The organism is Nakamurella leprariae, from assembly GCF_016918035.1.
Taxonomy (GTDB): Bacteria; Actinomycetota; Actinomycetes; order Mycobacteriales; family Nakamurellaceae; genus Nakamurella; species Nakamurella leprariae.
On the sequence record NZ_JAERWK010000026.1, the window covers coordinates 57,672 to 112,781 of the forward strand.

The window sequence follows — 55,110 nt, forward strand, 5'->3', positions numbered from 1 at the left end:
CAGGGCAGCGGCGGCCTGGTGCTGCCGGACGGCACCGCGCTGGAGTTGACCGCCGGGCAGACCTGGGTGGTGCCGCACGCCGCCGGGACGCTCGAGGTCACCGGCGATGTGTCCGTCATCCGCTGCACGGCGGGCTGAGTCGCGGCGTCACCGGTCCGGGTGCGGCACGTCGCGCAGGTCGAGTCCGTCCAGCGAGCGGAAGTCGTCGGGATTGCACGTGTACAGCGGGAGATCGTTCGCAATCGCAGTGGCTGCGATCAGTGCGTCGAACGCTCGCGCGGTGGGCTTCCGTCCGGACGCGCGGAGCGACGCAGAGATCCGGCCGAAGGCTCGCGCGGCGGCCGCGTCGAACGGGATCGCGTCGAAGTCCGCCTCGGCCTGCTGCAGATGCGCCTGCCGGGCCACACGGTCGGCATCGTTCGCCGCGACGAGGGGTCCGACGGAGAGTTCGGCCAGGGTCACGGTGCTGATGAGCGACTGCGACGGGAGCGTGCTGAGGTCGTTGAGCCGTCGCAGCAGGATGACCGTCGAGGTGTCCAACAGCCCGGCGTCATCACTCACCAGCGTTGATCGATCACGGAGTCGATGTCGGACCGAAGCGCCTCGGGATCAACATCGGGCAGGTGGCGACGCCGCCGCACCAATTCTGCCGTCGACACGGGCGCCGGACGCAGAGGACGAAGCTCGGCGACTGCGGTCCCGTCACGGGTGACGGTCAGGCTCTCGCCGTGCAGTACTCGCTCGATGACATCGCCGCCACGATTCCGGAGATCCCGTACCGATACTGAAGTCACGGCTCCAATGTATCACCGGTGAGACATTGTGAACCGGGTATGAGGCGTGGAAGCCGATGGGCGGGACGTCGACGCACGTCGTCGCCGTCCCGCCTCGCCGAACCAGTCCAGCGGTCAGGCAGTGACGTACTTGACCAGCGTCGGCGCCCCGGCGAGGTACTTGCCCAGGTCGCTGGCGCCCTCGGGGGTGGCCCGCCAGGCGCGGTAGGCCAGGTCGTCGTCCATCGACTCCCACCGCTCGATGATCAACACGTGTGCCGGGTCGGTGTCGTCGATCAGCACCTCGAGGTCGGTGCACCCCTGGAAGGCGCGGGTGTCCTTGAGCACCGTGCGCAGGTGCTCCAGACCCTCGTCCCGGGTCTCCGGGGCCAGGCGGAACTCCAGCAGCGAGGTCACGGTCATGGTCATCTCCGATCGGCAGTGATCACAGTGGTGCGCTGAGCCTGCCCGGTCGCCGATCGCCCCTCGGCACCGGGGTCCGTGCGTCGGTCACACCGCGGGCTCGGGGTGCCGCTCCTCCGCGGTGCGGGAGTCGTCCATGGTGGCCGCGCCCAGCACCGCCACCAGCCCGACCACGCCGGCGAACACCAGGAACCCGATGCGTTCGCCGTGGAAGTACGAGCTGACCAACTCAGGGCTCCACGCGCCGAGCGGCAGTACCGAGACGACCAGCGCGGCGATCAGCGTGCCGATCAGGGCGGTGCCGATGCTGGTGCCCACCTCCTGGGCGGTGTCGTTGAGGGCGGCGCCCAGCGAGGTGCGGTTCTCGGGCACCGCGTCGATCAGCCCGACGGCGCAGATGGTCATGACGGTGCGCAGGCCGACGGTCATGAGCACCATGCCGATGGCGATGGCCAGGTAGCCGTGCTCGACGGCCCAGGCCAACCAGGCCAGGCCCACGGTGAGTGCGGCCGCGCCGATCAGGCAGGCGACCCGGCGACCGAATCGCGCGACCAGGCGTTCGGTCAGCGGGCTGGCGGCCAGCATCGTCACGATGAACGGCAGGTTGGCCAGACCGGCGCGCAGCGGGCTCCACCCGTAGGCGAACTGGAAGTGCAGGACCAGGCTGAACATCACGCCGGCCATGGCGATGGACGTGCCGATCTGGGCCAGCGTCGCACCGCGCACGGTGCGGTGCCGCAGCAGGCGCAGGTCCAGCATCGGGAACGCCGCCCGTCGCTCCCGTGCCACGAAGCCGACCGCCGCAGCCAGGGCACCGACGGCGGCCAGCACGGTGGGCAGCGCGAGCCAGCCGTGCTCGACCCCGCTGGTCAGCGTCCAGCAACCCAGCCCGATGGCCAGCACGGTCAGCGCGGCGGCGGGCAGGTCGAGCACGTCGGCGGTCAGGTCCTCCCGCCGGTCCGGGGCGACCCCGAAGCGGACGCCGAGGAAGGCGATCAGGGCGATCGGGGCGTTGGCCAGCAGCAGCCACTGCCAGCTCACGTGGGTCAGGGCGGTCCCACCGATGAGCGGTCCGAGGATGAACCCGCTCATCCCGACGACGATCATCAGGCTCATCGCCCGCATGCGCAGCGCCTGGTCATCGAACAGCCGGAAGACCAGCGAATTCGTGATGGGGGCCATGGCGGCGGCGGCGATGCCCAGCCCGGCCCGCAGTGCGATCAGCTCGCCGGTGGTGGTGACGGCCAGCACCGCCAGGCTCATCAGCCCGAACGCGGCCAGGCCGATCTGCAGCACCCGCCGGCGGCCGAACCGGTCGGCGATCGATCCCGCGGTGAGCAACAGGCCACCGAAGGTCAGTGAGTAGGCGCCGGTGATCCACTGCAGGGACGTGGTGCTGCCGTGCAGGTCCCGCCCGATGGTGGGCAGCGCGATGGACAGCAGCGTGTTGTCGACCATCTCGACGAAGAAGGCCAGGCACAGGGCGGCGAGCGGGATCCACGCCGCGCGCAGCGAACGGTAGGTCCGGGGGCGGGTCGACGCAGCGGCCGTCGGTACCGCCGGTTCGGCAGCGGCATCGGACGGCGTGGGTGTGGTCATGGGGAAGACCTCTCGTATCGAACGACGTTCGATGACCGAACGCGGTTCGAACGATAGAACGCCGTTCGATATGGTGCAAGGGTGATCCGGCAGACACCACCCGCCCGCAGTCGTGCGTCGCACTCCCTGGAGGCGGTGCTGACCGAGACGATCGGCCTGCTGGACGAGGCCGGGGAGTCCGCGTTGACCTTCCGCGCCCTGGCCGCCCGGCTCGGTGGTGGCGTCGGCAGCATCTACTGGTACGTGCAGAGCAAGGACGAACTGCTGGACCGGGCGGCCGATCACGTCCTGGCGTCGGTGCTGGACGACACCGAACGGTTCGTGGGCCGGTCCGACCCGATCGATGCGCTGCGCGATCTCGGCGTCGCGCTCTACGCGGCCGCGGTCGACCGGCCGTGGCTGGCCAACTACTTCATGCGCGACACCGGGATGCAGCCCAACTCGCTGCGTCTGTACGAGCGGATCGGCCAGCAGGTGCTGCGGCTGCACCTGACGCCGCGGCAGTCGTTCCACGCGGCCTCCGCGGTGGTCGGCTTCGTGGTCGGGGTCGCGGCCGACATGGGCCAGGAACCGCCCGCGGAGGTGATCAGCGGGGCGGTGAGTCGCGACGAGTACATGCACGGCGTGGTGAACCAGTGGCGCGCCCTCGACCCGGCCGAGCACCCGTTCCTGCACACGATCGTCGACGAGTTCGAGCACCACCGCGACATCGACCAGTTCCGCGCCGGTCTCGACCTGTTGCTCGACGGGCTGCGACTCCAGGCCGAGCGCGGCGACGGATCCGGACGGTCAGCCGACCGCTGACCGCGGCTCCGGCTCGATCGGCAGCCACAGCTCGGCGTCGCCGGTGCCGTCCTCGTGCAACTCGGTGCGCAACAACTCGGGACCGGGGCGGGTCCGCCACGGACTCGCCGGGAACCACTGCCCGCAGGCGTCCCGCCAGAGGTGCTGCATGGCCTCCGCGTACGGCCCGGTGGTGATGAGCACCAGCCAGGACCCGGCCGGGACGTCGAGCTGTTCCAGCCCGTCGGTCACCGACACGATCCCGGCCGGCTCCCGGTCGGACAGGCCCGCGACGACCGTCCGTACCGGTCCAGCACGCGGTCTCCCTCCCTGATCCGACCATGCTCGCCGAGCCGGGCGTCCCCGCACCCGACCGGAACGGGTCGGGTCCGGTCGGCCCAGTTGGGTCGAAGCGCCCCACCGGGGGCACCCATGCTGGGCATGGCGACCCTGCTCCCGATCATCGGCCTGATCCTCGAGGTCCGGGCTGATCACCTCGGTCGCGACCCGCTTCGCCCTGCCCGCGCCGATCGTCCTGGTGGTGGCGGGACTGGCCGTCTCGTTCGTCCCGGGGATCCCCGGCTCCGAGGTCGATCCCGAGGTCGTGCTGGACCTGCTGCTGCCGCCGCTGTTGGACGGGGCGGCGTTCGAGTCGTCGGCGGTGGCGATCCGGCAACTGCAGCGGGCGATCATCCAGCTGGCCGTGGTCTGGTCCTGCTCACCGCGTTCAGCGTCGCGTTCGTGCTGACCGCGATCGTCCCGGGCATCCCGTTCGCGGCCGCCGTGACCCTCGGGGCGATCGTGGCCCCGCCCGATGCGGTGGCCGCGGTGGCGGTGGCCCGGCGGGTCGGTCTGCCCCGCCGGTTGCTGACCGTGCTGGAGGGCGAGTCGCTGTTCAACGACGCCACGTCGTTGGTCACCCCTGAAGGTGGACATCGCGGCGATCGGCGCGACCTCGGTCGCGTGGGGCCGGCGATCGGCGAGTTCGCCTGGGCGGCCGGCGGTGGCGTGCTGCTGGGGCTGGTCCTGGGGCTGCTGCTGTCCTTCGTCCTGGAGGGCGGCGTCTTCGCGCTCACCGGCCTGGAGCTGCGCGGCATCGTCGAGTCCCTGGACACCGGGATCGACAACGTGGGATCGACCACGAGCCGATGCGCAAGTGGTCCTCGCTGCGGGACTGGCCCAACTGGGACGCCGCCGCCCGCGACTTCGCCCGTCGGCTCTCGGAGCACGTGCTCGCCGACATGCAACACGACCTGGACCAGGAGGAGGTGCTGCTGGAGCCCCGGACCCGGGCCGTCGACGGGCACCTCGGTGAACTGCCGCCCGCCGACGACCCGGAGGGGTCCGACCGCGACCGTCCGGCCGATGCGACCGATCCCGCCGTGGACGACGGGGCCACGGTGGACGACCGGGCCGTCCCCACTCCCGGCGCCCCGGCGAGCGGTCAGACCCGGGTGTGGCCGCGGGTGCGGCCACGGCGGCTGACCGCGATCCAGATGAGCAGCACGATGACGGCGCCGATGATCGAGCCGATGATCCCGGACGGCTGGAAGAACCCGTCCTGCGCGTCCTTGCCGAAGATCAGGTAGCCCAGCAGGCCGCCGACGAACGATCCGACGACGCCGAGCAGGATGGTCATCGGGACGGAGAGATCCTGGCGGCCGGGCACGATCAGGCGGGCCAGGAAGCCCGCGATGATCCCGATGACCAACAGGCTGATGAGCAGTCCGAGCCAGTGCATGGCGCGCTCCTTCGATGGAGGGCCAGGGCCGGTGGGTCCTGGGTGCCGGAGAACCGAGCCGGTGACCGACCACGACCCGGATGGCACGGATCCGACGGAACCACCCCTGTGGGTGGGTGCACCACACCCCTAGGGGGGGTTACCGTCCGGCCGTGCCGAGCCACGCCGCCAGCCCAGCCGCGCCCACCCGCCCGATCACGGTGGCGCTGGTCGACGACTACGACGTCGTCCTGATGGGCGTGGCGAACATCCTCGACCAGTACCGCGACCGGGTGGTCATCGCCGAGATCGACGCCAACTCGTCGTTGGTCGACACGGTCGACATCGTCCTCTACGACTCCTTCGCCCAGCCGGAGTCCGACCACTCCGAGATCGGGGTGCTGGTGCGCAATCCACGGGCGCGCCGGGTGGTGGTCTACACCTGGAACTTCCATCCCGACCTGATCAGCAGCGCCCGGGAGCAGGGCGCGCACGGGTACCTGTCCAAGGCGTTGCCGGCGCGCGAGTTCGTCGGGGCGCTGGAGGCGGTGCACGCCGGCGAGATCGTGGTCAGCGACCCACCCGGCCGTACCCGATCGGTGAACGGTCTGGACTGGCCGGGCCGCACCGAGGGCCTCTCCGACCGTGAGGCGGAGATCCTGGCCCTGATCACCCAGGGCCGGAGCAACGCCGAGATCGCCGCGCTGACGTTCCTGAGTCCGAACACCGTGAAGTCCTACATCCGGAACATCTACCGCAAGATCGGCGTGGCCAGCCGCACCCAGGCGGTGCTGTGGGGTGTCGAGGCCGGCTTCCTGCCCGACCACCATCGGATCGACCACTGGCGGGGCGGTCCGTGACCGGCGTCGGTCAGTCGCGCGCCCGCGCCGAGCTGACCAGTTCCTCGCTGACGTCCCACAGTCGTTGCGCAGCAACGGGATCCAGCGCGTGCGGCAGCACCTCGCTGAGCCCCCGCAGCTCCGGGACGACCTCGGCCTCCTGGCAGTCCGCGAAGTACCGTCCGCCCACCCCGGCGACCAGGGGCGAGGTGGCCAGGAAGACGGACGTCGCCGCACCCTGCTCCGGACTCTTCATGGAGAACGCGCCGGACCGTTCGGCCTGACGCGCCTGCTCCTCGGCGGCGGCCCGCTGCTCGGGCTCCAGTGGCGCTGCAGCGGAGTCCAGATGCCGCCCGGCGTCAGCGAGTTGGCGGTGATCCCGTCCGCGGCCCAGCGCCGGGTCAGCTCGACCGCGAACAGCGCGTTGGCCGTCTTGGACTGCCCGTGGGCCAGGCCGGGGTCGTACGGGCGCCGGTCGAAGAACAGGTCGTCGAAGACCACGGGCGAGGCGGCGTGACCGCTGGAGGACACCACCACGACCCGGGCGTCGCCGCCGACGGCCAGGGCGTCGTGCAGCCCGGTGGTCAGCGCGAAGTGGCCGAGATGGTTGGTGACGAACTGGGTCTCCCACCCCTGCGCGGTCGTGCCCTGCAGCGTGTCCATCACCCCGGCGTTGTTCACCAGGATGTGCAACGGCCCGGACGACCACGACCGGCGCCGTACGGCGCTGCGGCTGGCGGTCCGGCGCGCCTGACTGAATACGAAGTGTGACCTGATCACCACTGTCGGTATCGGTCGGCCGTCCGTACGGTGAGCCGATGCTGAAGCCATCGGTCGGAGCCGTGTTGTCCGTCATCGCCGCGGCCTGTCTGCTGTTCGCCGGCTTCACGGTGGACGGCACGGGCAGCCGCGTGATCATGTTCATCGCGGCGGCTGCCGCGGCCCTGTCCGCGGTCGAGCAGATCGTGCGGTCCCGTCGGAAGCAGGCCCCGCGCTGACCGACCGCCTCCGGCTCAGCGGATGAGCGAGTCCAGGTAGTCCAGGCCCACGCCGTTGCTGGCGTAGTGCGCCCGCGCGCTGTCCAGCTTGGTGAAGACGTCCTCGACCCCGTTCGGCGTCCCGTCCGGCTCGACGTAGATGTACGCGCCGGTCACGTGGAACAGCGTGACCATCTCGTCGACGTCGTCCGGGACCTCGAGGGTGTGGATGTCGCCCGGCGGCTCGAAGCTGTACGACCCCTGCTCGGCCCACCAGTCGTGCTCCAGGTAGTGCCAGCGGCCCCGCAGGGTCAGCGCGTGCACCGGACCGGCGTGGCGGTGCCGGGACAGGATGCCGGTCTTGCGCACCCGGAGGATGTTCACGAAGTAGCCCTGGCTGACCGACAGCAGCAGCGGCCGGAACACCACCGAATCCGACTGCGGCACCCACAGCCGCTCGTCGCAGTCCAGGTCCAGCGCGCCGTGCAGCACCAGGTCGTCGAGCTTGCCGAGCGGTTGTTCACCCTCGTAGGCGATCGCCTCCGCGGCGGGCCGCGTCATCTCTGCCATCGTGATCCTCCTCGAGCGCCGCGGACGTCGGCGTCCGCGGCTCCGTGAGGAAGTATGCGGGAGCCGGTGTCCGGGAGATCCCGCGGGTGTCTCAGAGCGAGGTCATGCCTCCGTCGACCCGGAAGATCGCGCCGGTGGCGTAGCTGGACTCGTCCGAGGCCAGGAAGACCATGATCCCCTCGACATCCTCGGGGCGGCCGGGACGGCCCATGGGGATGCGGGACACGATGGCGGCCCGGTCCGCCGGGTCGCCACTGATCGCGGTGACCAGCGGGGTCTCGGTGTAGCCGGGGACGGCGGTGTTCACCCGGATCCCACGGTCGGCGTAGGCCATGGCGACCGCGCGGCCCATCGAGTGCATGCCGCCCTTGGAGCTGCTGTACGCGGTGAACGTGGAACCCTCGCCGTTCAACCCGGTCGGGCTGCCGGTCAGGATGATCGACCCGCCCGGGGTCGCGCGGGAGTCGTCGAGCATGGCTCGGACCGCGTACTTCAGGGTCAGGAAGGTGCCGGTCAGGTTGACGGCGATCGTCCGCTGCCAGACGTCCAGTTCCAGGTCGGCGATGGGTGCGTCCTGGCCGAACAGCTGCACGCCCGCGTTGGCCACCACGACGTCCACGGCGAATCCGGCTGCGGCGGCCGCGGCGTACCCGGCGGCGACGCTGGCCTCGTCGGCGATGTCCATCTCGACGGCCAGCATCCGGTCGGAATCGTCCGCAGTGTCAGCCGTGGCCTGCTGGGCCGCGGGCAGGTTGCGGTCGGCGAAGACCACGCGGGCACCCTCGGCGACGAAGCGCTGGGCCACCCGCTGGCCGATGCCGGAGCCGGCTCCGGTGACGAGTGCGGTCTTGCCGGTCAGTCGGTCACTCACGTCGTGGTCCTTCTCATCGGGTGGTCGGTCGGATCTGGCGGGACGGGACGTCTGGGTCAGGACCGACCGAGCACGATCCGGACGGCGGTGTCGGACGGCAGCGCGACCTCGACCGGTTCGGCGCCGTTCGCACCGGCCCGCACGGCGACCGCCTCGCCGGGACCGAGCGGATCGCTGGTCAGCACCGCGCGGCAGGCGGGCAGGTCCAGGGTGATCGTCACCGTCGTTCGGTCGAGATTGGCGATCAGCAGCACGGTCTCGTCGCCGACGTCGGCGGCCAGGGCCGAGACCCGGTCGGGCAGCGCGCCCAGCACCGGCCGCCCGGCACGCCCGGCCAACTCGGTGAGCCACGCGGCCGCCGTCCAGGCCGGGTAGACCGGACCGTCCGCCATCGGCCGCAGCCCGCGCGGACCGGTGGTCTCCATCAGGGTCAGCGAGCGCACACCCGGCACGGCCAGCGCATCCACCGACGCGATCAGCCAGGCGGCGGCGAACGGCGTCCCCTGCCGCGGGTCCGATGTCTGCACCCGCGGATCGGAGTCGTCCGGCACGACGGGAAGGCCGGCGGTGGTGGCCACTGCGTTGAACCGGGGCTTGAGGGTGACGGGCCCGATGTCGACCGGGCGTCCGGCCGCCAGCCGGACCGCGTTCGTCGCGACCACCCGCTGTGCGCCGACACTGTCGACGATGTGCTCCCGTTCGATCGTGTGCATCTGCGGGGTGATGCTGAACGTCAGGGCGGGTAGGTCGGTGGGCAGCCGGTGCAGCTGCCTGTTCAGCTCGGTGAAGTGTGACCGCGCACCGCCGACCAGCGCACCGGCCGGTACCGCCCCGCCGTCGGACGACGAGACCGCCTGCCACAGTTCGGGTTCGGTGACGTGTGTGCTGGGTGAGAAGACGCCCAGCCGGCGGACCGGGAGCTCGACCAGGGCGGGCAGCGCATCGGTCACCGCGGCCGGGTCGTCGGCGATGAGCCGCACGTCCAGGTCGGCCGACCACCGTCCCGCCTCGGCCGAGGCCCGGTCCAGGTGGGGGCGCCCCGCCGGCGCCCGCCCGGGCCCGTGCAACCCCCCCCCCGCCCCCCCGGGCGGGGCGACGTGCTCGGCGGGCTGGTCGATGTGGGGGCCACGCCCGGTCGCGTGCACCAGTGCGGCCCTGGCGTGGACGTCCACCGGGTCGAGCACCGCGGTGCTGGCCGCCAGCGCGATCTCGGGGAGGACGCCGGCCGGGTCGCCGAGGGTCAGGCGGGCGGGGGTGACCGGTCCCGGCTCGGTGCGGGCCGGCTCGCCGAGCGTGGTGACGGTCAGGGTGGCCGTCTGCACGATCTCGTCGCCGGGCTGCACCGCGACCGGGAACGGCTCGGTCAGCGGCGTGGAGTACGTCTTGAACGACGCGTCCGTCCAGTTCCGCTGGTCCTCGGTCTCGAAGACGTCCCCGGTGAGCGCGAGCCGCGCTTGCAGGTGCCCGGTCGACCAGCGGAGTGCGGCGACGTCGCGCAGGGGCTGGTGCGGTCCGATCTCGACCGGGAAGGCGCCGTCGTGCTCGGCCCCGGCCGGGTCGGTGACGGTGAACCGGCGGCCGGCGTCCGACATCGGGTGCAGCACCACCAGGCCGATCCGATTGCGGCGGAACGGCGCTCGCGCCCGGCAGGTCGCCCGGACGGCCAGACCACTGGGCGAGAACTCGATCTCGCCGTCCCAGGACAGCAGCGGAGCCGAGGCGTCCGCCTCGCCGTGGTCGACGCGCAGCCGGATCAGCAGCGAGTCACCGGCGGGCTCGATGTCCAGCGAGCGCCGGTGCGGCGGCACGGTGCCCCAGTCCTGGTCGCGCACCACCACCCGGACGGCCCGGAGCAGTACGACGCCGTCGTGGGCGATGTCGGCGAGCTCGTCGTTGCGGAGCTCAGCTGTCCAGCGGCCGTGGGCCAGCGGCACGGGGGAGTCGACGCCCCCCGGCGGGGAGGAGTCAAGGGTGCCCGGCACCGGGTCGTGCCGCAGGTCGGGACCGGTCACCATCGACTCCTCCGCAGATCAGGTGCGCCCGGCCGGTCGGCCGGGCACGGCCGCTCAGGCCTGGGTGGCCTCGGGCAGCCCCAGCATGCGGGCGATGTTGGCGTCCAGCTCGCTGTCGTCGAAGATCTTCTTCCAGTCGTCCTTGATCAGCGTCTTGCGGCCGTAGTCCATGGCGATCAGGCAGGCCTCGGAGAACGGGTTGTCGCCGCGCAGGCCGTTGGCCAGCGCCACCTGGGTGTGGCCGTAGAGCATGGCCTTGGCCGCCTTCTCCGGCACGCCCACGGTGTTGATGGTCTCCTGCAGCGCCTCCTGCAGCAGCTCGCCGATCATGCAGGCGACCGTCTCGACCAGGGTGGGCTCGAGCACCGCGAGCTGCTTGACCGTCACCCAGTGCACGTCGACGACCGGGGCGTACATGGCCCGGATGACCGTCTCGGTGGCCTCCTGCTGCTCCGGGGTGCCCTGCTCGAAGGCGGCGACGACCTCCTGGGGAGCGGCGATGCCGCCGAAGGTGTCGGCCCACTGCTCCTTGGTCGTCCGCTCGAAGAACACCGACGGGTGGCACGGGTGGGCGACGGCGAAGGCCACGTCCTCCCGATCGGCCAGCAGTCGGGCGTAGGCGGCGGCCGGATCCAGGGTCAGCACCACCGCGCCGGTGCGCAGCTGCGGCACCACCGCGTGGGAGACCGCGCCCAGCGCCCGGTCCGGGACGGCCAGGATGACGACATCGGCGTTCGCCACGGCGGTGTCGAGCTCGGTCAGGGTGCGGCCGCTCTCCGTGACGCGCTCGGCGCCGGCCGGGCTGTTCTCGACGTAGGCGACGGTGTGCTCGGTGCGTTGCAGGTTGTTGGACACCCGCATGCCCATCTTGCCGCCGGCGCCGACCACGGCGATCGTGAGGGTGGAGGTGGGTGCGCTCATGACTGGTTGCTCCTCAGGTACGCGACGTTGTGGGCGGTCCACTGCTGTTCGACGGCGACGGTCTCCTCCGCGGAGTCCTGCCAGGGCAGCCAGTGCTCGACGATCTGACTCACCTCGGGGCCCGGGGCCAGGCGGTCCACCATGCCCCGGTAGTCCAGCAACCCCTCGCCGAGGGGGGCGCCGACCAGGTTGAACCCGACCCACCCAGCCTGCCGGGTGAAGCGGAAGTCCTTGATGTGCATGTTCTTCACGTACGGCCGGGCCAGCTCGACGACGTCGGCCGGGAGCTCCAGCGCGGCGACGCAGTTGGCCGGGTCGGTGCAGATGCCGAGATGGCCGCTGTCCACGGTGCGGACGACCTCGACCAGGGTCGGGGTGGGTAGCTGCTCGTAGGTCTCCAGGGCCAGGGTGACGCCGGCCTGCTCCCACGCGGGCAGCGCGGTGCCGAGCATGTCGATGGCCTCGCCCACCGTCGGTCGGGAGTCCGCGGCGTGGAGCATCGAGCGGACGAGCGTGACGTCCAGGTCCTGGGCCAGCCGCAGCCAGGCGGCCAGGACGGACGGTTCGACGCCGCGGGTGCCCAGCTCCAGGCGCAGACCGAGCCGCTCGGCCTGCGCCCGCAGCTCCGCGCGTTGGCGGGTGTCCAGGGCCAGGACGGCCGGGAAGTCGCAGATCTGGAAGACGTCCACGCCGTGCTCGGCGGTGCGCTCGAGCATGTCGGCGAGGGTCAGCGGACGGTCCACCCGGTCGGACCACTGCCAGAAGAACGCGTAGGTGCTCAGGCCGATAGGCCCGTGGGCCTCGGTCGAGTCAGACAACGGCGTCGGTGTGCTCATCGTCCGGAACGGTACCGGCAATTGGTCGACCAATCAACCGGTCGACCGATGGCTGGTCTCGGCCGGGGAGCGTCGATACAGTGGTCGACTGCGGGTGCGCCGTCGGCCGCCCGCGAGCGCGCGACGAGTGGGAGGGGATGCCGCATGGCCGAACTCGCACCGATGACCCCGGTGGGCGGCGCGCTAACGCCGGTGGAGCGGTCCTCGGTGGTGTCCGTGGTGGCCCAGCGACTGCTCGACCACCTCACCGGCGGCAACTTCGCGCCCGGCACGCGGCTGCCTCCGGAGCGTCAGCTGGCCGAGGCGCTCGGCGTCGGCCGGTCCACCCTGCGGGAGGCGATGGCGGCGCTGGGTGTGCTGGGTCTGGTCGATGTCCGTCCCGGATCCGGCAGCTACCTGACCGCCGACAGCTCCGAGCTGCTCTCCCGCGCGATCGAGTGGAGCCTGACGCTCCGCCAACCCCGGACCCGGGACCTGATCGAGCTGCGCGAGTTCCTCGAGGTGATGACCGCGCAGCTCGCCGCGGCTCGCGCCGACGATGACGACATCGGGGCGTTGGAGCGTCATGTCGAGGCGATGCGGCAGGCCGGGGACGACGTGGACGCGTTCGTGGCCGCCGACTTGGCCTTCCACTTCGAGGCCGCCCGGATCGCCGGCAACACCGTGCTGCAGGACATCCTGTCCAGCATCCGGTCGTTGCTGCAGGTCTGGTTCGACCGCACCCTGCGGGTGCCGGGCACGATCGGGGCCACGCTGGCCGAGCACGAGGCCGTCTTCGACGCCATCCGGGCCCGGTCGCCGGAAGCGGCGCAGCGGCGTATGCAGGAGTTGATGGACGCCGCGGACGTCCGGCTGACCGCCACGGTCGGCAGCGTGGACGAGTCGTCGGGACCGGACCCGGACGACTCGGACTGATGGAGGAGGTCCCGATGCCGGTCGTCGACAACGCGATCTACTCCTCGGGTGTCAGGGTGGCGCACCCGGTCACGCTCGAGGACACGTACCGGGCGCTGGAGGGTAGCGGCGGCTTCGCCTGGATCGGGCTGTACCGCCCCAAGGAGGCCGAGATGCGATCCGTGGCCAGCGAGTTCGGCATCCATCCGCTGGCCGTCGAGGACACGATCACCGCGCACCAGCGGCCGAAGCTGGAGCGGTACGGCGACGTGCTCTTCACCGTGCTGCGCCCGGCCCGGTACCTCGACGCCGAGGAGGAGGTCGAGTTCGGTGAGGTGCACATCTTCAGCGGGCCCGACTTCGTGGTGACGGTCCGGCACGCCGAGTCTCCTGACCTGGCGGCGGTGCGGCACCGCATGGAGTGCGATCCGGAGTTGCTCGCGCTGGGTCCGGAGGCGGTGCTCTACGCGGTGCTGGACCAGGTGGTCGACGAGTACTTCCCGGTGCTGGCCGGCCTGCAGCACGACATCGACGAGATCGAGGATCAGGTCTTCGGCGGCGATCCCGAGGTGTCCCGCCGCATCTACGAGCTGCTGCGTGAGGTCATCGGGCTGCAACGCGCCACCACACCGCTGCTGGGTGCACTGGCGCAGCTGCAGGCCGGCTTCGAGAAGTACCACACCGATCAGGAACTCCAGCGGTACCTGCGCGACGTCCGCGACCACACCGTGCGCGTGGTGGAGCGGACCGAGGGCTTCCGGGTGCTGCTGCAGAACATGCTCACCGTCAACGCGACCTTGGTCGGGCAGCGACAGAACGACGAGATGCAGCGGATGACCGAGGCGAGCCTGTCCCAGGGCGAAGAGGTCAAGCGCATCTCCGCGTGGGCGGCGATCCTGTTCGCGCCCAGTCTGGTCGGCGGCATCTACGGCATGAACTTCGTCGACATGCCGGGCCTGGACTCGCGGTTCGGCTTCCCGCTGTCGATCGTCGGCATGCTCGCGGTGTCGGTGGTGCTGTGGCTGGTGTTCAGACGCCGCGGCTGGCTGTGACGACTGGCGAGCCGGCGGCGCCGACGGCGGGCGACCGCACGGCCGGTCAGGACCCGCCGGTCGGGTCCCAGCGTCCGCGGAGCCGGTCGATGAGCGCGTGCACGTCCTGCCGAGTGCAGGGTTTGGGCAACCGGGCGTCGACCGTCGGGTAGTCGGCCGGGTCCAGGATGGAGCAGACCGCGATGGCCGCGCCCGCGTGCTGCTCGCGCAGCCGGTCGGTCAGTTCCCAGCCGTTCATGCCGTCGGTGAGCAGCAGGTCGACCACGGCGAGGTCCAGCCGCTCGCCCCGGCTCATCAGCAGGGCTTCGTCGGCGGACCGGGCGGCCAGCACGGTGCTGCCTTCGCCCTCGAACCAGATGGTGAGCAGCTCCAGCATGTCCGGGTCGTCGTCCACGATCAGCACGGTCGGCCGGGCGTCTGCGCCGGCGGACCGACGGCCGTCCCATGGCGTTCGGTCACCGTCTCCCTGCGTCGGGAGCGCCGCGGCGCGCCGGCCCGCCACCCGCTCGATCCAGCCGTTCGCGGAATCGTCGTCGGATGTCGGCGTCGCCACGACGACCGGGCCGGCGAACAGGACACGATCGGGTCGCTGATCAAGGAGCAACGGACGGATCATGAACCGACTGTAGTCGTGCGGATGCGGCCCGCGCACCGCCCGGCCGGTGTGACCAGCGCGGACGATGGGCGACCGCCGCATGATCATCCTAGGCCGGGCGGGTGACGGTGATCCCGTCCGGCTGTGTGGCCGTCACCGGATCGGCGTCCAGGACCGGGACGGCGCCGGCCCGGAGGTCAGATCAGGCTGCGCCAGTAGTCCCAGAACGCGCCCAGGATCAGCGCGATGATCACGACGTACCAGAGGGCCAGGACGGCGCCGCCGATGCGGCGCAGCCCGGTCAGCCCGGACCAGGTGTCCAGCGTGGTGAACCAGAAGATCGGGATGATCACCACCCAGACCGCCAGGCAGTACAGGCACAGGGCGCGGATGTCGTACAGGCTGGCCGCGATCAGCCAGTGCACGAACACCACCGCGGCCATGGTGCCGAGGTTCATGGCCACCCGGAACCAGCGCGCCGGCCGGAACCCGGCCAGCACGACGACGCCGGTGGTGACCACGACGGCGAACCCGGCGATGCCGAGCAGGGGATTGGGGAACCCGAAGGCGGCGGCCTGGGTGCTGTCCATCACCGAGCCGCAGGACAGCACCGGGTTGAACGAGCAGCTGGGGACGTAGCTCGGGTCGCGCAGCCGCTCGATCTTCTCGATCGTCAGCGCGAACGCGGCGATCAGCCCGATGCCGCCGCCGACGACGTACAGCCAGGCCAGGGCCCGGCTCATCCGGCGAGCGCCTCGTCGATCTCCGCCCGGAACGAGTCCAGCACCTCGGCCGCGGTGCTGCCCGATGCCTGGAACTCCTCGCCGTTCAGGAAGAACGTGGGGGTCGCGGACACGTCGAGGGTGGTGCCGTCGGCCTGATCGCGGTCGACGATGGCCTGCACCTGATCGGAGGCCATGTCGGTGCGGAACTGCGCGACGTCCAGGCCGAGGTCCTGGGCCAGCCCCTCGAAGAAGGTGGTCGCCACGGCCTGGTCGGTGTTGATCGACTGCCCGGTGGAGGCCCACTGCTGCCAGGTGTCGTAGAGCGCGTGGTACATCTCGGCCCACTTGCCCTGCAGGCCGGCCGCCTCGGCGGCGCGCGCGGCCGGCACGGCCAGCGGGTGCATCTGCAACGGGTAGTTGCGGACCACGAAGGTGATCCGGCCGTCGTACTCCTGCTCCAGCTGCGAGGTGACGCCTTCGTAGAAGTTCACGCACGCCGGGCACTGGTAGTCCAGGAACTCGACCAGGGTCACCTTGCCGGCGTCGGCGCCCTGGCCCTCGGACAGGGTGTGCGCGCCCACCGGGACCAGCGTCTCGTTCGAGACCGGCCCCGCCTCGTCGGACCGGTTGAACCACAGCACCGCTCCGATGATCAGCGCGGCGACCACGACCACCGCGCCGATCAGGATGACGTTCAGCGACGGACCCCGCCGCGCCGCGGTGACCGGGTTCGGTCGGCTGGCCACGGCCGAGGCCCGAGAGGGGGTCCGGGTCACGGGTCGCCCGGACCTGTTCGCGGGCTTCTTCCGCTTGCGTGACTCCGGCATGTCTCTCCTGCCTCGGTGGTGTGGGTCCGCCCGGCATTCCGCCGGCTGCGACGGCCCGGGCACTTCCAGGATGCGCGAACTCCCGGATCGGCGGCCATGCCGGTGACGAGTCAACCACGGGTGCTCGGCGGCTCCGGCCGGACCGACGTCCGTCGACGCGCCGGACCCGGCGGGCGTTGCGCGCCTCCGGCAGACGTCCACGATCGGGTGATTCCCGGAGGGGACACCGATCCGGGCTGGTTCACACTCCGGAACACCCATAGCCTTCGCTCCGTCGAAGATCACCCGGGTGGGGCAGCGAACCGTCTGCCGGGTGTGCGCAGCGCAGCATCGTTCCCCGGCCGTGACGACCGTTCGAGCTCCGTCTGACCCGAAGGTGACCCCACTCCGATGACCTCCTCGCTCGCTGTGCGTCCCACCCTGGCGCCCCTGGCCGATCCGGTCGACGCCCGTTCCGTGGCCCACCGGTGGCGGGCGGTCGTCACCGCCGTCGGCTGCCGGCCGGCCATCACCTCGCCGGGCCGGGCGTACTCGTACCGCGAGGCGGACGAACGTTCCGCGCGACTGGGGGCTGCCCTGCGCAGCCGCGTCCCGGCGGGATCCGGTCCCATCGGCCTGCTGCTCGGGCACGACGCCGACTGCCTGGTGACGATGCTGGCGGTGATCAGGACCGGTCGTCCCGTGGTGGTGCTGGACGCCCACATGCCCGCCGATCGGCTGCGGACCATCGCCGACCTGGGCCGGCTCGCGGCGGTCGTCACCGACGCCGGACACGCCGGGGCCGCGACGGCCGTCACCGACTGCGTGCCGCTGGTCGTCGACGCGGCCGACCTGCTCGACGGCGCTCCGACCGACCCGGACCTGCCCGATCCGGCCGTCGGCCTGGACGACCCGCTGTCGATCATCTTCACGTCCGGCTCCACCGGCCGGCCCAAGGGCGTGGTGATCACCCACGGCCAGACCCTGAACGACGGATGGGCGATCCGGACCTCGATGCGGCTCACCGGCGACGACCGCTGCGCCACGGTGATGCCGCTCGGCTTCCTGGCCGGGTTCGACTTCGCGCTCACCGCGCTGCTGTGCGGGGCGACCGCGCACGTCGTCGATCCCCGCGACCTCGGCGTGGCCGGGCTGGTCGACGAGCTCCGACAGGAGGCGATCACCGCCACCTTCTGCACCCCGCACCTGGCCCGCTCACTGGCGCCCGCCATGCCGGCGGGCAGCCGGCTCGACGCGTTGCGGGTGGTGGCCACGGCCGGCGAGGCGGTGCACGGCCGCGACGTCACCGCGCTGCGGCCGGCCATGGCCCACGACGGGGTGTTCGTCAACGTCACCGGCTCGTCGGAGGTGGCCTCGTTCGCCGCCTTCCGCGTCGAGGCGGATGACCCCGTCCCGGCCGGACCGGTCCCGGCCGGGACCCCCGTGCCCAACAAGCACTACCACCTGGTCGACGAGGACGGCGTCCGCGTGCCCGAGGGGACCCCTGGGCACCTGGTCATCACCTCGCGCTACCTCTCCGGCGGCTACTGCACCGACCCGGAGCTCACCGCCGAGCGGTTCCGGATCGACGAGCGCGGCGAGCGCTACCACCGGCAGAGCGACACGGCCCGGATCGACGACGGCGTGCTCACCCTGCTGGGCCGGGACGACGCCGCGGTCAAGGTGCGGGGCTACTTCGTCGATCCGTCGGAGGTGGAGCACGCGATCCGGGACTCGCCGTCGGTGCACGAGGTCGTGGTCGTGCCGGTGAAGACACCCGACGCGCCGACCTTCCTGGCCGCCTACGTGGTTCCGGACCCGCGGGCGGCGGTCGAGTCGGTCGCCGCACTGCGGCGACGGCTCCGTGACCGGCTGCCGGAGTACATGGTGCCGGCCGTCCTCGTGCCTCTGGCCGCGCTGCCCCGGACCGAACGCGGCAAGGTCGACCGGACCGCACTGCCGCCGGCCCACCGGCGGCCGGCGGGGGCACCGCCGACGACGCAGTGGGAACTGGTGGTGGCCGACCTGTGGTCCGAGCTGCTCGGGCTGGACGGGGTCGGACTGGACGACGACTTCATGGCCATGGGCGCCGACTCGCTGGTCGCGGAGCAGATGCTGGCCGCGGCGGCCGACCGGTTCGGGGTCCAGCTGGTCACGTCCGACCTGGTCGAGTCGCCGACGCTGCGGGAGTTCAGCCGGCGGATCAGCCTGGGCACCTCGTCGCTGCCCACCCATCCCGACGTGGTCGCGCTCGGCGGCCGCGGCGCCGGCACCCCGGTGTTCTGCTTCGCGGGGGGAGGGTCGCTCGCCCTCGGGTTCGCGCCGATCGCCAGCCACCTCGGCGACCGACCCGTGTACGCCTTCCAGGCGCACGGCCTGGAGTGGCGCGCAACCCCGGACCGGACGGTGCAGGCCGCCACCGACCGTGCCCTGGCCCTGCTGCGCGTCCTGCAGCCGCGCGGCCCCTACGTCCTGCTCGGCCACTCCTTCGGCGGGCTGCTGGCGCTCGAGGCCGCGCGGCGGCTGTCCGAGGCCGGCGAGGAGGTGGCGCTGGTCGCCATGCTGGACACCTTCCTGATCGGCGGACCCGCCTCCCAGCAGCGGTCGCCGTCGGAAGCGGTGGAGGCGGCGGCGCCCCGCAGCGGGAGGATCGCCGGCGCGCTCCGGGGCGCGCTGCCCGCCGGTCTCCCGGAGCGGGGGCAGTGGGGCCGGCACCTGCGGGGCCGGTTGGCCGGGGTGGTTCCGTTCCGCGGTCAGCGTCAGTTCGACGCGTTCTTCGACCACACCGTGCGTATCGCGCAGCGACACCGGCTGCAGCCGTGGGACGGGGACGTGCTGCTGCTGGCGGCGCAGGACTACCCGTACCGCGAGCAGGACTGGGCGCCACTGCTGCCCGGGCGGCTGCAGGTGCGCGACCTGGCGTGCGAGCACAGTTCGATGATCCGCGAACCGCACGCCAGCACCGTCGCCGAGCACCTGCGGGCCGAGCTGGCCGCGCGGGAGCTGTGACCGGCGCGGCAGCGCTCAGCCGTGAAGGCCGGCCGGCACGACCAGGGCCAGTACCGCGTCGAGGCTGACCGCCGCCGCTCGCGGGGCGCCGGCGGCCATCGCGTGAGCCGCCGTGCGCCCGGCGTCCGAGCGGCACCACGCGACGAGCTCGTCCAGCCGGTCGGCGGTCAGCTCGTGCGGCAGCAGGAAGGCGGGCCACTGCCACGCGGCGGCCTGCGCGGCCACCTTGCCACCGCCCTCCACCGGGTCGACCGCGACGGCCGGTACCCCGGCCTTGAGGGCGAGGACCAGTCCGTGCAGCCGGGTGGTCACCATCACGTCGAGCCGGCGCACGATCGCCTCGAACTGTTCGGGACGGGCAGCCAGTCGCCAGTCCCGCGGATCCAGCCGGGTGTCCAGCGGCAGCACCGCGGCGCCCGTGGTCGGCAACCAGTCGGTGATCGCCGCGGTCACCCGGTCGTGTCGCTGCCGCGTCCCGTACTCCGGTTGCGCAGACGCCAGCGTCACGCCGAGCACCGGGACCCCGGCGGACCGCGGGGCCGCGGCCAGGTCGACCCGGGTGGGGGCGCCGGCCGCGTCGCGGGGCACGACGTGATGGAAGCCGGTCACCGCCGGGTCCTTCGGATCCGGCACGGACACGCCCACCGCGATCCGTGCGCAGTGCGAGAAGCGTTGGTGCAGCTGCGGGATCGACGGCCCGACCAGCGGGCCGCAGGCGAACACCAGGTGGCTGAAGCGGTCCGGGTCGGCGTCGTCCAGCCGCAGACCACCGGGCGGGCACATCACTGCGCTCCAGGCGATCTCGGCGTCGACCCCGGCGGCCGTCAGCGCCTGCGACACGGCGTCCATGCTGAGCACATCGCCGGCGGTGGCCTCGCCGTGCCGGAACGAGGACCAACCGACGACGAGGGCTCGGACGGGCGACACGGGCAACGCGGTTCCTCCTGCAGTGGGGGTGACTCAGTGGGGGTGACAGCGGGGGTGACAGCGGGGGTGACAGTGGGGGTGACAGTGGGGGTGACAGCGGGGATGACCCGGTGGGGGCGACTGGGTGAGGCGACTCGATCGGGCCGGCGCGTGGGGCTCGGGCGACGACCCTGGGAGCCTAGGAGTGTCACCGCGATCCACCGGGCGACCGGGGGCGATCGGGCGACCGGGCGCGAATTCGCCCGGGGTTCACCGCGGGTCCGGCCCCGACACGGGGGCTCGTGTCATACTGACCGCGGTTGGCTGCATCTTCGGTACGTGTTCGACGCCCGGTTCGCCCGGGCGGGATCCTCTCTTCGATGGTCGGGACGTCGTCCAGCCCGTGTCGGCGCGACCGCGCTCGGACGCGACAATCTCCCCCAAGAAAGAGATCAGCATGGCTCAGGGCACCGTGAAGTGGTTCAACGCCGACAAGGGCTTCGGCTTCATCACCCCCGACGGCAACGGCCCGGACGTCTTCGTCCACTACTCCCAGATCCAGGCGAACGGCTACCGCTCGCTGGACGAGGGCCAGGTCGTGCAGTACGTCGAGGAGCAGGGCACCAAGGGCCCGCAGGCCGCTCAGGTCACCATCGTCGGCTGACCCAGCCCCCATCACCACCGCGCTGCCGAGTGCGCCGCTCTCCGGGGCGGACGACCACCGGCGGCCACCGCGCGATGGGCCAGGTCCCTGGCCCATCGCGCAGCCTTCCCCCTCCCGGCGCCCGTCCCGTCGCCGGTCCGCCGCCCGCGAGCTGCTGCCCGTCGATCGCCGGACGCGGACTCCCGCCGGCGCCGATGCCCGCCGGCCCGCGAGCCGGCTCCCGTCCGATCGCGGACCCAGCGCAGGTGCGCTGAGCGAGCCGCCGGCGGCCGGGGCCTGGCGGAGCCGCACTTCCGCCCCGCGACCCGGCCCGGTGGCCCGCCGCGGACCACCGACCAGCGCTTCCTGGAGGCGACATGTCGAACCTGTTCTCCGATCCGCCCGTCCCGAGTGCGCCGACCCCGGCCGATGACACGGCCCGGCTGGCGCTGGACCCGGTCTTCTCCAGCCCGTCGGCGGTCGCGTCCGAGTTCGACGACCACGAACGGCCGGAGCGCCACGAGCGGCCCCGCAGCGGGTCGAACGGGCCGCGACGCCCACGGACCCGACGCTGACGACCGCCGCGGCCCCGCGGCACCTCCCCACCCGGCCGATGCAGCGACGGTGTCCGCGACCGTGCACACCCGCTGTGCGGCCCCGATCCACGAGGAGCACCTGACGATGGTCATGGGCGAACGCATCCAGTCGGACCAGCACGCCACCGGCCCCGCCGCCGGATCCGAGGACCGGCCCACGACCGGGGAACGCCGTCACGATCTCGAGGCTGATCTCGAGGACTACCTGGGCCGCGACACCTTGACCATGTCGCAGCCGCCTTCCGTCCTGCTCGGGCGCTGACCGGCGCCGTTCCCGAGCGTTCGCCTGAACATCACCGCGATCATGTGGTCCACGGGCCGGGTCGGGTGCAGGGTGGAACCTTCCAGCCGACGAGCAGGGAGGAGTTCCGGTGAGCGATCTGCGAACGGACGACGAGATGACCGGTGCCGCCGGCGACACCGCTGTGGACGGCGCGGCCGGTCCGACGTTGTCGCCCCAGGAGAAGGCCGACCTGCACGCCTGGTGGCGGGCGGCGAACTACCTGGCCGTCGGGCAGATCTACCTGCTGGACAACCCGTTGCTGCGCCGCGACCTGGTCCCGGACGACGTCAAACCGCGGCTGCTCGGGCACTGGGGCACCACCCCGGGCCTGAACTTCGTGTACACGCACCTGAACCGGGTGATCCGGCAGCAGGACGTCGACGCCATCTTCATGGCCGGGCCGGGACACGGCGGGCCGGCCGCGGTGGCCAGCGCGTACCTGGACGGCACCTACTCGGAGTTCTACCCGCACATCACGCCGGACGAGGACGGGCTGCGGGCGTTGTTCCGGCAGTTCTCCTTCCCGGGCGGCATCCCGAGCCACGTGGCACCGGAGACGCCCGGGTCGATCCACGAGGGCGGTGAGCTGGGATACGTGCTGTCCCACGCCTACGGCGCGGTGATGGACAACCCGGACCTGATCGCCACCGCGGTGGTGGGTGACGGCGAGTTCGAGACCGGCCCGCTCGCCGCGTCCTGGCACGCCAACAAGTTCGTCGATCCGGTGCACGACGGTGCGGTGCTGCCGATCCTGCACCTGAACGGCTGGAAGATCGCCAACCCGACCATCCCGGCCCGGATCCACCGCAGCGAGCTCGAAGCGCTGCTCACCGGGTACGGCCACGAGGTGTTCACCGTCGAGGGCGACGATCCCGAGGTGCTGCACGAGGTGATGGCCACGACGATGGACCGGGTCATCGGCCGGATCCGGCAGATCCAGCAGGCGGCGCGGTCCGGCAGCGCCACCGGTCGCCGGCCGTGGCCGATGATCCTGCTGGTCACCCCCAAGGGGTGGACCGGCCCGAAGATGATCGACGGTCTGCAGTACGAGGGGACCTGGCGCTCGCACCAGGTGCCCCTGACGGCGACCCGCAGCAACGACGAGCACCGGGCGATGCTGCAGGACTGGATGCGCTCCTACCGACCGGAGGAGCTCTTCGACGCCGACGGCACGGTGGTGGAGCGGATCCGCGCGTTGGCCCCGGCCGGGGACCGGCGGATGAGCGCCAACCCGCACGCCAACGGTGGGCTGCTGCGGAAGCCGCTGCGGCTGCGCGACTTCCGTGAGCGCGGGGTGCCGGTGTCCGCGCCCGGGGCCTCGGTGCACGAGCCGACCCGGGTGATGGGCGACTACCTGCTCGACGTCATCCGTGAGAACCCGGACAACTTCAAGCTGGTCGGGCCGGACGAGACGGCGTCGAACCGGCTGGATGCGGTCTACCAGGTCACCGACAAGGTGTGGCAGGGCGAGATCACCGAGTTGGACGAGCATCTGGCCCACTCCGGCCGGGTGGTGGAGGTCCTCTCGGAGCACACCTGCCAGGGCATCCTCGAGGGATACCTGCTGACCGGCCGGCACGGGTTGTTCTCCTGCTACGAGGCCTTCATCCACCTGGTCGACTCCATGTTCAACCAGCACGCGAAGTGGCTCAAGGTCACCAACGGCATCGGCTGGCGCGCCCCGATCTCGTCGTTGAACTACCTGCTCACCTCCCACGTCTGGCGGCAGGACCACAACGGGTTCTCGCACCAGGACCCGGGTTTCGTCGACCACGTGATGAACAAGAAGGCCGAGGTGGTCCGGGCCTACTTCCCGCCGGACACCAACACCCTGCTGTCGACCATCGAGCACTGCCTGGGCACCGAGCAGTACGTCAACGTCATCGTGGCCGGCAAGCAACCGTGTTTCGATTGGCTCTCGCCGGACGAGGCCGGGTTCCACTGTGCCCGCGGGCTGGGCATCTGGGACTGGGCCTCCAACGAGGCCGGCGACCCGGACGTGGTGATCGCCTGCGCCGGGGACGTGCCGACCCTGGAGGCGCTGGCCGCGGTGTCGATCCTGCGCACCGAGCTGCCCGAGCTGCGGATCCGCTTCGTCAACGTGGTGGACCTGATGCGGCTGCAGGACGACTCCGAGCACCCGCACGGACTGTCGGCGCGGGACTTCGACGGGGTCTTCACCACCGACCGGCCGGTCATCTTCGCCTACCACGGATACCCGTGGCTGATCCACCGGCTGACCTACCGGCGCACCGGGCACGCCAACATCCACGTCCGCGGCTACCAGGAGGAGGGCACCACCTCCACGCCGTTCGACATGGTGATGATGAACGACATGGACCGGTACCACCTGGTCATCGACGTCATCGACCGGGTGCCCAGTCTGCGGTCGCACGCCGCCCAGTTGCGGCAGCGGATGGTCGACGCCCGCGCCCGAGCCCGCCGCTGGACGCGTGACCACGGGGACGACATCCCCGAGGTGCGTGACTGGACCTGGGCCGGGGCGATGGGATCGGACGAGGGCGTGCCGGCCGCCGGTGCGCTGTCCGACACCTCCGCCGACTTCTCGCCGGCCGACGCGATGCCGCGCAACTGACCGGCCGTCCCGACCCGGGACCAAGGTCCTGGGTCGGGACCCCGGGGCTGCACGCCCGCGCGCACAGGTGCACAGTGGAGGCAGCGGTGCGGTGATCTTGGTCCGCGGGCCGGGACCGGCGCCGTCCTGCCCGACGTGACCAGCCGGGCAGCGGGACTCGCGGCAGGAGGGTCACCATGACCACGCACGGCAAGCCGGAGATCGTCGTCGGGGTGGACGGGTCGGAGGGCGCCGACGCGGCCCTGCGCTGGGCGGCCGCCCAGGCCGACCAGCGGTCCGCCGCGTTGCGGCTGGTGTTCGGCTTCAACGCCACCACGCCCTGGCTCGGTGGCTACGCCGGCACCGCCGAGCCGGTGTACGACAAGGTCAAGACGGACGCCGAGGCGCTGCTGCGCGACCGCGCCGACCGCACAGCGGCCGAGTTCCCGGACCTGCCGATCACCATCACGGTGGCCGAGCAGGATCCTCGCCTGGCGCTGCGGGACGCCTCCGAGCGCGCCGAACTGCTGGTCGTCGGCACCCACGGCCGCGGCCGGCTGGCCGAAGTGATGCTGGGCTCGGTGGCGCTGCAGGTGGCCAGCCACGCGCATTCCCCGGTGGCGGTGGTCGCCCAGTCCATCGCCGACCCGGTGCACCTGCGCGGCCCGGTCGTGGTCGGGGTGGACGGCTCGCCCGGCAGCGAAGCCGCGCTCGGCTTCGCCTTCGACGCGGCCGCACGCAGCGGCGCCGACGTGCTGGCCGTGCACGCCTGGAGCGACCCGGTGGTGATCACCTCGCCGACCGCGCAGTTCGGCGGTCCGGCCATGGTCGAGGCGCAGCTGACCGACCAGTTCGAGGTGCAGGACGCCGAGCGCGCCGTGCTGGCGGACCGTCTCACCGGATGGACGGGCAGATACCCGGACGTCCGGGTGCGGCAGCAGGTGGTGCTGGACCGGCCCTCCGCGGCGCTGCTGCGGTACGGCCGACCCGGAGCGCCCGGCGGCCCGGCCAGCCTCATCGTGGTGGGCAGCCGCGGGCGAGGCGGGTTCGCCGGGTTGCTGCTCGGCTCCACCGGTCAGGCGCTGATCACCCAGGCGCAGGTGCCGGTCGTGGTGGTCCGCACCCCGAAGCACCACTGAGCGTCACCGGACCTGCGGTCGGCGCGCCCGACCGGGCGATCCTCCAGCAGATTCCCGCGGCCACCAATCCGTCCTGCAGCGCGCCCCGAACGACCGGCGACCGGGTACCAACGGTGCGACCGAGACGGGGTGCAGGCGATGCGACGGAAGATGTTCGGCGGCAGGCCGGTGGTGGAGTTCCAGACCGGCCTGCAACGGCGGGAGTTCTTGCGACTCGCCGGGATCGTCGGCGTGGGAGCAGGATTCGTGGCCGGTGGGGTGCTGTCGGCTCCGGCCGCCGGGGCCGCGACGGTTCCTGGGTCACGGGCGGCGGCGTTGGCCGCGATCGAGACGTCCGACCTGGACATCTTGAACTACGCGCTGACCCTCGAGTACCTGGAGGCCGACTTCTACGCCACCGGCTTGCAGTCCGGCCTGCTCACCGACCGGGAGCTGGAGCTGGTGACGCCGATCGGCGACCATGAGCAGCAGCACGTGGACGCGGTGACCGCGGCGCTCACCGCCTTCGGTGGGACACCGGTGGCCAAGCCGAAGATCACCTACCCGGCCGGCACCTTCGCCAGCCGTGACTCGTTCCTGCAGACCGCGGCCCAGTTCGAGGAACTCGGAGTCACCGCGTACCACGGCAAAGTTCCGCTCATCAAGGACGCCGACGTGCTGGCCGCGGCTGCGTCCATCGCCGGCGTCGAGTCGCGGCACGCCGCCGTGATCGCCGCCCTGCTCCAGGGTGACCCGTTCCCGGCGCCGGTCGAGAAGGCCGCGTCCGAGGAGCAGGTGCTCGCCGCCGTCACCCCGCTGATCAGCTGACCCGGAAGGACACCGCTCATGTCGAACCCATTCCTGCTGCGGCAGTCCCGTCAGGACCTGGTCCACGGCCAGCTGTCCTCGGTGGCCCCTGCCACCGCGCTGGGCGCCCTCAACCACCGGTGGGCACTTGCGGCCCCGGGCGACTTCGCGTCTGACATCGACGTGCTGAACTACGCACTGACCCTCGAGTACCTCGAGGCCGAGTTCTACCGGCAGGGCAACAGCGCCGGGCTGCTGTCCGGGATCGAGGCCCAGTACCTGGCCCAGGTCGGCGAGGACGAACAGGCCCACGTCACCGCGCTGACCCAGACGATCCAGCAGCTGGGCGGCACTCCCGTCGAGCAGCCGTGGGTCGACTTCGGCGACGCCTTCGCCAGCCGCGACTCCTACCTGACCACCAGTGTCACGTTCGAGAACGTCGGCGTCGGGGCGTATCTCGGTGCCGCCGGGTTCATCCAGGACAAGACCATCCTGGCGGCTGCGGCCGGCATCTTCGGCGTGGAGGCCCGGCACGCGGCGGTCGTGGCCATGCTGCTGGGCCTGCCGGCCGAGGGCGGCGTCTACCGCGGCGCATTCGAGACGCCCATCGAGAAGGCCGAGGTACTCGCCGCGGTGGCACCGTTCCTGGCGCCCTCGCAGATGGCCGGTGGCATGCCCAGCGGTGCCCCGGAGACGGGCGGTGGGTCCACCGTCAGCACCGATCGGTCCGGTCTGATCACGGCGGGCAGCGTGGCTGCCCTGGCCGCGGCGGGCGTGGCTGCGGCGACCGTGCAGCGGCGCCGGGCCGACCGCCCGGCGGGCGTGACCGAGTCGGCGGACGTGACCGGGGACGGGTCATCGGCGTCCGTGTGACCGATCGGCTCGGCGTACCAGGACCGGGGGAACGGGTGGGACCGGGGGAACCGGCGGTCGCGCGGCAGCAGCCGCGCGGCCGCTGGCCGGTCGGATGGTGCACCGGACTGGTCGCGCTGCTCGTCGCGGCCGTCGCCGTGCTGGCCGGGTGCGGGACGCCGCAGACGACGGCTCCGCAACCGGGGCCCGAGGTCGCCGGCACCCTCGACGTCCGCGCACCCGGGTCCGGCGGAGGAACGAACACCACCGCGACCCCGGCGCCGGTCCCGATCCCGGCGGACGCCGCCACGACCGGGGCCGACCCGGGCGGGCCTGGAGCGACCGCGCCACCGGGCGGGTCCACCACCGCGCTCGTCCCGCCCGCCGACGCCACGCCGACCAGCCCGACCCTGCCGGCGTCGCCCCCGGTCTCGATGCGCATACCGGCCATCGGCGTGGACATCGGCATGCTCGAACTCGGCCAGAACCCGGACGGCACCGTGCAGGTCCCGCCGCTGGACGACCCGGCCAGCACCCCCGGCTGGTACGACCGGTCACCGTCCCCGGGCGCGCTCGGTCCGTCGGTGATCCTCGGGCACGTCGACACGAAGCAGTTCGGTCCGGGGGTGTTCTACGAACTCGGTGCGTTGCATCCGGGTGACGAGGTGGAGGTGACCCGGGCCGATGGGCTGGTCGCGATGTTCCGGATCGAGGCGGTCCGTTCGGTGCTCAAGGCGGAGTTCCCGACCCGTGAGGTGTACGGCAACCTCGACCACGCGGGTCTGCGGCTGATCACCTGCGGCGGTCAGTTCGACCCGGACGCCAGCAGCTACACCTCGAACGTGATCGCCTTCGCCCGGCTGGTCGGCAGCCGCCCGGCCTGACCGGCCACCCCGGCCCGACGCCGCTCAGCGGCCGGCCATGGCCAGGCCGGCCGCGTTGTACCGGTCACCGGCCACACCGATCCGGGCGGCGATGCCGTCCAGGTCGGCGATGTCGTCCGCCGACAGGGCCACCTCAGTGGCGCCGGCGTTCTCGATCACCCGGGCCAGACGGCGGGTGCCGGGGATCGGCACGATCCACGGCTGCTGGGCCAGCAACCAGGCCAGCGCGATCTGACCGGGTGTGGCACCGCGACGCTCGGCCAGGTCGCGCACGTGTGCCACCAGGGCGGTGTTGACCTCGCGGTTCTCCGTGGTGAAGCGCGGCATGGTGGCGCGGATGTCACCCTCGGCGAAGGTGGTCGAGGCGTCGACCGCGCCGGTGAGGAAGCCGCGGCCGAGCGGGCTGAACGGCACGAACCCGATGCCCAGCTCGGCACACGTGGGCAGCACCTCGGGCTCGGGATCACGCGTCCACAACGAGTACTCGCTCTGCAGCGCGGTCACCGGGTGCACGGCGTGGGCTCGGCGCAGGGTGCCCGCGGCCGCCTCGGACATGCCGAAGTGGCGGACCTTGCCCGCGGCCACCAGCTCACCGACGGTGCCGGCCACGTCCTCGATCGGCACCTCCGGGTCGACCCGGTGCTGGTACAGCAGGTCGATGACGTCGGTGCGCAGCCGGCGCAGCGACTCCTCGACGACCTGGCGGATGTGCTCGGGCCGGCTGTTCAGCCCGGTCTGCTTGCCGTCGACGAAGTTCCAGCCGAACTTGGTGGCGATGATCACCTGGTCCCGCACCGGCTCCAGGGCGTCGCCGACCAGCTCCTCGTTCACGAACGGCCCGTAGACCTCGGCCGTGTCGATGAACGTGACGCCCTGCTCGACGGCGCCGCGCAGCACGGCGATGAGGTCGTCCCGGCTGGCCCCGTCGCGCGGCCCGTAGCCATGGGACATCCCCATGGCGCCGAGTCCGATCGCGGAGACCTGCAGACCCTGACCGAGCGTGCGTGTGTGCATGGGTGATCCTCCGTGATCTCCGGGCGGGTGCGGCGACGGTGCCGGTGTCACGCTATGGCCATGCCCGATCCGACGTCGCGCGACCCCGGCTGCCGCCGTCGCTGCCGGTGACCACCGTCCGCAGCTGCGCGCGTGGGTGACGGCGCGTCGCGTGGAACCGGAGGTGGTCGGAACGGGCGGGCTCGATGAGGTCGACCTGGACCTGGCCGAGCGGGTGACGACCCGCGAGGCCGGCGTCGCCACGGTCCCCGTCGCAGGCCGGCGACCGGTCACCCGGCTGGTGCTGGCCGTCGACGCCGTCGACATCCCCGCCGTGCGTCCGTTCTGGCGAGCGGTCCTCGGCGACGTCGACGACCCGGACGATCTGGCGGCAGGCGAGGACCCGGCGCGCGCCGGACGGCGCGTCAGCACCTGGACGGCCCGGCGGGGTCGGTCCAGATGACCTCCCAGAGGTGGCCGTCCGGGTCCTGGAAACTGCGGCAGTACAGCCACCCCTGATCCATCGGGTCGGCGGAGCGGCTGCCGCCACCGGCCAGCGCCCGGTCGACCAGCTCGTCGACCTCCGCGCGCTCGTCCGTGGACAGACACAGGATGGCTGCCGCAGTCGCGGAGGTGTCTGCGATCCGCTTGCTGGTGAAGTTGGCGAAGAACGGGTGCACCAGCAGCATGACGAAGATCGAGTCGCTGATCGCGATGCAGGCGGCGTTGGTGTCGGTCATCGACGGCTCCACCCGGTACCCGAGCCCGGTGAAGAAGCGCTTGGAGCGCTCGAGCTCGGCGACCGGGAGGTTGACGTAGATGGACGACGTGGCCACGGCTGCTCCCGGTGGACGCTGGCGGCCCGCCGCGTCCACGAGCCCGGATGGCCGGACAGGCACGACGGAGCGACCGCGGGACGGGCGGACACCGGGACAGACCGGTGTGGCCCGCCCGAATCATCGCTCGGCGACCACCGACGGCCGCGGACCGGATTCATCGCCCCCGGAACGACCGACACCGGCCGCACCCGAGGGGGTGCGACCGGTGTCCGGTGCTGCGGATCGGCTCAGGACGCGGCGACGGTCTGCCCCCGCTGCTGCAGCTCGCGCTGGTGGGCGCGCTCGATGGAGGCACGCCGTTCCTGCTCGTTGCGACGGTCGATCTCCTGGGCCGCCTCGGCGTTGTGGCTGAGGTTCTCGCTGGTCTCCGGGTCGAAGATCATCAGCCGGCTCGGGTCGAACCACAGCTGGGCCCGGTCGCCGTCCCGCACCCGGCTGTCCGCGCTGAGCGCGGCGACCAGCTGCGTACGCATCCCCTCACCGTCGAGCTCGCGGTCGAGTTCCTCGAGCTTGCGGGCCACGTCGCCCTGGATGCTGAACGGCACGTACGCGTACAACTCCGCTCCCAGCCACTCGACCACGTCGACGTCCACGTCGAAGGTGACGCCCTGGGCCCTGCGGTGCTCCTCCAGGACGGAGGCGTCCTCGAAGTGCTCCGGCCGGATGCCGACGACGACCAGCGAGCCCTCCTTGAGCCGGCTGGCGATGTGCTGCGGGATCTCCACCTCGGCGAACGGCAGTCGGAGCCGGTTGCCGTGCACCTCGCCGGGCAGGAAGTTCATCGGCGGGGACCCGATGAACCCGGCCACGAACAGGTTGACCGGCTGCTCGTACAGCGCGCGCGGGCTGGCCACCTGCTGCAGGACACCGCGGCGCAGCACCGCGACCCGGTCGCCCAGGGTCATGGCCTCGGTCTGGTCGTGGGTGACGTAGACGGTGGTGGTGCCCATCCGCCGCTGCATGCGGGAGATCTCGGTCCGCATCTGGCCGCGCAGCTTGGCGTCCAGGTTCGACAGCGGCTCGTCGAAGAGGAACGCCTCGGCCTCGCGGACGATGGCCCGGCCCATGGCGACCCGCTGCCGCTGGCCACCGGAGAGGTTGGCCGGCTTGCGCTGCAGGTGCTCGCCCAGCTCGAGGGTGGCGGCCGCCGCCTCCACCTTCTGCTTGATCTGCTCCTCGGAGAACTCGCTCTTGCGCAGCCGCAGCGGGAACGCGATGTTCTCGAACACCGTGAGATGCGGGTACAGGGCGTAGTTCTGGAAGACCATGGCCAGCTGGCGGTCCTTGGGGGCCACCTCGTTGACCCGCCGCCCGCCGATCTCCAGGTCGCCGGAGGTGATGTCCTCCAGGCCCACGATCATGCGCAGCAGCGTGGACTTCCCGCAGCCGGACGGGCCGACCAGGATGACGAACTCGCCGTCGGCGATGTCCAGGCTGACGTCGTTGACGGCCGGGAAGCCGTCGCCGTACTGCTTGACGATGTGACGCAGGGTGATGGCCGCCATCGGGGCTCCTCGGTCAGTGGGTCGGGTCGGAAGCGTCGGACAAGGCAGGCCCGGGACGGCCCGGCACGGTCATCCCTTCACCGCGCCCTGGGTCAGGCCGGAGACGATCTGCCGCTGGAACAGCACCACCAGGATGACCACCGGGATGGTCACCACGATGGCCGCGGCGGAGATGGCCCCGACCGGGGACTCGAACTGCGAGGCGCCGGTGAAGAAGGCCAGGGCGGCCGGGACCGGCCGGGCCGCGTCGGTCGAGGTCAGCGAGATGCCGTACACGAAGTCGTTCCACGCGATGAAGAACGCGATCAGCGCAGTGGTGAAGACGCCGGGCGCGGCCAGCGGGACGATCGCCTTGCGGAACGCCTGCCAGTTGGTCGCCCCGTCCACCTGGGCCGCCTGCTCCAACTCCCACGGGATCTGCCGGAAGAACGCGGCCAGGGTCCAGATCGAGATGGGCAGGGTGAGCGACAGGTAGGGGATGATCAGGCCGATCCAGGTGTCGTACAGGCCGATCGACCGCCACAGGTTGAACAGCGGCGTGACGATCGAGATGACCGGGAAGATCGAGACGCCCAGCGCCGTGGTCAGGATGATCCGCTTGCCGGGGAAGTCGAGCCGGGCGATCGCGTACGCCGCCAGGGTCGCCAGCACCACCGCGATCGCCGTGGCGATGAGCGAGATGCCGACCGAGTTCCGCAGGGCCGACAGGAACAGGTCCTGGGCCGCGCCGCTGGGCGCGAGGATCTGCTCGTAGTTGTCCAGCGTCCAGGTGCGGGGCAGGAACGTGCCGAGGGTGAGTTCGCTGGGCAGCTTGAACGAGGTGGCCAGGATCGATGCGACCGGGAACAACGCCCAGACGAGCACCACGATCGTCCCGATGGCCCACCAGATGCGTTGCGACGTGGTCAGTTTGCCGGTGTTCATCAGCTACCACCCCGCGCGCTCGAGAGATCGACCTTGAACAGCTTGATGGCGATGAAGCAGATCAGGATGACGCAGAGGAACAGCAGCACCGAGATCGCCGAGCCCATACCGATCTCCAGCCGGCCGATGGAGGTCCGGTAGGCGAGCAGCGACAGCACCTCGGTGCCGTTCGCGCCGTTGGTCATGATGAACACGTTGTCGAAGATGCGGAACGCGTCCAGCGCCCGGAACAGCACCGCGACCATGATGGCCGCCTTCATGTTCGGGATGACGACCCGCCAGAGCCGCTGCCACCACGAGGCTCCGTCGACGGCGGCGGCCTCCTCGAGGTCGCCGGAGACCTGGGCCAGGCCGGCCAGCAGCAGCAGCGAGATGAACGGCGTCGTCTTCCAGACCTCGGAGGCGATGATCACGAAGAGGCTGGTGCCCTGGCTGGCGAACCAGTTCAGGTCGGCGTCGATGCCGGGGACCCAGCTGAACCAGCTGTTCACGAAGCCAGACGTGATGTCGAACATGTAGAACCAGGCGAACGCCGAGACCACGGTGATGATCCCGTACGGCACCAGAATCGCGGTGCGCAGCAGACCGCGGAGCTGGGTCAGCGCCCGGTGCATGACCAGGGCCAGGGCGAAGCCCAGGACCAGCTCGATCAGCACCGTGATGACGGTGATGACCACGGTGACGAGCAGGGCGGACCAGAACACGCTGTCGCCCAGGATGACCGCGTAGTTGCCGAACCACACCATCTCTCGGTCACCGGGCGCGGTGAGCCGGTAGCGGAACAGCGAGTCGTAGAGGGCCTGCAGGATCGGGTACAGCGTGACGGCCAGCATGATGACGAAGGCCGGGCCGGCCAGCCACCAGCCGAGTCGCGCCTCGGCGCGGGCGCGTTCACTGCGCCGCGGCTTGCCGTTGCGCTGCGGAGGTGTGGCCGCCGGCGTGCCGGCGGCGGGGATGGTCGCGGATGACGTCACAGCAATCGGTCCCCTCGCAACACGGCGGTGATGAGGTCGGTCGCGGCCTGCGGCGAGGTCTCCGGCGTGACGGATGCCGGGGGATGCCAGGTCTCCTGCAGGCCCAGGGAGACCTCGTTGTAGTACGGCGTCTGCGGCCGCGGGGCGGCCTGCTGCAGCGACTGCCGGATGGTGTCGGCCATCGGGAAGGCGTCCTGCACCTCCGGATCGTCGAACGCGGTGGTGTTCGACGGCGGATTGCCGTTGGTGGCGAAGTAGAAGGCCTGGTGCTGCGGGGTCACGATGCACTCCGCCGCCTGGTAAGCCAGGTCGACGTGGTTGCTGAAGGCGCCGATCCCGATGTTGATGCCACCGTACGGGGGCGCCGACTCCTCACCGTCGTTGACGCCCGGGTAGATGGCCCAGCCGGTGTCCTCGACCACCGAGGCGTCGAGCGTGCCGGCCTCGACCGCGGCGTTCATGGCCGACCAGACGAACGGCCAGTTGACCATGAACGAGGCCTGGTCCCCCTGGAACAGGGTGAGCGATGCGTTCTCGTTCGCGGTCGGCAGGCCGGGGCCGCCCAACGGTCCACGACCGATCTCGCCGATGATCTCGGCCGCCTGGCGCCCCGCGTCGGAGTCCAGGCCGAGTTGCACCTGGTCGGCCGATTCGGCCTGGTTGGCGATGATCGAACCGCCGGCCGACTCGACCAAGGCGTTGATCCACACCGTGAGGGACTCGGCCTTGGCGCCCTGGACGCCCAGCAGCTTGCCCTGGGACTCGGCCGCGTCCATGATCTGCCGCCACGTGACCGGCTGGCTCATGTCCAGACCGGCCGCCTCGGCCACCGACTTGCGGTACCAGAGCAGCTGGGTGTTCGCCCAGAACGGGACGGTCACCAGGGTGTCCTGCCAGGAGGCACCGTCCAGGGCGCCCTGCACGACGTTCTCCGAGACGCGTTGTGCCACGTCGTCCGGCACCGGCGCGAGGAACCCGGGCTCGGCCAGCTCGGGGATGAACGGCGGGTCCAGGCTCATCAGGTCGATCGACGAGTCGTTGGCGGCCAGGCGTCGCGCGAGCTGCTCGCGCTGACCACCGGCGTCACGCGGGAGGACGGACGTCTGGATGGTGTACGCGCCGGCAGCCTCGTCGGTGCACATCTGGGCGATGTCGGCTTGGCCCCCGTCGTCCGGGTTGATGAACCAGGTCAACACCGGCGGCCCGGAGTCGCTGCCACAGGCCGCCAGCGGGATGGTCAGAGCCATCACCGCGGCAAGCAGTCCGAGTCGGCGTCGTCGTCTCACATCGAACCTCCTGCCCGGAGGACCCGAGGGCCGTCACTGGCGACTGGGCTGGCCGGCAGTGACATCGGTGCATGCCCGCTGGTCGGCTGGGACACCAACAGTTGACCTGCAGTGCAGGGTTGTCAAACGCAGTACACAAGATCGTCACCCGATCGTTTCCACGATTCTGTGTCCGTCAAACGCCGCGCGCACGTCGAACGGGACGATCACCGACCAGCAGGGAGGCAGCCGATGATCAGCACGCCGCGAGGCGACCGACCCGATCACCCGGATCCGTCCGACCGCGCGACCGGACTGGACGCCCGACGCTTCGTCGCAGCTCAGGACGCCGACCGGACCTTCGAGCGGGCCATGGCCGAGTTGCGCGCGGGATCCAAACGGACCCACTGGATGTGGTTCGTCTTCCCGCAACTGGCCGGACTCGGGTCCAGTCCCACGGCCGTCCGTTACGCGATCGAGACACTGGATGCGGCCCGTGCCTATCTGGACCACCCGGTGCTGGGGGCCCGACTGCGCGCTGCAGCGGAGCTGGTGGCCGACGCGCCGGCCGAATCGGCCCAGGCGCTGCTCGGCGGGATCGACTCCGTGAAGCTCCGCTCGAGCATGACCCTGTTCGCCGCGGCGGCCGACGCCGCCGACGCCCCCGACGACGTCGCGGTGTTCCGCCGGGTGCTGGACCGCTGGTACGACGGCCGCGCCGACCCGGTCACCGTCGAGCTGCTGGGTGCCGGACCGGCGTGAGCCCGTCCGGGCGGGCAACCCGCCGCGCCATGAGCAAGGACGACGACCACGCCCAGATCCGCAGCGGGTTCGGTGATGTGATGAACATGAGCCCGGCCGAGCTGGAGAAGTGATCGGACACCGACGAATCGAAGTCGGTCGGCCAGGAGTCGGTCGGCCAGGACAGCGACAGCGTCGGTCACGGATCGCGCCGGCGCATCGTCGAGATCACGCTGGCCGAGGTGGCCGACCCGACCGACGACGACCATCAGCACACGCGCACGGTCGTCGGCTCCGTGGAGCGGCACCCGGCCCAGGAGCCCAGCGAGGAGGACATCAAGGACAGCCGGTGGCGGTGGTCGTTGATGGACTGGGGACACGACCCGCTGCAGTGACCCGCCGGTCCCCGCGATCCCCGCCCCGGCCCGGGTCGAGGTTCCCGGGTGGATCGGAACGGTGCGAGCCGGTCAGACCAGGCGGAGCGCGCCGGGGCGGATGAGCCGGAACCAGCGACCGCCGTACCGGCCGAGATCGATTCCTACCGAACCGTCCTCGCCGACCGGCTCGCGCCGCTGCGGGTCGAACAGGTCGACCAGTTCGGAGCCGACGCGGTCGGGCAGCGTCAGCGCGACGGTGACCGGCTCCTCGGCCAGGTTGTGCACCAGCAGGACCGTGCCGCCCTCCCAGTCGCAGCGGTGCGCGAACACCGTCGCCAGCGGATGGTCGAGCACCGTGGCCGTGCCCCAGCCCAGCTCCGGGCACTCCCGGTAGGTCCGGATGCGCCGCCGCATCCAGCTCAGCAACGATTCCGGGTCGTGCCGCTGCGCCATCACGTTGACCTGGTCGGGGGCGAACGGTGGATCCGGGAACGGCCGGCACAGCCGGTCCGGGTCGTCGACGGCGGAGAACCCACCGAGCTCGCCGGGCGCCCACTGCATCGGGGTGCGCACGGCCATCCGGCCGTCCAGCGACAGTTGCTCGGCCATGCCGATCTCCTCGCCGTAGAACAGCGTCGGCGTGCCGGGCAGGGACAGGGTGAGGCTGTAGGTCAGCCGGATCCGGTCCTGGTCGCCCTCGAGCATGCTGGGCAGCCGGCGGCGCAGGCCGCGCCCGTAGAGCTGCATCGACTCGTCCGGGCCGAACGCGTCGAACACCTGCTGCCGCTCGGCCAGACTCAACTTGTCCAGGGTCAGTTCGTCGTGGTTGCGGGCGAACACCGCCCACTGCGAGTCGTCCGGCGTCGGCGGGCGTCCGGACAGTGCGGTGCGCAGCGGTCCGGCGTCCGACCGGGCCAGGGCCAGGTACATGGCCTGCATGGTCGGGAAGTCGAACAGCATGGTGATCTCGTCGCCGTCCTCGTCACCGAAGAACGCGCGGGCGTCCTGGTGGCTGAGGTTGACCTCACCGAGCAGCACCGCGCCACCGTGACGCCGGTTCAGGAACGCCCGCAGGTCCCGCAGGTAGTCGTGCGGGTCGGGCAGCGCCTCGGAGGTGCCCGGACTGCCGTCCGCGGACTGCGTCTCGATCAGGAACGGCACCGCGTCGACCCGGAAGCCGGAGAGCCCGAGCGCCATCCAGAAGCCCATGATGCGGGCGATCTCGTCCCGCACCCGCGGGTTGGCCACGTTCAGGTCCGGCTGGCTGCGGTAGAAGCGGTGCTGGTAGTACTGCCCGCTCTTCTTGTCCAGCGTCCAGATGCTGTTCTCCCGGTCGGGGAAGACGACGTCGCCCGGCTGCTCGGGACCCGGCTCGTCCCGCCACACGTACCAGTCGCGGCGCGGTGAGTCCCGGGACGACCGGGCCTCGCGGAACCACGGGTGCTCGCTGCTGGTGTGGTTGACCACCAGGTCGGCGATGACCCGCAGCCCCTTCTCGTGCGCGGTGCGCAGGAACTCGGCGAAGTCGCCGAGCGTGCCCAGACGCGGGTCCACCGAGTAGTAGTCGGTGATGTCGTACCCGTCGTCGACGTTCGCGGTCGGGTAGAAGGGCATCAGCCAGACGACGTCGACGCCCAGGTCGACCAGGTGGTCCAGCCGCTCGGACAGACCGGCGAGGTCACCGATGCCGTCCGCGTCGCTGTCGAAGAACGTCTCGACGTCCAGGCAGTAGACGACCGCGTTCTTCCACCAGACGTCACCGGTCAGCGTGGCGCGCACGGGCAGCTCCTGTTCGCAGGTCGAAGGTCCGGTCGGTGGATCAGCCGGCGTGCAGCACCGGCAGCACGTGCTCGGCGAACGCGCCGATGAAAGCGTCGTCGTCCTGACCGACGAAGTGCAGCATCAGCTCGTCGAAGCCGAGCTCGGCGTACTCGGCCAGCCAAGCCGTGTGCTGGGCGAGATCGGCCGAGACCCGGACGTTCTCGGCCACCACCTCCGGTGGCACGTACCGCGTCGCCGCCTCGAACTGCTCGGGATGCTCGAGGTTCCAGGACAGGTCGGTGGGCACGCAGTTGCCGCGCCACTGGTCGACGGCGATGGCCAGCGCCTCGTCGGCGTCCGGCGCCCAGGACAGGTGCACCTGCAACCGCAGCGGGCCCCGGCCGCCGGCGTCCCGGTAGGCCCCGACGACCCGGCGCAACTGTTCGACGGGCTGGTTGACGGTGATGAGCCCGTCGGCCCAGTCGGCCGCCCAGGCCGCCGTCTCGGCGCTCACCGCGCCGGCGACCAGCTCGGGCGGCACCTCCGGCAGCGACCACAACCGGGCCCGGTCGACGGTCACGTGGCCGCGGTGGCTGACCTCCTCACCGCGCCACAGGGCCCGCATGACGTCGACGCACTCGCGCAGCCGTTCCATCCGCTCGGGCTTGGACGGCCAGCGGTCGCCGGTGACGTGCTCGTTCATCGCTTCGCCGCTGCCCACCGCCACCCACGGCAGCCGCCCGGGGAACATCGCGGCCAGGGTGGCCATGGCGTGGGCCGAGATGACCGGGTGGTACCGCTGGCCGGGAGCGTGGAACGAACCCATCGGGATCCGCTCGGTGGCCTGCAGGGCCGCGCCCAGCCAGGACCAGGTGAAGCCGGAATGGCCCTGGTTGTGCGTCCACGGCGCCAGATGGTCGGAACACATGACCGAGTCGAACCCGGCCTGCTCGGCCTGCACGGCCGAATCGCGCAGCACCGCCGGATGGACCTGTTCGTGCGAGGCATGGAAGCCGATCAGCACCATGCCCCCATCCTGCCGGGCCGCCCGGTCGGCGTCAGGGCCCGCCCGGTGCCCGGCGCAGCAGCTGCCGTGGTAGAGACGGACGCATGAGCGACCAGCGCGATGAGCGACCGGACGACGAGTTGGCGCACCGACCCCGGGTGCCGGTGGACCAGGACCACGAACCGGCCGGAACGGACGAGGAGATCAGCGAGCAGCTGAGCGTCGATCCCGACCGGGACGGTGAGAAGGGGTGACGGGCCCGACGTGAGCGCCCGGCGGGCGCGGATCACCGGCCTGCCGGTGCGGCGGGTGCTGGGTCCGGGTCCGGAGGCGGGGGCGGATCCGGACCGGTTGTTCGAGCGGATCGGCTGGGCGGCCGACGTGCCCGCGGTGCGGCAGCTGCTCCGCGACGGGCTGGACCTGCGCGCCGCCACCGTGCTGGTCGGCGAGAACGGCTCCGGCAAGTCGACCGTCGTGGAGGCGATCGCGCTCGCGTTCGGCCTGTCCGCCGAGGGTGGCTCCAGCCTGGCCCGGCACACCACGCGGGTCACCGAGTCGCCGGTGCACGAGCTGCTCACGGTCCGGTGTTGATGGTCGGAGCCCGCGGTCCCTCGTGCCTCGCTCGCGCGACTCCTCCGGACGGCGTCGGCGGTTCCCGGTGGGGCTACTTCCTGCGCGCCGAGACCATGCACAGCTTCTACACCTACCTGGAGCAGAACCCGCGGTCCCCGTTCGCCCCGCCGGAACCGAGATTCCACGAGATGTCGCACGGACAGTCGTTCCTCACCATGCTGCGGGACCGCTTCACCCGACCGGGCCTGTACGTGCTGGACGAACCGGAGTCGGCGCTGTCGTTCTCCGGGTGCCTCGCGCTCGTCGCGCTGCTCGGCGAGCTGACCGCCCGCGGTGACACCCAGGTCGTGGTGGCCACCCACTCGCCGATCGTCGCCGCCTACCCCGGCGCGACGATCCTCGAGGTCGGCGAGTGGGGCCTGCGCGAGGTGCCCTACGAGCAGCTGCAGCTGGTCGACCACTGGCGGCGGTTCCTGGCGCGGCCGGACCGCTACCTGGGTGACGACTGAGCCCTCCGCGTCGGCGGTGCAGGACGCTTGCCGCCCGGGCCCGGTGCCGACATCCTCGTCCGGTCAGGCCTGACCGGAGGGCGAGCCGTCGCCGGGGCGCCGGCCGCCGGGAACGAGGTCCCCCATGAGCCGTTCCACCCAGGCGCGCGGCACCACCGTCGCGGCGCCCGCGGCCACCGTCGGGCCCGACCGGGCCCGGATCGCGCTGCTTGCTTCCACCGAGTACCGGCGGACGATCGCCGCGTGGCGGTCTCTGGAGCCGGCCGACTGGTCCCGGCCCACGCCCTGCCCGGGCTGGACCGTCCAGCAGATGGTCGCCCACACCGTGGGCATGACCGAGATGACGACGTCCATCGTGCAGCTGGCCGGTCAGAACATCGCCGCCGCACGCGCCGGCGGCGGCATCGACGCGCTCACCGCCGTCCAGGTCCGCCGGCACGCCGGTCAGCGCCCCGACGAACTCATCGCCGCCATGATCCGGGCGGCGCCCCGGGCGCTGCGCGGCCGTCGCACGCTGTCCCGGACCCTGGGCCGGGCGCCGCTGCCGGAGCGGCAGGAGGTAGGCGACGATCACGAGTGGTGGCGGATCGGCTACCTGGTCGACACCATCCTGACCCGCGACCCGTGGATGCACCGGATGGATCTGGCCGCCACGACCGGGCGGCCGCCGGAGCTGACCGCGGAGCACGACGGAGCGATCGTCGCCGGGGTGGTGGACGAGTGGGCGCGCCGGCACGGTCGGCCGTACCGGCTGCGCCTCACGGGCCCGGCCGGCGGGTCCTGGTCGACCGCGGACGGTGGCGACGAGCTCGAGCTCGACGCGGTCGAGTTCTGCCGGGTGCTGTCGGGGCGCGGGTCGGAGAAGGGACTGCTGGCGCAGCGGGTGCCGTTCTGAGGTCGGTCAGGTTGACCGGTCGTAGGTGACCACCCGGACGCCCCCGGGCAACGTCACCTCGTCGACCGGGGTGAACCGCGTCGGGGCGAACGGGCCGGAGAACAGTCGGATCCCGTCGCCGATGATCGACGGGTCGACCTTCAGCACCAGGCGGTCGAGCTCGGGCAGCAGGGCGTGCGCGAGGGTGCCGCCCCGACGAGCCAGGGATCGAGTCCGTCCTCGGCCTTGAGCGCGCGGACCCGCTGGAGCGGGTTCCCCCGCACGAGTTCCGCAGCGGCGGAATTGGTCTCGGTCAGCGTCGTGGAGACGACCAGGTGGCGCAGGTACGGATCGGCATCGGGAACCCCTGTGTGCAACACGATCTGGTACGAGGCCCGCCCTTCGAGCACGGTGTCGAACGATCGGCCGGGCCTGTCGACCCCCGGAGCCGTGCGGGCCGGGCCGGGCAACGTCTCGGGCCAGTGCTCGACCAGGTACCCGATGAGGTCCGCTCAGATCGATCAGGAACCAAGAAGCGGCGGCCGGGGTCGGGCTCCTAGCGTCGAGCCGGTCAGGCCGAACCGTTCGGCCGCATCCGGAAGGACCCTCCCATGAAGACCATGACCTGCCGGCAGCTCGGCGGCCCCTGCGACCTGCAGCACCACGGCAACACCGGCGACGAGATCATCCACGCCCAGGACGCGCACCTGAAGGAGTTCGTCGCGGCCGGGGACACCGCGCACGAGACCGCGCTGGCCGAGATGAAGGGCCGCTGGAAGAACCCGGTCGGCGGGCTGGGCTGGTACCGGCGGGTGAAGAAGGAATTCAAGGCTCTGCCTGAGACCTGACCGGCTCAGACCAGATCGGCCCCGGGATCGATCGGCACCAGCCGGTCGACCGCGTCCCACGCGTGGCCCAGGGCGTCGACGAGCCCCGGCATCCGGTCGGCGGGCAGGGTGAGCGGGAGCCGCAGGAACCGCTCGAACGCGCCGTCGATGCCGTACCGGCTGCCCGGGGTCAGGACCAGCCCGTGGCTGCGCGCGGTGACGGCGAGCGCCGAGCTGACCGGGGCGCCGAGATTGATCCACAGGAAGATCCCGCCGTGCACGTCCGGCACCGACCAGGCCGGGAACCGGGCGCGCAGCGCCGGCAGCAGCGCGTCCCGGGTCGCCGCGAGCTGGTCGCGCCGGACCTGTAGCACCTCGTCGGTCCGGGGGACCAGGGCCAGCGCCATCAGCTGCTCGAGGATCGGGGTGCCGAGGTCGCCGGGTCCCCGGCCGTGCGCGAGCCGCCGGACCAGGTCGGGCCGGGCCCGGATCCAGCCGATCCGCAGCCCGCCCCAGATCGTCTTGCCCATCGACCCGATGAGCACGGTGTCCGGCCCGGCCATCGGCGGCATCGGGCCGCGGTCGATGTCCAGCTCGGCCGTCGTCTCGTCGACGACCACGGTCGTCCCCGAGCGGTGGCCGACCGCGAGCACCCGCTCCCGCCCGTCGGCCGGCAGCGTGGCGCCGGTCGGGTTGTGGAAGTCCGGCATCAGGTAGGCCAGGGTCGGGTCGGACCGCCGGACGGCCTGCTCGAGCGCGTCCAGGTCCCAGCCGTCCCGGCTGTCCACCGGGGCGCCCATCAGCCGGCCGCCGCCGATCCGGACGGCGTCCTGGGCGTGCGGGTAGGTGGGTTGTTCGATCAGCACCCGGTCGCCCCGGGTCAGCAGTACCCGGGTGAGCAGCGCGATGGCGTGCTGGGCGCCGATGGTGATGAGCACCTGGTCCGGGTCGGTGGGCAGGCCCCGGGCGCGGTACCGCTCCGCGACCGCCTCGCGCAGCTCCGGCAGCCCGATCGGGTCGTACCCCGACGTCGACAGGTACCGCGGCAGCTGCTCCGCGGCCACGACGGCCGCCTCCGGAACCAGGCTGGACGCGGGGACCGTCGCGTGCCGGAGGTCGAGGCCGGCCGGCTGGTCGCGGTCGGGCGGCGCCCCGGGCGCGGCGGGCAGCCGGGTCCGGGTGCCCGAGCCGCGCACGCTGACGGCGTGACCGGACACCCGCAGCCGGCCGTAGGCGGCGGCGACCAGGGTGCGGCTGACCCCGAGCCGGTCGGCCAGCACCCGCTCGGCCGGGAGCCGGACGTCCACCCCCACGCGGCCGTCCAACACCAGCAGCCGGATCCGGTCGGCCAGCGCCCGAGAGCCCGCGGACCCCGCGCCGCCCCCGGACGGCCAGTCACCGAGCAGCTGGGCGAGGGGCACCGCCCCGATCAGACCGCCGCTCATCCAGCCACTTCATCACGATTGGCTGTTGGTGCGCCAGCCAATCCGGTCGTTCCATGGAGCCATGCTGTCGCGGAGTGTTCGGCTCGTCGCCGGCCTGGTCCTGTACGGACTGGCCATCAGCCTGATGGTGCAGGCGGCGATCGGCGTCTCCCCGTGGGACGTGCTGACCCAGGGCATCTCCCGCCACACCGGCCTCCCGTTCGGCTGGACCACCAACCTGATCGGGGTGGTGGTCCTGCTGCTGTGGATCCCGCTCCGGCAGCGGCCGGGGGTGGGCACGGTGCTGAACGTGCTGCTCGTCGGGCCGAGCGCCCAACTCGGGCTGGCGCTGGTCCCCGCGCCGTCGTCCCTGCTGCTGCGCATCCCACTGTTCGCCGTCGGGCTGGTGCTGCTGGCCGTGGCCACCGGCCTGTACCTGGGCGCCGCGCTCGGGCCGGGACCCCGCGACGGATTGATGACCGGCGTGCAGCGCCGCACCGGCTGGCCGATCTGGGCGGTCCGTGGCGGCATCGAGCTCACCGTGCTGGTCGTCGGGTGGCTGCTGGGTGGCAACGTGGGCGTGGGCACGCTGGCGTTCGCCCTGCTCATCGGCCCGTTGGTGCACCGGGCCATGCCGATGCTGGCCTGGGACCGGCAGGATGCCTGCGCCCGTCCCGACGGTCCGGGCCGACGCCCGCGCATCAGCACGCGCGCCCGCGTCTCCGCCAGGTGTGGAACCGACTGCAGGTGACCGGCCGCCCGGCACCGACCCGACACGCACCGACCCGCCGCGTCCCGACCGGCCGCGCGCCGACTCCCGGCACGACCCGACCGCGGTCGCGCGGGCGGTGCTCCGCCGGCCCACCTCGTCCAGCCCACGGTCGATCCCGCGGCTGCGGGCGCTGCCCGCCGCCACGGGAGCGCCACTGCCGGCCGCCGCGCTGGCGGCCGGCCGCCGCCAGGCCCAGGACCTGGTGGCGGCCAGCCGGGCCGAGCGGCCCTCCGGACCGACCGACGCCCGCCGGCAGCGATGGCAGCAGGCGCGGACCGAGCTGACCGCCCGGATCGAGGCAGCCGCGGCCGACCCGACCGGGCCAGGCGACGACCCTGACGACGACGTGCCGCGGCAGCGGCAGGAACTCAGGCTCTTCACCGGCGGGACCGCGCAGGCCCGGACGGCGCCCGCGCGGTTCGCGTGGCACGTGGAGCTGGTCCGGGCCGACTTGGCCCACGCCCTGGTCCCGGGCGATCCCGACGGCCGTGCGCAGGGCGAGGGCGTGGTCATCGCCCATCCCGACACCGGATGGGCGCCGCACCCGCAGTACGACGTGCGGCGCATCGATCTGGCCCGCAGTTGCGCGACCCGGACCGACGCGACGGGCGGTGACGCCGCCCGGCACACCACGGCGCGGGCGATGCGCCTCATCCCCGACGTGGCTCACGGCACCGCCACCGGGAGCCTGATGGTGGGCGGCGACGGTACGGGCCCCGAGCTGGCCGCCCCGGGAACCGCGCTGGACCTGCACGCGTCGCGTCGACCCGCCGTCCCCGCGGGCCGCATCGTCGGCATCGCGCCGAAGGCCACGATCCTGCCGATCAAGTTCATCCCGGACACCGTGCTCGACCTGTCCGGCTCGGGGCTGGCCGGAGTCGGCGTCGTCCGGGTCGGCGACGGCGACCTCGTCGAGGCGATCGAGCGGTTGCCCTCGGGGCCGACGTGCTTTCACTGAGCGTCGGCGGGATGGTGTCCGACCGGGTCAGCCGGGCGATCGACGACGCCGTCCACCGTGACCACGTCATCGTGGTGGCTGCGGCCGGGCAGACCTACCTCGACAACATCCTGAGCTGGCTGAGCCCGGAGGACTCGGTGGTCGAACCGGCCCGGTTCCAGGACGTCGTCGCCGTCGCGGGCTGCTCCACCGACGGAAGCCCGTGGGCCGAGAGTCACCGCGGTCCCAACGTCGACATCACCGCCCCGGGCGACGCCGTCTGGGTCGCGGGCTTCGATCCGGCCCGGGTCGACGCCGACGGCACCTGCGTCCCGGTGGTGCGGGCCGCCAGCGGCACCAGCTATTCCGCCGCGATCGTGGCCGGCGCTGCCGCGGTGTGGCTGGCGCACTGGGGTGGGCGCCGCCGTCTGACCCAACGGTACCCCGGTGTCCCGCTGGCCTGGGTGTTCCGGGAAGCGTTGCAGCGCAGCGCAACTCCACACCCCGATGCATCCTGGGACGCCGTCGACTTCGGGCCCGGCGTGCTCGACGTGCACCGGCTGCTGACCACGCCATTGCCCCCGCCCGACACGGTGCCCGAGCCGCCGGCCACCGTCGGCAACCTGCTCACCACCGTCGAGACCCATCTCGACGCGGCCGCCGAGGTGCTGTCCGGCATCCGCGACGCCGGCCTGCGCGCCGGGGCCGCCGTGGTCGTCCTGGCCGGGCTGGCCGCGACCGCGCTGGACGACCTGACGGACCACCTGGCCGCGGGCTACGCCGCCATGGAAGTGGGGGAGGGCCCCGGCCGTCCCGACGCCCGCGACGTGCTGACCCGGGCTGAGCACCTGTTGCGGGACGCCACCGAGGCGGCCGACGACCTGGCCGACCTGGCCGCCGAACAGGGTCAGGCCGTGGTCGACGCGTTGGTGGCGGCGGCCGGGCGGGTGGCCGCCGTGAGCGCGGACGCGGTGGAGACCGTCCGCGGTTGGTTCGGCGGCTGAGCCGGGTCCGAGCCGGTGTCGGGTCGGTGCGCTGTCGGCGAACTCATCGGGATGATCCAGTGCGCCGCGGACCGGCGGTGCCACGATGAGCCGTGCACGTGGCTCTCATGCTGTTGATCCTGACCGCGATGGTCACCGCGGTCAGCGCGCTGGCGGAGCGGATCCGGATCCCCGCCCCGCTGCTGCTGGTGGTGGTGGGGGTGGCCGGGTCGTTCCTGCCCATCGCCGAGGACGTCCGGCTCACCCCCGAGCTGGTGCTCATCGGCCTGCTGCCGCCGCTGCTGTACGCGGCCGCCATCCGGACGTCGCTGGTCGACCTGCGGGCCAACCGCCGGGTGATCGGCCTGCTCGCCGTCGGGTTGGTGCTGTTCACCACCCTGGTGGTCGGGTTGATCACCTGGTGGCTGTTGCCGGTGCCGCTCGCCGCAGCCATCGCCTTCGGTGCGGTGGTGGCCCCGCCGGACGCGGTCGCGGCGACCAGCATCGCCCGCCGGGTCGGGCTGCCGCGACGGATCGTCACCGTGCTGGAGGGCGAGTCGCTGCTGAACGACGCCACCGCGCTGGTCGCGTTGCGCACCGCGATCGCCGCCATCGCCGGCTCGGTCAGCGTCTGGCAGGTCGGCGGCGATTTCCTGCTGGCCGCGGTCGGCGGTGCCGCGATCGGCCTCGTGGTGGCGTACGGGCTGGCCTGGATCCGCTCGCGGATCGCCAACACCACGATCGACACCGCCATCTCGCTGATGGCGCCGTTCGTGGCCTACCTGCCCGCCGAGGAGGTGCACGCCTCCGGGGTGATCGCGGTGGTCATCACCGGGCTGGTGCTCGGCCACAAGGCGCCCGTCATCCAGAGCGCCCGCTCCCGGATCAGCGAGCGGACCAACTGGGGCACCATCCAGTTCCTGCTGGAGAACAGCGTCTTCCTGCTCATCGGCCTGCAGCTGCGGTTCGTCAGCGAGGCCGTCGCCGAGTCGACCCTGTCCACCTCGGACATCGTCTGGTTCTGCGTCGGGGTGCTGCTGGCGGTGATCATCTCGCGGCCCGTCTGGGTGTTCCCGGTGCGCTACCTGCTCATCCACCCCAAGGACGCGGCCGGCCAACCGGTGCCCTGGACGTCCACGGCCATCGTGTCCTGGGCCGGGATGCGAGGGGTGGTCACCCTGGCCGCCGCGTTCGTGCTGCCCGCCGACCTGCCACACGTCGAGGTGCTGGTGCTGGGCGCGTTCGTGGTGACCGCCGGCACCCTGCTGCTGCAGGGCCTCTCGCTGCCCTGGCTGGCCCGCCGGTTGCGCGTGCGCGGCCCGGACGCCCGGGAGGACACCCTGCAGGAGGTCACCGTGCTGCGCGCGGCGATGGAGGCCGGGCGGATCGAGCTGGACCGCATCGTCGCCGCCGACGACGATCCGGAGATCGTCGAGCAGCTCCGCCGGCGGGCCCAGTCCCGGATCAACTCGGTGTGGGAGCGGCTCGGTGACTCCGACGGGGACGAGCCGCCGAGCGCGCAGTACCGGCGGCTGCGCACCGCGATGCTGGCTGCCGAGCGGGACGCTGTGCTGGAGATCCGCGACGCCGGCACGGTGGACGCCGAGGTGCTGGACCGGGTGATGGCCACCCTCGACGTCGAGGAGTCACTGATCGACAAGCGCGGCGGCCGCGCCGCCCGGGTCGGCGAGGACACGCTGACCACCCCGCGGCCGGCCGCCGACGAGTGCGACGACCTGCGTGCCGCGAAGTCGACGATCATGCCGCTGTCCGGTCACTGCGAGGACTGCATCCGGGAGGGCACCCGGCCGGTGCACCTGCGGCTGTGCATGGCCTGCGGCAACGTCGGGTGCTGCGACTCCTCCGTGGGACGGCACGCCACCCGGCACTTCCACGACAGTGCCCACCCGGTCATGCGCAGTTTCGAACCGGGCGAGGCCTGGCGCTGGTGCTACACCCACGAGGTGCTCGGCTGAGTTCCGGCCCCCTCCGCGACCCCGTCCGTGCCGCCGCGGTGTCGCCGCGCCCGTAGGGTCGTGGCATGGCTGAGCGCACCAGCAAGCCCGCCCGCCCACGGAGCAGCACGCGCCAGGCGCGTGTTCCCGCCGGCGCCCCCGAGGTGACGTCCGCGTCGGTCCTGCCGGAGCCGGCGGTCGAGGCGATCCAGGACGTCGTGGCGACCGACGTCCTCGACATCGCCTACACCGACCTGGGTCCGGAAGACGGACCGGTGGTCGTCCTGGCCCACGGCTGGCCGGACGCCGCCCGCGGCTGGGCGCCGGTCGCCCACCGGCTGGCCGCCACCGGTCGCCGGGTGCTCGTGCCGGACAACCGCGGCGCCGGCGGTACCCGGTTCCGGTCGCCGTGGACGCCGCGGGACGGCAGCGGCGTCGCGCTGGCCGTCGACCTGCTGCAGTTCACCGCCGGGCTGGGCATCGACCGGTTCTCCGTGGTCGGGCACGACTGGGGCGCCCGGGCGGCGTACACCGTGGCGGTGCTGGCGCCCGACCGCGTCGACGCCATCGCCGCGCTCGGGTTGGGCTACCAGCCCAACGGCGTGTTCACCGTGCCGCGCGACTTCGCGCAGACCCGGCGGTTCTGGTACCAGTTCCTGCTCTGCTCCGAGCCGGGCATCGCCGCGGTGAACGCGGACCCGGTCGGCTTCGCCCGTGAGCAGTGGAACACCTGGAGCCCGTCCGGCTGGTTCACCGAGGACGAGTTCGCCGCCACCGCGCCGGCGTTCGCCAACCCTGACTGGGTGGCGGTCACGCTGAGCGCCTACCGCAGCCGCTACCTGCCCGACGAGCCGCTGGACGAGCGGTACGACGACCACCGGGCGGTGGTCGCCGCGACCGACCGGGTGGTGGTGCCCACGCTGCAGATCCAGGGCGGTGCCGACGGCGTCGACCCGGCCGAGCTGTCCGAGGGGCTGGCCGGCCACTTCCACGTCCACCGCCGCGAGGTGCTGGACGGCGTCGGGCATTTCCCGCACCGGGAGGCGTCGACGCGGGTGGCCGAGCTGGTGCTCGAGCACCTGCAGTCGGTGCCGGCCGCCGCGCTCTGACCAGCCGCCCGGACCCGGACCCGGCGTGAACCGCGCCGCGCCGGGGAACTGTCCGCGTGATCGAGATGGAGGGAGTGGACCCGTGACCCAGGACGCGAGCGGTGGACCGTCGGAGGAGGCCCGTGAGGCCGTCGGCGCCACCGACGACTACGTCGGCAAGCCGGTCAGCGATCAGGAGCTGGGTGAGCTCTGGGAGGCGCCCGACGCCGACAGCCAGGCCGACAGCCAGGCCGACAGCGAAGCCGCGGCGGCCGGGGGCGACGACGTCCCCGTGCGCACCGCCGAGGACGCCGCCAGTGGGTCGGACCCGGCGCAGGCCGAGGGCGACGACGCCGATCCGGTGAACATCGAGCCGACCGGCTGAGCCGGTCCGACCGATCCATCCGGCGAGCCGGCCCCGGGCGCACCCCGCCGCCCGGGCGCCGGCGCGGCATGAGAGAAACACACCCATGACGGTTGCTCCCGTGGACGCCTCGACGTTCGCCTCGCTGTACACGCACGGCTTCGCCCGGGTGGCCGCCTGCACCTCCGCGGTGTTCGTGGCCGACCCGGCCCGGAACGGCGTCTCGGTGGCCGAGGTCGCCCGGGAGTGCTCCGAGCAGGGTGTCGCGGTCGCGCTCTTCCCCGAACTGGCGATGACCGGCTACGCCATCGACGACCTGCTCGGCCAGGACGCCCTGCTCGACGAGGTGCACCGGGCCATCGGCGACCTCGTCGAGGTGTCCCGGGACCTGATGCCGCTCATCGTCGTCGGCGCACCGCTGCGGCACCGGGCCCGGCTGTTCAACACCGCCGTGGTCATCCACCGCGGCGAGGTGCTCGGCGTGGTGCCCAAGATCCACCTCCCCACCTACCGGGAGTTCTACGAGCGTCGCCAGTTCGCCTCCGGGGACGGGATCACCGGCCTGACCATCGAGGTCGCCGGGCGCAGCGCCCCGTTCGGCACCGATCTGCTGTTCACCGCGGCCGACGTGCCGGGGCTCACCGTCGGCGTGGAGATCTGTGAGGACATGTTCGTCCCGGTGCCGCCGTCGGGGCCCCTGGCCCTGGCCGGCGCCACCGTGCTGCTCAACCTCTCGGGCAGCCCGATCACCATCGGCCGGGCCAACACCCGCAGCCTGTTGTGCCGCAGCCAGTCCATGCGCTGTCTGGGCGCCTACCTGTACGCGGCGGCCGGCCAGGGCGAGTCCACCACCGACCTGAGCTGGGACGGGCAGACCAGCATCTTCGAGAACGGCGTGCTGCTGGCCGAGGGCGCCCGGTTCGCGCCGACCCCGCAGGTCACCGTGGCCGACGTGGACCTGGACCTGCTGCGCCAGGAGCGGGCCCGGCAGGGCACCTTCGAGGACAACCGCCGCGCGCAGTCCGCCACCACGGAACACCGCACCGTGCACTTCGAGGTCCGGCCGCCGGCCGGGGATCTCGGGCTGCGCCGGCCGATCGAGCGGTTCCCGTTCGTGCCCGCCGACCGCGAGCGGCTGGAACAGGACTCCTACGAGGCCTACAACATCCAGGTCGACGGGCTGGTGCAGCGGCTGCGGGCGACGAACACCGAGTGCATCGTCATCGGTGTCTCCGGTGGCCTGGACTCCACCCACGCGCTCATCGTCGCGGCCCGCGCCATGGACCTGCTCGGTCTGCCCCGCACCAACATCCGCGGGTTCACCATGCCCGGCTTCGCCACCAGCGACGCGACCAAGGGCAACGCGCACAAGCTGATGGCCGCCCTGGGCATCACCGTCGGCGAGATCGACATCCGGCCGGCCGCCCGGCAGATGCTCGCCGACATGGACCATCCGTTCGGGCGCGGCGAGGAGGTCTACGACGTCACCTTCGAGAACGTGCAGGCCGGCCTGCGCACCGACTATCTGTTCCGACTGGCCAACCACCACCGCGGCATCGTGCTCGGCACCGGCGACCTCTCGGAGATCGCGCTGGGCTGGAGCACCTACGGCGTCGGCGACCAGATGTCGCACTACAACGTCAACGCCGGTGTCCCGAAGACGCTGATCCAGCACCTGATCCGCTGGGTCACCACCACCGGTGACTTCACCGACGAGGTCGGCGCCATCCTGCTCGACATCCTGGGCACGGAGATCTCCCCGGAACTGGTGCCGGTCAAGGAGGGCGAGCCGCCGCAGAGCACGCAGAAGGCGATCGGGCCGTACGAACTGCAGGACTTCAACCTGTTCTGGACGCTGCGGTTCGGCTTCCGGCCGTCGAAGATCGCGTTCCTGGCCGTGCACGCCTGGGGCGACGTCGAGACCGGTGGCTGGCCGGTCGGTTTCCCCCCGGAACGGCGCCGCGCCTACGACCTGCCGGCCATCCGGGGCTGGCTCACCGTCTTCGTGCGGCGGTTCTTCGGCTTCAGCCAGTTCAAGCGTTCGGCGCAGCCGAACGGGCCCAAGGTCTCGGCCGGTGGGTCGCTCAGCCCGCGCGGCGACTGGCGGGCGCCGTCGGACGGCAACGCCGCGGTCTGGCTGGCCGACCTGGAGCGGAACGTCCCGGACGGTCGGTGATCTCCAGTCCGGCTCAGCAGACGTCCAGCTGCAGCGCCGACCACACGCTGCGGTCGACGACACCGGTCACGGGCAGGCCGGAGTCGGTCTGGTACTCCTGCACCGCCGCGGCGGTGGCCGAGGTGTACCAGCCCCAGGACGAGGTCAGGCCGAGGGTCGGGTCCGGGCCCAGGTCGATGTCGTAGCCGAGCCGGCTGACCAGGATGCGCTGCAGCTCGCCGATCCAGACGTGCTGCAGGCCGACCGCGTCGAGCAGCGGCAGCAGCGCCGGGTCGGACGTGTCCGCCGGGCACAGGCAGGTGATCAACGGAGCCGTGGCCTGCTCCGGTGCGGCCAGCTTGATGAACGCGTCGGCCGGCCCGGCCACCCGGTCCGGGCACCCGGCGTACGGCTCCGGGTACGGCCCGGACCACAGTACGTAGGCGTTGCCGTCGCTGCTGAAGATGTCGCACGACGCGGACGTCTCGCCCCACCGGGCGCCGTCCGGCACCTGGTACTGCTCCCGCAGATCGTCGATCCGGCGGCCGAACTCGCCGAGGTCGGTCGCCGACGCCAGCTGCACGACGTAGCCGGAACCGCAGGCGATGTCCTGCCGCGGGACGCCGGCGATGCTCTGGCGCTCGTCCGGCTGCCCCGGGTCGACGGTGGTCGACTCCGTGGTGGGCGGGGTCTCGCCGGTGCTCGTCGGACCCGTGGTGGTCGTCCGGACCGTCGGCGGCGCGGGGGTGGTGACCGTCAGCCGGCCGCCCTGACCGGACGGATCCGGGGTGCGGGAGGTGGAGCCGCCCTCGGAGCTGGACGTCGTCGAGCTGCCGACCGGAGCGGTGCTGGCCGGTCGGGCCTGACCCGGGGTCTGCGTCCCGCAGGCCGCGAGCCCACCGGTGACGAGGACGGCGAGCAGGCCGGCCAGCACCGGGCGCGCCACCCGGCGAGCCGGGCGGGCACGGTCCCGCGGGACGGACGCGCGGAGTCGGGCCATCGACGTCACCTCCGGTGCTGGGTCGAGGCGCACCCTATGCGACCGGCCCGGCCCGCCCGCGGCCCGGGCCGATCTCCGTCCGGCGGTCGGAACCACATGAGTCGCCCATACTGATCGGGGCCCCGCGATCGGAGCCGTCGCCGTCGCTCCAGCCGTCGAAAGGGTCCTCGACCGTGTCCGCTCACCGTCACCGAGCCCCCCACCGCATCCTGGTCGTCGGCAGCATCAACCTCGACCTGGTCGTCACTGCGCCGACCATCCCGGCGCCCGGCCAGACGCTCATGGGCTCCACCCTGCTGCGCCGTCCCGGCGGCAAGGGCGCCAACCAGGCGCTGGCCGCGCGCCGGCTGGGGGCCGAGGTGACCATGTTCGGGCTGGTCGGCGCGGACTCGGACGGTCTGGACGCCACCGCGTTGCTGCGGCGCGAGGGTGTCTTCCTGCCGTTGATCGACGCGCCGGACGGGCTGCCCGACGACATCCGCAGCGGCGTCGCCGTGATCACCGTGGACGCGGCCGGCGAGAACACCATCGTGGTGGTGCCCGGTGCGAACGACCGGCTCACGCCCGAGCTGCTGCCGGAGACGATCACCGGGTACGACGCGGTGATCTGCCAGCTCGAGGTGCCGATGGCCACCGTGGCCGCGGTGGCCGCCCGGGTCGACGGCGTCTTCTGCGTGAATGCGGCGCCGGCCGCCGTCTTGCCGGCCGAGGTCGTCCGGCGCGCCGACCTGATCGTGGTGAACGAGGGCGAGTACGCCGACCTGCGCGACCAGCTGGACGCCGCGCCCGGACTGGTGGTGCGCACCCTCGGCGCCGCCGGGGCCGAGACGGTGCGCAGCGGCGCGGTCACCGCCTCGGCCCGGCCGCCCAGGGTCGAGGTGGTCGACACCGTCGGCGCCGGGGACGCCTCGGTCGCCGGCCTGGTCGTCGGGATGCTGGACGGACGCACCGACGAAGACCTGCTGGCGTTCGGGTGCGCGGTGGGTGCGCTCACCACCACGAAGTCCGGCGCCCAGGAGGCGACACCCACGCTGCCGCAGGTGCTCGCCGTCCTGGACTGAACCGGCGCGGACGGACCCGGGTCAGCCGGTCGGCAGCAGCCCGCGCCGGCGCAGCAGCGGTCCGATGTCCGGATCCCGCCCGGTCACCCGGGCGAACGCCTCACCCATCGGCACCGTTCCGCCGACCGACAGCAACTCGGCCCGGAACCGGTCGCCGTTGGCCCGCCGCAACCCGCCGTTGGCCCGGAACCATTGGACGGTGTCTGCGTCGAGCACCTCAGCCCAGATGTAGGAGTAGTACCCGGCCGAGTAGCCGCCCGAGAACACGTGCTGGAAGTAGCGGCTGCGGTACCGCGGCGGCACCAGGGGCACGACGATGCCGGCCCGCTCCAGGGCCTGCGCCTCGAAGGCGTCGACGTCCGTGATCACGGCACCGGGTTCCACCCGGTGCCAGGCCTGGTCCAGCAGGGTCGCGGCCAGGTACTCGGTAGTGGCGGCGCCCTGCCCCCAGGTGCTCGCCGCCTCCAGCCGGTCCACCACGTCCTGGTCCAGCCGCTCACCGGTGTCCACGTGCCGCGCGTACCGCCGCAGGATCTCCGGCCAGCGGATCCACATCTCGTTGACCTGACTGGGGAACTCGACGACGTCCCGCGGCACCGAGGTGCCGGACAGCCGCGGGTAGGTCACCCGGGAGAACAGGCCGTGCAGGGCGTGGCCGAACTCGTGGAACAGGGTGCGGACCTCGTCCGGGCTGAGCAGGGCGCGTCCGCCGTCGGCCGGGCGGGGCAGGTTCAGCACGTTCACCACGATCGGCAGCTCGTCCAGCAGGGTGGACTGGTCGACGAAGGTGTTCATCCAGGCGCCGCCCCGTTTGCCGTCCCGGGCGAACCAGTCACCCAGGAACAGGCCGATCGACGTGCCGTCGGTGTCCCGCACCTCCCACACCCGCACGTCCGGGTGGTAGCCGCGCAGGTCCGGGCGGAGCGTCATGGTGATGCCGTACACCTCGGCCGCGGCGCCGAAGACGCCGTCCCGGACCACCCGCTCGAGCTCGAAATACGGTCGCAGCGCTGCGGTGTCGACCTGGAAGCGGTCGCTGCTGACCTGGTCGGCGTAGAACGCCCAGTCCCACGGGGCCAGCTCGACACCGTCCCGGGCCGCCGCCTCCCGCAACAACTCCGCCTCGGCCTCGGCGTTGCGGACGGCGGGCCCGACCAGTCGGCCGAGCAGGTCGTCCACTGCCTCGGTGCTGCCCGCGGTGCGGTCGGCCAGCACGGCGTCGGCATGGTGGACGAACCCGAGCAGCCGGGCCCGCTCGGCACGCAGCGCCACGATCTCCAGCAGCACCGGACCGTTGTCGGCCACCTCGATCGGCGTCCCGTCGGGCGCCGGACCGACCGTGGCGAACGGCCCGGCCCGGTCGACCGACGCGCGGAACAGCCGCTCCCGCAGTGATCGGTCCCGCAGCACGGACAGCAGGGGTTGCCCGGTGGGTAGCACCAGCGACACCAGCCAGCCCTGCGCGTGCCCGCGCTCCCGCGCCGCAGCGGCCGCGGCCGCCACGGTCTGCGGCGAAGCGCCGTCCAGCTCGGCCTCGTCGGTGACCAGCACCGCGCCGGCCTCCATCGCCCGCAGCAGGTTCTGTTGGAACGTCGTCGACAACACCGACAGCGCCTGGTTCAGCGACCGCAACCGGTCCCGGTCGGCCCCGTCCAGCCGGGCCCCGGCCAGCACGAAGTCGAGATGGACCCGCTCGATGAGCGCCCGGTCCTCGTCGGTCCGGTCGGGATCGGCGTCCAGCTGCTCATGCACCGCGTCGATCCGGGCGAACAGCGCCGGGTCCAGCCGGACGGTGTCCCAGTGCGCGGTCAGGCGGGCGCTGTAGGTCGCCTCCAGTTCGCGCAGCTCGGGTGTCGACAGGCTCGAGGTCAGATTGGAGAACACGGAGCTGACCCGGCCCAGCAGCCGGCCGGACCGCTCGAGCGCCACCACGGTGTTGGCGAAGGTGGGCGGCTCGGCCTGCCCGACGATGTCCGCGACCTCGGCCAGGTGTTGCAGCATGCCCAGAGTGGCGTCCACCAGGGTGGTGTGCGACGACCCTGGTGACCAGCGGGGCGTCCACGAAAGGGCGGCCATCGCGTGATCTTGTGGAGACCTCTCACAGCCCACCAGGAGATCGACGCGATGACCGCTG

At 72.3% G+C, this 55,110-nt stretch carries 58 protein-coding genes and 3 pseudogenes (1 of these 61 cut by a window edge); 32 read left to right on the top strand and 29 right to left on the bottom strand.

The window, feature by feature from the left end; translation table 11 throughout:
- On the top strand, nt 1-138 hold the end of the coding sequence (locus JL106_RS19005) for a class I mannose-6-phosphate isomerase (protein ID WP_205262347.1). It extends 870 nt beyond the left edge of the window; 138 of the gene's 1,008 nt are visible here — the last part of the coding sequence; its start codon lies off the left edge, out of view; its stop codon occupies nt 136-138.
- Between the two features lie 9 nt (nt 139-147).
- Here the strand turns inward: JL106_RS19005 and JL106_RS19010 are convergent, their stop codons facing one another.
- The 4 genes from JL106_RS19010 to JL106_RS19025 all read right to left on the bottom strand — a co-directional run bounded on the left by JL106_RS19010 (nt 148) and on the right by JL106_RS19025 (nt 2,795).
- Nucleotides 148-543 (bottom strand): type II toxin-antitoxin system VapC family toxin, encoded by a 396-nt coding sequence (locus tag JL106_RS19010; RefSeq protein WP_407940208.1) that lies wholly within the window; start codon nt 541-543, stop codon nt 148-150.
- A gap of 14 nt (nt 544-557) precedes the next feature.
- Nucleotides 558-794 carry a type II toxin-antitoxin system Phd/YefM family antitoxin gene (locus JL106_RS19015; RefSeq protein ID WP_205262349.1) on the bottom strand — a complete coding sequence of 79 codons (237 nt, stop codon included), beginning with the start codon at nt 792-794 and terminating at the stop codon, nt 558-560.
- A gap of 114 nt (nt 795-908) precedes the next feature.
- Nucleotides 909-1,196, bottom strand: a complete 288-nt coding sequence (locus tag JL106_RS19020; protein WP_205262350.1) for a putative quinol monooxygenase — start codon at nt 1,194-1,196, stop codon at nt 909-911.
- Between the two features lie 87 nt (nt 1,197-1,283).
- Nucleotides 1,284-2,795 carry an MFS transporter gene (locus JL106_RS19025; protein ID WP_205262351.1) on the bottom strand — a complete coding sequence of 504 codons (1,512 nt, stop codon included), beginning with the start codon at nt 2,793-2,795 and terminating at the stop codon, nt 1,284-1,286.
- 126 nt (nt 2,796-2,921) lie between these two features.
- Here JL106_RS19025 and JL106_RS19030 point away from each other — a divergent pair, with 126 nt between their 5' ends.
- On the top strand, nt 2,922-3,599 hold the full coding sequence (locus tag JL106_RS19030) for a TetR/AcrR family transcriptional regulator (RefSeq protein ID WP_407940209.1): 678 nt from the start codon (nt 2,922-2,924) through the stop codon (nt 3,597-3,599).
- On the opposite strand, the gene JL106_RS21310 is transcribed toward JL106_RS19030, so the two are convergent.
- Nucleotides 3,585-4,073, bottom strand: a complete 489-nt coding sequence (locus JL106_RS21310) for a GyrI-like domain-containing protein (protein WP_328842590.1) — start codon at nt 4,071-4,073, stop codon at nt 3,585-3,587. The two genes, JL106_RS19030 and JL106_RS21310, sit on opposite strands and share 15 nt — an antisense overlap.
- On the opposite strand from JL106_RS21310, the gene JL106_RS19040 reads away from it, so the two are divergent.
- Together JL106_RS19040 and JL106_RS22630 are read left to right on the top strand one after the other, a co-directional pair.
- A complete protein-coding gene (locus tag JL106_RS19040) occupies nt 4,069-4,326 on the top strand; it encodes a cation:proton antiporter (RefSeq protein WP_328842594.1) in 258 nt (85 codons plus the stop codon). The two genes, JL106_RS21310 and JL106_RS19040, sit on opposite strands and share 5 nt — an antisense overlap.
- Nucleotides 4,320-5,063: a cation:proton antiporter domain-containing protein gene (locus JL106_RS22630; protein WP_205262354.1), complete on the top strand. Its 744-nt coding sequence runs from the start codon at nt 4,320-4,322 to the stop codon at nt 5,061-5,063. The genes JL106_RS19040 and JL106_RS22630 overlap by 7 nt, the downstream gene beginning before the upstream one ends.
- Here the strand turns inward: JL106_RS22630 and JL106_RS19050 are convergent.
- Complete coding sequence (locus tag JL106_RS19050) at nt 5,023-5,319, bottom strand: GlsB/YeaQ/YmgE family stress response membrane protein (protein ID WP_205262355.1); 297 nt, start codon at nt 5,317-5,319, stop codon at nt 5,023-5,025. The two genes, JL106_RS22630 and JL106_RS19050, sit on opposite strands and share 41 nt — an antisense overlap.
- A 233-nt stretch (nt 5,320-5,552) precedes the next feature.
- Between JL106_RS19050 and JL106_RS19055 the strand changes: the two genes are divergently transcribed.
- Complete coding sequence (locus JL106_RS19055) at nt 5,553-6,158, top strand: helix-turn-helix transcriptional regulator (RefSeq protein ID WP_236008024.1); 606 nt, start codon at nt 5,553-5,555, stop codon at nt 6,156-6,158.
- 10 nt (nt 6,159-6,168) lie between these two features.
- Here JL106_RS19055 and JL106_RS22635 read toward each other — a convergent pair.
- Nucleotides 6,169-6,839, bottom strand: a pseudogene (locus tag JL106_RS22635) (SDR family NAD(P)-dependent oxidoreductase); the annotation flags it as partial.
- A gap of 116 nt (nt 6,840-6,955) precedes the next feature.
- Between JL106_RS22635 and JL106_RS19070 the strand changes: the two are divergent.
- Entirely contained in the window at nt 6,956-7,135 is a 180-nt protein-coding gene (locus JL106_RS19070; RefSeq protein WP_205262359.1) for a hypothetical protein, read from the top strand.
- 15 nt (nt 7,136-7,150) lie between these two features.
- Here JL106_RS19070 and JL106_RS19075 read toward each other — a convergent pair whose 3' ends face one another.
- The 5 genes from JL106_RS19075 to JL106_RS19095 form a co-directional block, all read right to left on the bottom strand.
- Complete coding sequence (locus JL106_RS19075) at nt 7,151-7,675, bottom strand: 2,4'-dihydroxyacetophenone dioxygenase family protein (protein WP_407940210.1); 525 nt, start codon at nt 7,673-7,675, stop codon at nt 7,151-7,153.
- Between the two features lie 100 nt (nt 7,676-7,775).
- Complete coding sequence (locus tag JL106_RS19080; protein WP_205262361.1) at nt 7,776-8,555, bottom strand: SDR family NAD(P)-dependent oxidoreductase; 780 nt, start codon at nt 8,553-8,555, stop codon at nt 7,776-7,778.
- Nucleotides 8,556-8,611: 56 nt separating this feature from the next.
- Nucleotides 8,612-10,567, bottom strand: a complete 1,956-nt coding sequence (locus JL106_RS19085) for a hypothetical protein (protein WP_205262362.1) — start codon at nt 10,565-10,567, stop codon at nt 8,612-8,614.
- A 54-nt stretch (nt 10,568-10,621) separates the two neighbouring features.
- Nucleotides 10,622-11,488, bottom strand: coding sequence for a phosphogluconate dehydrogenase C-terminal domain-containing protein (locus tag JL106_RS19090; protein ID WP_205262363.1), 867 nt, complete (start codon nt 11,486-11,488; stop codon nt 10,622-10,624).
- On the bottom strand, nt 11,485-12,324 hold the full coding sequence (locus tag JL106_RS19095; RefSeq protein ID WP_205262364.1) for a sugar phosphate isomerase/epimerase family protein: 840 nt from the start codon (nt 12,322-12,324) through the stop codon (nt 11,485-11,487). The genes JL106_RS19090 and JL106_RS19095 overlap by 4 nt, the downstream gene beginning before the upstream one ends.
- A gap of 144 nt (nt 12,325-12,468) precedes the next feature.
- On the opposite strand from JL106_RS19095, the gene JL106_RS19100 reads away from it, so the two are divergent.
- Nucleotides 12,469-13,239: a FadR/GntR family transcriptional regulator gene (locus tag JL106_RS19100; protein ID WP_205262365.1), complete on the top strand. Its 771-nt coding sequence runs from the start codon at nt 12,469-12,471 to the stop codon at nt 13,237-13,239.
- Nucleotides 13,240-13,253: 14 nt separating this feature from the next.
- Nucleotides 13,254-14,270, top strand: a complete 1,017-nt coding sequence (locus JL106_RS19105) for a magnesium and cobalt transport protein CorA (protein ID WP_205262366.1) — start codon at nt 13,254-13,256, stop codon at nt 14,268-14,270.
- Nucleotides 14,271-14,316: 46 nt separating this feature from the next.
- On the opposite strand, the gene JL106_RS22270 is transcribed toward JL106_RS19105, so the two are convergent.
- From JL106_RS22270 to JL106_RS19120, 3 genes are all read right to left on the bottom strand, one after another.
- Nucleotides 14,317-14,664, bottom strand: a complete 348-nt coding sequence (locus JL106_RS22270; protein WP_205262367.1) for a response regulator — start codon at nt 14,662-14,664, stop codon at nt 14,317-14,319.
- A 398-nt stretch (nt 14,665-15,062) separates the two neighbouring features.
- Complete coding sequence (locus tag JL106_RS19115; RefSeq protein ID WP_205262368.1) at nt 15,063-15,608, bottom strand: vitamin K epoxide reductase family protein; 546 nt, start codon at nt 15,606-15,608, stop codon at nt 15,063-15,065.
- Nucleotides 15,605-16,366, bottom strand: a complete 762-nt coding sequence (locus JL106_RS19120; protein WP_205262369.1) for a DsbA family protein — start codon at nt 16,364-16,366, stop codon at nt 15,605-15,607. The genes JL106_RS19115 and JL106_RS19120 overlap by 4 nt, the downstream gene beginning before the upstream one ends.
- A gap of 441 nt (nt 16,367-16,807) precedes the next feature.
- Here JL106_RS19120 and JL106_RS19125 point away from each other — a divergent pair, with 441 nt between their 5' ends.
- The gene (locus JL106_RS19125) at nt 16,808-19,405 is read left to right on the top strand and encodes an alpha/beta fold hydrolase (protein ID WP_205262370.1); all 2,598 of its coding nucleotides are present in this window, start codon (nt 16,808-16,810) and stop codon (nt 19,403-19,405) included.
- Between the two features lie 15 nt (nt 19,406-19,420).
- Here the strand turns inward: JL106_RS19125 and JL106_RS19130 are convergent, their stop codons facing one another.
- A complete protein-coding gene (locus tag JL106_RS19130) occupies nt 19,421-20,332 on the bottom strand; it encodes a polysaccharide pyruvyl transferase family protein (protein ID WP_328842595.1) in 912 nt (303 codons plus the stop codon).
- A 436-nt stretch (nt 20,333-20,768) separates the two neighbouring features.
- On the opposite strand from JL106_RS19130, the gene JL106_RS19135 reads away from it, so the two are divergent.
- From JL106_RS19135 to JL106_RS22275, 8 genes are all read left to right on the top strand, one after another.
- Complete coding sequence (locus tag JL106_RS19135) at nt 20,769-20,975, top strand: cold-shock protein (protein WP_205262372.1); 207 nt, start codon at nt 20,769-20,771, stop codon at nt 20,973-20,975.
- 356 nt (nt 20,976-21,331) lie between these two features.
- A complete protein-coding gene (locus tag JL106_RS19140) occupies nt 21,332-21,529 on the top strand; it encodes a hypothetical protein (RefSeq protein ID WP_205262373.1) in 198 nt (65 codons plus the stop codon).
- Between the two features lie 49 nt (nt 21,530-21,578).
- Nucleotides 21,579-21,812 carry a hypothetical protein gene (locus JL106_RS19145; RefSeq protein ID WP_205262374.1) on the top strand — a complete coding sequence of 78 codons (234 nt, stop codon included), beginning with the start codon at nt 21,579-21,581 and terminating at the stop codon, nt 21,810-21,812.
- Nucleotides 21,813-21,948: 136 nt separating this feature from the next.
- Nucleotides 21,949-24,429, top strand: a complete 2,481-nt coding sequence (locus tag JL106_RS19150; protein WP_205262406.1) for a phosphoketolase family protein — start codon at nt 21,949-21,951, stop codon at nt 24,427-24,429.
- A gap of 176 nt (nt 24,430-24,605) precedes the next feature.
- Nucleotides 24,606-25,547 (top strand): universal stress protein, encoded by a 942-nt coding sequence (locus tag JL106_RS19155; protein ID WP_205262375.1) that lies wholly within the window; start codon nt 24,606-24,608, stop codon nt 25,545-25,547.
- Between the two features lie 138 nt (nt 25,548-25,685).
- Nucleotides 25,686-26,354, top strand: a complete 669-nt coding sequence (locus JL106_RS19160; RefSeq protein WP_205262376.1) for a ferritin-like domain-containing protein — start codon at nt 25,686-25,688, stop codon at nt 26,352-26,354.
- An 18-nt stretch (nt 26,355-26,372) separates the two neighbouring features.
- Entirely contained in the window at nt 26,373-27,206 is an 834-nt protein-coding gene (locus JL106_RS19165) for a ferritin-like domain-containing protein (RefSeq protein WP_205262377.1), read from the top strand.
- 35 nt (nt 27,207-27,241) lie between these two features.
- On the top strand, nt 27,242-28,069 hold the full coding sequence (locus JL106_RS22275; protein WP_205262378.1) for a class F sortase: 828 nt from the start codon (nt 27,242-27,244) through the stop codon (nt 28,067-28,069).
- 24 nt (nt 28,070-28,093) lie between these two features.
- Here JL106_RS22275 and JL106_RS19175 read toward each other — a convergent pair whose 3' ends face one another.
- Nucleotides 28,094-29,083, bottom strand: a complete 990-nt coding sequence (locus JL106_RS19175) for an aldo/keto reductase (protein ID WP_205262379.1) — start codon at nt 29,081-29,083, stop codon at nt 28,094-28,096.
- Nucleotides 29,084-29,234: 151 nt separating this feature from the next.
- Here JL106_RS19175 and JL106_RS19180 point away from each other — a divergent pair, with 151 nt between their 5' ends.
- Entirely contained in the window at nt 29,235-29,525 is a 291-nt protein-coding gene (locus JL106_RS19180) for a hypothetical protein (protein WP_205262380.1), read from the top strand.
- Here the strand turns inward: JL106_RS19180 and JL106_RS19185 are convergent.
- The 5 genes from JL106_RS19185 to JL106_RS19205 all read right to left on the bottom strand — a co-directional run bounded on the left by JL106_RS19185 (nt 29,488) and on the right by JL106_RS19205 (nt 34,590).
- Nucleotides 29,488-29,898 carry a VOC family protein gene (locus JL106_RS19185; RefSeq protein ID WP_205262381.1) on the bottom strand — a complete coding sequence of 137 codons (411 nt, stop codon included), beginning with the start codon at nt 29,896-29,898 and terminating at the stop codon, nt 29,488-29,490. The genes JL106_RS19180 and JL106_RS19185 overlap by 38 nt on opposite strands.
- Nucleotides 29,899-30,128: 230 nt before the next feature.
- Nucleotides 30,129-31,406 carry an ABC transporter ATP-binding protein gene (locus tag JL106_RS19190; RefSeq protein ID WP_205262382.1) on the bottom strand — a complete coding sequence of 426 codons (1,278 nt, stop codon included), beginning with the start codon at nt 31,404-31,406 and terminating at the stop codon, nt 30,129-30,131.
- A 69-nt stretch (nt 31,407-31,475) separates the two neighbouring features.
- Nucleotides 31,476-32,330, bottom strand: coding sequence for a carbohydrate ABC transporter permease (locus tag JL106_RS19195; RefSeq protein WP_205262383.1), 855 nt, complete (start codon nt 32,328-32,330; stop codon nt 31,476-31,478).
- Nucleotides 32,330-33,286 carry a carbohydrate ABC transporter permease gene (locus JL106_RS19200; protein WP_407940211.1) on the bottom strand — a complete coding sequence of 319 codons (957 nt, stop codon included), beginning with the start codon at nt 33,284-33,286 and terminating at the stop codon, nt 32,330-32,332. The genes JL106_RS19195 and JL106_RS19200 overlap by 1 nt, the downstream gene beginning before the upstream one ends.
- A gap of 14 nt (nt 33,287-33,300) precedes the next feature.
- On the bottom strand, nt 33,301-34,590 hold the full coding sequence (locus tag JL106_RS19205) for an extracellular solute-binding protein (RefSeq protein WP_205262384.1): 1,290 nt from the start codon (nt 34,588-34,590) through the stop codon (nt 33,301-33,303).
- Between the two features lie 231 nt (nt 34,591-34,821).
- Between JL106_RS19205 and JL106_RS19210 the strand changes: the two genes are divergently transcribed.
- Complete coding sequence (locus JL106_RS19210) at nt 34,822-35,331, top strand: DUF1810 domain-containing protein (protein WP_205262385.1); 510 nt, start codon at nt 34,822-34,824, stop codon at nt 35,329-35,331.
- Nucleotides 35,332-35,459: 128 nt separating this feature from the next.
- A pseudogene (locus JL106_RS19215) lies at nt 35,460-35,705 on the top strand (DUF3140 domain-containing protein); the annotation flags it as partial.
- A 72-nt stretch (nt 35,706-35,777) separates the two neighbouring features.
- Here the strand turns inward: JL106_RS19215 and JL106_RS19220 are convergent.
- Nucleotides 35,778-37,466: an alpha-amylase family protein gene (locus JL106_RS19220; RefSeq protein ID WP_205262386.1), complete on the bottom strand. Its 1,689-nt coding sequence runs from the start codon at nt 37,464-37,466 to the stop codon at nt 35,778-35,780.
- Between the two features lie 40 nt (nt 37,467-37,506).
- A complete protein-coding gene (locus JL106_RS19225) occupies nt 37,507-38,475 on the bottom strand; it encodes a TIGR03885 family FMN-dependent LLM class oxidoreductase (protein WP_205262387.1) in 969 nt (322 codons plus the stop codon).
- Between the two features lie 83 nt (nt 38,476-38,558).
- Between JL106_RS19225 and JL106_RS19230 the strand changes: the two genes are divergently transcribed.
- From JL106_RS19230 to JL106_RS19245, 3 genes and pseudogenes are all read left to right on the top strand, one after another.
- Entirely contained in the window at nt 38,559-38,708 is a 150-nt protein-coding gene (locus JL106_RS19230; RefSeq protein WP_205262388.1) for a hypothetical protein, read from the top strand.
- 55 nt (nt 38,709-38,763) lie between these two features.
- Nucleotides 38,764-39,536 (top strand): annotated as a pseudogene (locus tag JL106_RS22640) (AAA family ATPase).
- 124 nt (nt 39,537-39,660) lie between these two features.
- The gene (locus JL106_RS19245) at nt 39,661-40,431 is read left to right on the top strand and encodes a maleylpyruvate isomerase family mycothiol-dependent enzyme (RefSeq protein ID WP_205262391.1); all 771 of its coding nucleotides are present in this window, start codon (nt 39,661-39,663) and stop codon (nt 40,429-40,431) included.
- A 6-nt stretch (nt 40,432-40,437) separates the two neighbouring features.
- Here the strand turns inward: JL106_RS19245 and JL106_RS19250 are convergent, their stop codons facing one another.
- On the bottom strand, nt 40,438-40,578 hold the full coding sequence (locus JL106_RS19250; RefSeq protein WP_205262392.1) for a hypothetical protein: 141 nt from the start codon (nt 40,576-40,578) through the stop codon (nt 40,438-40,440).
- Nucleotides 40,572-40,820: a hypothetical protein gene (locus JL106_RS19255; protein WP_205262393.1), complete on the bottom strand. Its 249-nt coding sequence runs from the start codon at nt 40,818-40,820 to the stop codon at nt 40,572-40,574. Before JL106_RS19255 ends, JL106_RS19250 begins: the two co-directional genes overlap by 7 nt.
- Nucleotides 40,821-41,021: 201 nt before the next feature.
- Between JL106_RS19255 and JL106_RS19260 the strand changes: the two genes are divergently transcribed.
- A complete protein-coding gene (locus JL106_RS19260) occupies nt 41,022-41,258 on the top strand; it encodes a hypothetical protein (protein ID WP_205262394.1) in 237 nt (78 codons plus the stop codon).
- Nucleotides 41,259-41,263: 5 nt separating this feature from the next.
- Here the strand turns inward: JL106_RS19260 and yczR are convergent, their stop codons facing one another.
- Nucleotides 41,264-42,682, bottom strand: a complete 1,419-nt coding sequence (gene yczR, locus JL106_RS19265; protein ID WP_205262395.1) for a MocR-like transcription factor YczR — start codon at nt 42,680-42,682, stop codon at nt 41,264-41,266.
- 61 nt (nt 42,683-42,743) lie between these two features.
- On the opposite strand from yczR, the gene yczE reads away from it, so the two are divergent.
- The 7 genes from yczE to JL106_RS19295 all read left to right on the top strand — a co-directional run bounded on the left by yczE (nt 42,744) and on the right by JL106_RS19295 (nt 50,936).
- Nucleotides 42,744-43,412, top strand: coding sequence for a membrane protein YczE (gene yczE / locus JL106_RS19270; protein WP_205262396.1), 669 nt, complete (start codon nt 42,744-42,746; stop codon nt 43,410-43,412).
- Nucleotides 43,393-44,391: a S8/S53 family peptidase gene (locus JL106_RS21320; RefSeq protein WP_236008003.1), complete on the top strand. Its 999-nt coding sequence runs from the start codon at nt 43,393-43,395 to the stop codon at nt 44,389-44,391. Before yczE ends, JL106_RS21320 begins: the two co-directional genes overlap by 20 nt.
- An 11-nt stretch (nt 44,392-44,402) precedes the next feature.
- A complete protein-coding gene (locus tag JL106_RS19275; protein ID WP_236008004.1) occupies nt 44,403-45,374 on the top strand; it encodes a S8 family serine peptidase in 972 nt (323 codons plus the stop codon).
- Between the two features lie 92 nt (nt 45,375-45,466).
- Entirely contained in the window at nt 45,467-47,329 is a 1,863-nt protein-coding gene (locus tag JL106_RS19280) for a Na+/H+ antiporter (RefSeq protein WP_407940206.1), read from the top strand.
- Between the two features lie 65 nt (nt 47,330-47,394).
- Nucleotides 47,395-48,417, top strand: a complete 1,023-nt coding sequence (locus JL106_RS19285; protein WP_205262397.1) for an alpha/beta fold hydrolase — start codon at nt 47,395-47,397, stop codon at nt 48,415-48,417.
- An 82-nt stretch (nt 48,418-48,499) separates the two neighbouring features.
- The gene (locus tag JL106_RS19290) at nt 48,500-48,781 is read left to right on the top strand and encodes a hypothetical protein (RefSeq protein WP_205262398.1); all 282 of its coding nucleotides are present in this window, start codon (nt 48,500-48,502) and stop codon (nt 48,779-48,781) included.
- 85 nt (nt 48,782-48,866) lie between these two features.
- Nucleotides 48,867-50,936: an NAD(+) synthase gene (locus JL106_RS19295; protein ID WP_205262399.1), complete on the top strand. Its 2,070-nt coding sequence runs from the start codon at nt 48,867-48,869 to the stop codon at nt 50,934-50,936.
- Nucleotides 50,937-50,949: 13 nt separating this feature from the next.
- Here JL106_RS19295 and JL106_RS19300 read toward each other — a convergent pair whose 3' ends face one another.
- On the bottom strand, nt 50,950-51,915 hold the full coding sequence (locus JL106_RS19300; RefSeq protein ID WP_205262400.1) for a peptidoglycan-binding domain-containing protein: 966 nt from the start codon (nt 51,913-51,915) through the stop codon (nt 50,950-50,952).
- A gap of 173 nt (nt 51,916-52,088) precedes the next feature.
- Between JL106_RS19300 and JL106_RS19305 the strand changes: the two genes are divergently transcribed.
- Nucleotides 52,089-52,976 (top strand): ribokinase, encoded by an 888-nt coding sequence (locus JL106_RS19305; RefSeq protein WP_205262401.1) that lies wholly within the window; start codon nt 52,089-52,091, stop codon nt 52,974-52,976.
- A 21-nt stretch (nt 52,977-52,997) separates the two neighbouring features.
- Here JL106_RS19305 and JL106_RS19310 read toward each other — a convergent pair whose 3' ends face one another.
- Nucleotides 52,998-55,052, bottom strand: a complete 2,055-nt coding sequence (locus tag JL106_RS19310; protein ID WP_205262402.1) for a M3 family metallopeptidase — start codon at nt 55,050-55,052, stop codon at nt 52,998-53,000.
- Between the last annotated feature and the right edge of the window lie 58 nt (nt 55,053-55,110).

Coding starts and splice junctions, on each gene's coding strand:
- JL106_RS19020 (WP_205262350.1), bottom strand. CDS start 1,196: ATGACCGTGACCTCGCTGCTGGAGTTCCGCCTGGCCCCGGAGACCCGG.
- JL106_RS19025 (WP_205262351.1), bottom strand. CDS start 2,795: ATGACCACACCCACGCCGTCCGATGCCGCTGCCGAACCGGCGGTACCG.
- JL106_RS19050 (WP_205262355.1), bottom strand. CDS start 5,319: ATGCACTGGCTCGGACTGCTCATCAGCCTGTTGGTCATCGGGATCATC.
- JL106_RS19055 (WP_236008024.1), top strand. CDS start 5,553: ATGGGCGTGGCGAACATCCTCGACCAGTACCGCGACCGGGTGGTCATC.
- JL106_RS19070 (WP_205262359.1), top strand. CDS start 6,956: ATGCTGAAGCCATCGGTCGGAGCCGTGTTGTCCGTCATCGCCGCGGCC.
- JL106_RS19075 (WP_407940210.1), bottom strand. CDS start 7,675: ATGACGCGGCCCGCCGCGGAGGCGATCGCCTACGAGGGTGAACAACCG.
- JL106_RS19090 (WP_205262363.1), bottom strand. CDS start 11,488: ATGAGCGCACCCACCTCCACCCTCACGATCGCCGTGGTCGGCGCCGGC.
- JL106_RS19095 (WP_205262364.1), bottom strand. CDS start 12,324: ATGAGCACACCGACGCCGTTGTCTGACTCGACCGAGGCCCACGGGCCT.
- JL106_RS19100 (WP_205262365.1), top strand. CDS start 12,469: ATGGCCGAACTCGCACCGATGACCCCGGTGGGCGGCGCGCTAACGCCG.
- JL106_RS19105 (WP_205262366.1), top strand. CDS start 13,254: ATGCCGGTCGTCGACAACGCGATCTACTCCTCGGGTGTCAGGGTGGCG.
- JL106_RS19115 (WP_205262368.1), bottom strand. CDS start 15,608: ATGAGCCGGGCCCTGGCCTGGCTGTACGTCGTCGGCGGCGGCATCGGG.
- JL106_RS19125 (WP_205262370.1), top strand. CDS start 16,808: ATGACCTCCTCGCTCGCTGTGCGTCCCACCCTGGCGCCCCTGGCCGAT.
- JL106_RS19135 (WP_205262372.1), top strand. CDS start 20,769: ATGGCTCAGGGCACCGTGAAGTGGTTCAACGCCGACAAGGGCTTCGGC.
- JL106_RS19140 (WP_205262373.1), top strand. CDS start 21,332: ATGTCGAACCTGTTCTCCGATCCGCCCGTCCCGAGTGCGCCGACCCCG.
- JL106_RS19150 (WP_205262406.1), top strand. CDS start 21,949: ATGACCGGTGCCGCCGGCGACACCGCTGTGGACGGCGCGGCCGGTCCG.
- JL106_RS19155 (WP_205262375.1), top strand. CDS start 24,606: ATGACCACGCACGGCAAGCCGGAGATCGTCGTCGGGGTGGACGGGTCG.
- JL106_RS19160 (WP_205262376.1), top strand. CDS start 25,686: ATGCGACGGAAGATGTTCGGCGGCAGGCCGGTGGTGGAGTTCCAGACC.
- JL106_RS19165 (WP_205262377.1), top strand. CDS start 26,373: ATGTCGAACCCATTCCTGCTGCGGCAGTCCCGTCAGGACCTGGTCCAC.
- JL106_RS19175 (WP_205262379.1), bottom strand. CDS start 29,083: ATGCACACACGCACGCTCGGTCAGGGTCTGCAGGTCTCCGCGATCGGA.
- JL106_RS19190 (WP_205262382.1), bottom strand. CDS start 31,406: ATGGCGGCCATCACCCTGCGTCACATCGTCAAGCAGTACGGCGACGGC.
- JL106_RS19195 (WP_205262383.1), bottom strand. CDS start 32,330: ATGAACACCGGCAAACTGACCACGTCGCAACGCATCTGGTGGGCCATC.
- JL106_RS19210 (WP_205262385.1), top strand. CDS start 34,822: ATGATCAGCACGCCGCGAGGCGACCGACCCGATCACCCGGATCCGTCC.
- JL106_RS19225 (WP_205262387.1), bottom strand. CDS start 38,475: ATGGTGCTGATCGGCTTCCATGCCTCGCACGAACAGGTCCATCCGGCG.
- JL106_RS19230 (WP_205262388.1), top strand. CDS start 38,559: ATGAGCGACCAGCGCGATGAGCGACCGGACGACGAGTTGGCGCACCGA.
- JL106_RS19245 (WP_205262391.1), top strand. CDS start 39,661: ATGAGCCGTTCCACCCAGGCGCGCGGCACCACCGTCGCGGCGCCCGCG.
- JL106_RS19260 (WP_205262394.1), top strand. CDS start 41,022: ATGAAGACCATGACCTGCCGGCAGCTCGGCGGCCCCTGCGACCTGCAG.
- yczR (WP_205262395.1), bottom strand. CDS start 42,682: ATGAGCGGCGGTCTGATCGGGGCGGTGCCCCTCGCCCAGCTGCTCGGT.
- yczE (WP_205262396.1), top strand. CDS start 42,744: ATGCTGTCGCGGAGTGTTCGGCTCGTCGCCGGCCTGGTCCTGTACGGA.
- JL106_RS19275 (WP_236008004.1), top strand. CDS start 44,403: ATGGTGTCCGACCGGGTCAGCCGGGCGATCGACGACGCCGTCCACCGT.
- JL106_RS19285 (WP_205262397.1), top strand. CDS start 47,395: ATGGCTGAGCGCACCAGCAAGCCCGCCCGCCCACGGAGCAGCACGCGC.
- JL106_RS19295 (WP_205262399.1), top strand. CDS start 48,867: ATGACGGTTGCTCCCGTGGACGCCTCGACGTTCGCCTCGCTGTACACG.
- JL106_RS19300 (WP_205262400.1), bottom strand. CDS start 51,915: ATGGCCCGACTCCGCGCGTCCGTCCCGCGGGACCGTGCCCGCCCGGCT.
- JL106_RS19310 (WP_205262402.1), bottom strand. CDS start 55,052: ATGGCCGCCCTTTCGTGGACGCCCCGCTGGTCACCAGGGTCGTCGCAC.